We start from the raw sequence: 55,003 nt of genomic DNA on the forward strand, positions 1-55,003 counted from the left end.
GGTGCGCTGGTCGACGTAGTCGCCACCCTTGTCGATGCCCTTGTCGGCCATGCCCTCATGGCCCTTGAGCATGCCCTTGATCTTGTCCATGAAGGACATGGCAGCCCTCCTCGTCGCTTGAGGCTCGCCCTCCCAGGGTCACCGGCGCCCGCCCGGTTCGCATCTCGGGGCGGCCGCGCCCCGGCCGCCCGGTGCGAAGAGGGCGGCGAGCCGCCGGCAGGAGTCCAGCAGCGCCGTACGGTCGTAGGTGCTGGTGGTGATCAGGACCTCTTCGGCGCCGGTCTCCTTCAGTACCGTCTCCAGCTCGTGGGCGACCTGCTCCTCGGTGCCGGCGAGATGGCCGGCGAGAGAGGCCTGGTAGAAGTCCCGTTCCCTGGCGGTCATCGTGCGGGCCTCGACCTCCTCTGCGGGGGCGAGAGGAGGGAAGGTGCCGTGGGTGCGTGAGTACGCCATCGACCAGGCCTCCGGGACCAGCATCCGCCGCGCCTCCCGCTCGGTGCCGGCGACCGCGATCGTGCCCGAGATCACCACGTACGGCTCGGCCGCCCAGCGGGAGGGGCGGAACAGGGAGCGGTACTGGTCGATGCCGCGCAGCAGCTTCTCCCGGCCGCGCAGATCACCGATGACCATCGGCAGACCCGCGCGGGCCGCGATCCGCGCGCCCTCGCCCATCGCCAGCACGAACGGCGGCACATCGAGGCCCTCCGAGGGGCGGGCGTGCACCCCGGTCGGTGAGGTGCCGGTGAACCAGTCCAGCAGCTCGCCGAGCCGGGCCGCGAAGTCCTCGGCGTCCCCCTTGTCCCGGCCGAGGGCCTTGCGCACCCCGTCCGTGAAGCCCACGGAACGGCCGAGACCCATGTCGATCCGCCCGGGGAACAGCGACTCCAGCACCCCGAACTGCTCGGCGACGACCAGTGGTTGGTGGTTGGGCAGCATGACCCCGCCGGTTCCCACCCGGATCGTCCGGGTGGCCGCGGCGACCGCCGCGGCGAGCACGGTCGGCGCGGAACCGGCGACCCCGGGGACGCCGTGGTGCTCGGACACCCAGAAACGGTGATAGCCGAGCGCCTCGGCCTCCCGCGCCAGTGCGACGGTGTCCCGGATCGCCTGGGCGGGCGGGTGGCCCTCCCGGGTGCGGGAGCGGTCGAGGAGGGAGAACCGGGTCCGGGCGATCACTGTGCTGCTCACACAGGGTTCAACGCCCTGACGGGCCCGGGATTCCCTGACCGCGTGCATCCAGACCTAGTGCCGCGGCGCGGCACTAGGGTGGCCGTGTGACTGACAGCAGCAGGCGCCCGCTCGCCGTGTTCGACCTCGACAACACGCTGGCCGACACCGCCCACCGGCAGCGCTTCCTGGAGGGCCGGCCGCGGAACTGGGACGCGTTCTTCGCCGCCGCACCCGAGGATCCGCCCCTTGCCGAGGGAGTGGCGCTGGCGGTGGAAAGCGCCCGGGAATGCGAGGTCGTCTACCTCACGGGCCGCCCCGAGCGGTGCCGCCGGGACACGCTGGAGTGGCTCGCCGCCCACGGCCTGCCCGAGGGGCGCGTGCACATGCGGAGCAACACCGACCGCAGGCCGGCCCGGTTCACCAAACTCGAGATCCTGCGCCGGCTCGCGCGGGACCGGGAGGTCCGGGTCCTCGTCGACGATGACGAACTCGTGTGCGACGACGCCGAGCGGGCCGGGTTCACCGTGGTGCGGGCCCGCTGGGCCGCCAAGTCTGCCGCGCTGGAGGAGGCCCAGGAGCGCGAGGGGCGTACCTGACGGGCTAGTCGCCGTCCTCGATGCGGAAGCCCACCTTCAGGCCCACCTGGTAGTGCTCGATCCGCCCGTTCTCGATCTGGCCGCGGACCTGCGTCACCTCGAACCAGTCCAGGTTGCGCAGGGTCTGGTCGGCGCGGGCGATGCCGTTGCGGATGGCCTGGTCGATGCCCTCGTGCGAGGTGCCGACGATCTCGGTGACCCGGTAGGTGTGGTTCGACATGCGGGTGCTCCTCTCGTGTCACGCCGTACTCCACCGTGCCGCATCCGGGACCGGACCGCACGGCGTCGGGTGCTGGCTGGGCGCGGGTAGCCCTTGACCCTTCGCATTGGTCCATACCAAAATCCTGCACACCCGTACGAGTACCTGTGCTCGTCCCCCCACGATCGGGCCGCCACCCCTGTCCGCACCGCCCCTGCCAGACAGAACAGGACCCCTCGTGAGACGTCGTCTGCTCGCCCTCATCTGTGTCACCGGCTCCCTCGTCAGCGCCTGCGGGATGCTCCCCGGCGGGCACGAGCGGAAGACCGTCACCGTCTGGCTGATGAAGGACAGCGCCTCCAAGGAGTTCCTGCATCGCTTCACCGAGGACTTCGAACGCACGCACAAGGACCTGCGCCTCGACATCCGCATCCAGCAATGGACCGGCATCGTCGAGAAGGTCAGGGGGGCTCTCAAGGACGACTCCGGGGACGGCCCCGATGTCATCGAGGTCGGCAACACCCAGGTGCCGCTGTACGCGGACGGCGGCCGGCTCGTCGACCTCACGCTGGAGTCGATGCGCGACTGGGGCAAGGAGAAATGGCTGCCCGGCCTGGCCCAGCCCGGCAAGGACGGCAACAAGCAGTACGGCATTCCCTGGTACGCGGCCAACCGCGTCGTCGTCTACCGCAAGGACCTGTTCGAGCAGGCCGGGATCACCCGCCCGCCGAAGACCCGCGACGAATGGCTCGCCGACACCGAGAAGCTCGACTCCGGTGGGAACCAGGGCATCTACCTCGCCGGACAGGACTGGTACACGCTCTCCGGGTTCATCTGGGACGAGGGCGGCGACCTGGCCCGGGAGAAGGACCACGAGTGGCAGGGCACCCTGGACGCGCCGGCCGCGCTGCGCGGCATGGACTTCTACCGGCGGCTCCAGGCGCTGGGCGACGCTCCCGTGGACGCCGACGAGGAACACCCGCCCCAGGCAGGTGTGTTCGCCGGCGGCAAGGTCGCACAGCTCGTCGCCGTGCCCGGTCTTGTCCAGTCGATCGTGCGGCAGAACCCGGACCTGAAGGACAAGCTCGGCTTCTTCCCGGTGCCCGGGAAGACGGCCGCCCGGCCCGGCACCGTGTTCACCGGCGGCTCCGACCTCGTCGTCCCGCAGAACACCGAGGACCAGTTCGCCGCGGCCGCCGTCGTCGGGGCGCTCACCGGCGCGAAGTGGGACACCGAACTCGCCCGCACGATGAACTACGTGCCCAACAAGACCACTCTGGCCGGCGCGGTCGCCGGTGAGGAGGGGGTCGCCGCCATGGCCGCCGGTGCGGCGCACGGCAGGGCGACCCCCAACACCCCTCAGTGGGCCGACGTCGAGGCCGACAACCCGATCAAGGAGTACATGACCCGGGTGCTCAAGGGGGCGGACCCGGCGGCCGAGGCCCGCCGGGCATCCCGGAAGATCACCGAGGCACTCACCCCGGACGTGGGCTGACTCACCGCAGCACGCTCAGCGACAACGCGAAGCGGCTCTGCGCATCCGTCCACCAATGGGTCAACTCCAGCCCCACGGCATCCAGTTCGGCGGTCACTCCCTCCCTCCGGAACTTCGCCGACACCTCGGTGCGCAGCTCCTCGCCCGCCGCGAAGTGCACGGCGAGGTCCAGCGCGGGCACCTTCACGGTCTGCGCGGTACGGGAGCGCAGCCGCATCTCGATCCACTCCCGCTCGGCGTCCCACCGCGCCACATGGTCGAAGGCGTCCGGATCGAAGTCGGCGCCCAGCTCCCGGTCCACGACGGCCAGCACGTTCTTGTTGAACGCGGCCGTCACCCCGGCCGCGTCGTCGTACGCACGGACCAGTACCCGCTCGTCCTTGACCAGGTCCGTGCCGAGCAGCAGCCCGTCACCCGGGGCGAGCAGGGACCGTACGGAGGCCAGGAACGCGGCGCGCTCGGCGGGCAGCAGATTGCCGACCGTACCGCCGAGGAAGGCCACCAGCCGGGGCCCGGGCGTGGCCGGCAGGGTCAGCGGGGCGGTGAAGTCGGCGATCAGCGCGTGGACTTCGAGGTCCGGGCGTTCGGTGATGAGCGCCTGCGCGGCCTGGGTGAGGGCGCTCTCGCTGACGTCCACCGGGACGTAGGCCGACAGCGGGAGCGCGTCGATCAGATAACGGGTCTTCTCCGAGGAGCCCGAGCCCAGCTCGATCAGCGTGCGGGCACCGCTCGCGGCGGCGATCTCCCCGGAGCGGGCGGCAAGGATCTCCCGCTCGGCGCGCGTGGGGTAGTACTCGGGCAGTTCGGTGATCTGCTCGAACAGCTCGCTGCCGCGTGCGTCGTAGAACCACTTCGGCGGCAGCCACTTGGGCGTGACGGACAGGCCGCGCAGGACGTCGGCGCGCAGCGCCGCGTCCGTCGCGTCCTCGGGGAGGGTGCGGGTGACGCGCAGGGGACTCACGTACAGGGCTCCTTCGGTGATACGGCCGCGGGGTCGTCCAGCGGGGCGAGCAGCGCGCCGGCGCGGCTCGCGGTGAGCACGGTGCGGTCCGGGACCTCCTGCCACAGCGGGTCGTCGTCGTACGGCTCGGACGCGACGACCGTGCCGCGGCCGGGCTCGGTGCGGTACCAGAGGGTGTCGCCCCAGGCGGTGGCGGCGATCGTGTCGCCGTCGGTGAGCAGCAGGTTGAGGCGGGACGCGGGGGCCGCCTCGGCGAGCCGGCGAACCGTTTCACCGAGGGCCCGGGCGGGGTCGTCACCGGAGCGCAGCCGGTGCAGGACCAGCGCCCACACGAACGCCGAGTCGTTACGGGCCTGCAGCGACAGCAGGTCGACCGGGGGCAGCGCCGACACCAGGGGTGCCGCCGCGTCCGGCCAGCCGGCGATCGCGCCGTTGTGGCTGAACAGCCACCGCCCGGCCGCGAACGGCGCCGCCGCGGCCTCGGCGTCCGCGCCCGCGAGGGTCGCGTCCCGTACGGCCGCGAGCACGGCACCGGAGCGCACCACCCGCGCCAGGTCGGCGAAGGACAGGTCCGCCCAGATCGGCCCGGCCCGCCGGTAGCGGGCCGGCACGGGGTCCTCGGAGGCGTACCAACCCACCCCGAAGCCATCGGCGTTGACCGTGCCGTAGCGCTGCCGCCGCGGCGCCCACGACTGGCGGAACAGGCTGTTCGGGGGCTCCACGAGGAACCGGCCGAGCGGTTCCTCGGGACCCAGATAGGCCAGATGCCGGCACATCAGACGGCCTCCGAGCGGGCCGTGCGGAACCCGGCGAAGATCTGCCGGCGGATCGGGTAGTCCCAGTTGCGGAACGTGCCCCGGCAGGCCACCGGGTCCACGGCGAACGAACCGCCGCGCAGCACCTTGTGGTCGGAGCCGAAGAACACCTCCGAGTACTCCTTGTACGGAAACGCCTGGAACCCCGGGTACGGCAGGAGGTCGCTCGCCGTCCACTCCCACACGTCACCGATCAGCTGCCGTACGCCCAGCGGCGACGCACCGGCCGGATAGCTCCCGGCGGGCGCGGGCCGCAGATGCCGCTGGCCCAGGTTGGCGTGCTCGGGCCCCGGGTCGGCGTCGCCCCACGGGTAACGCCGCGAGCGGCCGGTGGCCGGGTCGAAGCGCGCCGCCTTCTCCCACTCCGCCTCGGTGGGCAGCCGGCGCCCGGCCCAGCGGGCATAGGCGTCGGCCTCGTACCAGCACACGTGCAGCACCGGCTCCTCGGCCGGGACCGCCTCCGTGGTCCCGAACCGCCGTCTGAGCCACTGACCGCCGTCCCGGCGCCAGAACAGCGGGGCCGTGATGGAGTGCTGCCTGATGTGCGCCCAGCCCCGCGGGCTCCACCAGCGCTGGGTGTCGTAGCCGCCGTCCTCGATGAACGCCTGGTACGCCCCGTTCGTCACCGGTGTCGTGTCGATCCAGAACGGTGCCACCTCCCGCGGGTGCGCCGGGCGTTCGTTGTCCAGCGCCCACGGTTCGGCGGAGGTGCCCATCGTGAACGGGCCGCCGGGGACGAGGACCTCGGCCGGTCCGGTGAACAGCGGGGCCGGTTCCGGGTCCGGCGCGGTCAGGGCCTGAGGTCCCTTCCGGAGCTGATGGGTGATCAGCATGGTCTCGTCGTGCTGCTGTTCGTGCTGGGCGATCATCCCGAAGACGAAACCGGCCTCGGTCAGCCGGGTGCCGTGGAAGTCCGCGCCCTCCAGCAGATCCATGACCCTGCCGCGGACCTCGGCAGCGTACTGCCGGGCTTCGACGGGCGGCAGCAGCGGCAGCGAGGGCCGCTCGGCACGCGGGTGCTCGAAGGCGTCGTACAGGGTGTCGATCTCGGGCCGCATCGCCTCCCGGCCGCCGACCGCCCGCAGCAACCACAGCTCCTCCTGGTTGCCGATGTGGGCGAGGTCCCACACCAGCGGCGACATCAGCGGGGAGTGCTGGGCGGTGAGGTCGGGTTCCTCGACGCAGGTGGTCAGCAGGGTGGTGCGGTCACGCGCGGTGGTGAGCGAGGCCAGCGCGCGCTCGCGCAGGGCCTCGGCGGTCGTGCTGTCGGTCTCGACGGTCGTCGTGCCGGTCGTGCTGCCGGTCTCGGGGGCGGTCATGTACGGATGTCCTTCCTCCCGTTGATGGTGGGCATGCCCCCGATGGGGCCGGGCCGGAACCGGGCCGGCTCCGGGTCGCGCAGCCGGTCCAGCAGGTCGTCGGCCGGGCAGCGGCCCCGGGTGACGTAGCGGTCCAGGTGGGCCGCCACGGCATCCGTGACCCGGGTGGTCGCGCCGAGCCGGGGCAGGGCCTCCAGGGCCGCCGTGAAACACGCGGTGGCCGCTTCGCGCAGCTCCGGGTCGGCGAGCCCCCACCGGGCCGCGTCGCACCACAGCGGGTTGTGCGGGGCGGGCAGGTTCAGCGCCCGCTCGGCGAGGGGCTTCACGATCCGGTACGCGGTCTCGGCGGCCTGCGGATCGTCGAACAGCGCCGTCGTCACCGCGAGCGGCACGATCCACCCGTCCTCGCCGGGCTGCGCGTCGATCATCCGCAGCTCCAGGTGGCCGCGCGGCCGGACCGGTGGGAACAGGGTCGTCAGGTGATAGTCGAGGTCAGCCCGGGTGGGCGGCCGAGGGGAGCGGGAGCGGATCCACTCCCGGAATGTGAGCCCGTCCGGCACGTCCCACGGCCCGCTGTCCCGGCGGACGCACATCACCGGCGAGTCCAGTACATGCCGCGTCCACACGGCCCGTGGATCGCCGGTCAGCGGGGGACCGCCCGCCCGGCCGGCGCCGATCTCCATCCACTTCAGCTGCCGGGTCGACATCCAGCCCGTGGGCCGCTGCCCGATCAGCGGGGAGTTGGCGAACGCGGCCACCAGGACCGCGCCCAGCTGGTGGGCCAGCCACCAGCGCCGACCGTGCCCCAGCGGGCCGGGCTCCTCCTGGCCGGCGTCCACGCAGACCTGGACGGAGGCCGAAGCACACATCATGTGCCGGCCGGCCGGACCGGTACGGTCCAGGCAGGCCTCCATGGCGTCGTAGCGCGGTTCGCGCAGGAACCTGCGGGGTGCGTGCCAGGGGTCGTGGCCGATGCCGACGAGACCGAGACCGTCCTCGGCCAGGACGGCACGGACGGCGTCCAGGTCGGCGGAGACGGTGCCGATGCACTCCATCAGGGAGGCGGCGGGCGGCGAGCTCAGCTCCAGCTGACCGCCGGGTTCGACGGTGAGCGCCGACCCCAGGGACACGGCCCGCAACGTGGCGTAGGCCGTTTCGAGCCGTTCGGGTGTCACGGTGAGCTGCGGCTGCCGCAGCTCATGGACGAGCCATTCCAGCTCCACGCCGACCGCGCGGGGTGGTCCGGTCTTGAAGCAGATGCCCTTGACCAGGGCCTCCACCTCGGGTTCGGTAACGGCGACGCGGTGCTCGGTACAGTCACCACCGTCGCCCGGTGAATCGGACATGTCGGGATCCTCCTGAGATTCCACCATGCCCCCGGCCCCTTCCGTCAGGGACCGGGCGGCCGCTCGCTCCACCCAAAACCCTCGAGCCCCTTCGCACAAGGGCGCCCTGCCGGACGTTCCGGATCAGTCATCTCCGTTTCCGTGTGTGTTTCCGGACCGTTCCGCGGGCGGGAAACTCCGTTGCACCGCATCACCAGCATCACCCAGGATGCCTGTGTGAGCACGACGGGGGAGACCGCGCAGGCCGTGGTCATGGCGCCCACGGGGGTGGCGCCATGAGCGCGCGCCTGCGCGGGATCGCCGCGGAGACGGAACGCATAGTGGCGGCCGGCGGGTACCGCGCGCCGGACGGCCGGGAGGTGTCCGTCGCGACGGCGATCGCGGCGGCGCGGGCGGGCACGCGGATGTTCGGACCCGCACCGGTACCGGTCCCGCCGGCGATCGGGGCCGGGACGGCCGGCGAGGCCCACCCGGTCACCGAAGCCGATGCGGTCCTCACGGGCGGCCCCGTCCTGGAGGTGACCGGCGAGAGCAGTCTGGAGGCGGCCCGCCGACTGGCCGGCGCACCGGTCGCCGTACTGAACTTCGCCTCGGCCCGGAACCCGGGCGGCGGCTATCTCAACGGCGCGCAGGCCCAGGAAGAGGCCCTGTGCCGCGCCTCCGCGCTGCACACCTGCCTGCTGGCGGCCCGCGCCTTCTACGACCACCACCGCGCCGACCGCGACCCCTTCTACACGGACCGGGTGATCCACTCACCGGCCGTGCCCGTCTTCCGTGACGACCGGGGCCGGCTGCTCGCGGAGCCGTACCTCGCGGGCTTCCTGACCGCCGCCGCGCCCAACGCGGGTGTCGTACGGCGTACCGTGCCGGAACGCGCCGCCGAACTGCCGGGCGCACTGGCGCGGCGAGCCGAACGGGTCCTGGAGACGGCCGTGGCACACGGCTACCGGCGACTGGTGCTCGGCGCCTGGGGCTGCGGGGTCTTCCAGAACGATCCGGCGCAGGTCGCGGACGCGTTCCGGACGCTGCTCGGGCCCGACGGCCGGTTCGCCCGGTCCTTCGGCCACGTGGTCTTCGGCGTACTGGACCGGACACCCGGAGCGGTCGTGCGAGAGGCTTTCGTGCGGGCGTTCGCGTAGCGCGGTCCGTGGCGCGGGGGTGATCGGCTCCCGCCCTCGGCGGGCCTGTCGCGGCCCGCCCGTCAGCTCCAGCCGTAGCGCTCGTGGAGTCGCCGGCGGACCAGGTCGAAGCGCATCCGGTCCAGCGCGCACGCCTCGCGGCGCATGCCCTCCTCGTGCAGCCGCAGCACGCGGTCCACGTCCACCCACGAGTCTCGCCCGGACCGGTCCCACGGCCCGCTGCCGATCGCCACCCACTCCCGGTCGCCGTCGTGCCGCTTGCTGGAGAGCTGCACGGCGAGGAACGTCCCCGCCGCCTCCCGGGCCACGACCAGGACCGGGCGGTCCTTGCCCCGGCCGTCGTTCTCCTCGAACGGCACCCAGGTCCACACGATCTCCCCGGGGTCCGGATCGCCGTCGTGGGCGGGGGAGTACTCGGTGCGCACCGGGCCGGCCTCGCGCGGGTCGGCCTCGGTGGTGGCGCGGGGGCCGTACCGGCCGGGGACGTTCTCATCGGTAAACGTGCTCACGGGGGCACCCTAGCGGTCCGCTCCCCGTGCGCAACGGGCGCCCGTCGTCAGGAGGTTACGCCGGTGAGGCACCGGTGTGCGAGACGGAGGAGGTGCCGGTGGGCGGGGCCGGGGGTGTGCCGGGGCGGGAGCCGATCCGCATGCCGGGCCGGCGGGGGTGGACGGTCAGATACGTCAGGCCGGTCTCCCCGGCGGTGATGCCGCGCGTGGCACCGTGCGGCAGCCAGGCCAGGGCGCCCTCGGTGAGCGGCTGCGGATCGGCGGAGGCGTCCCCGCCGAGCACTCCCGTTCCGGCGACGACGACGAGCATGACGTCCAGCTGCGACTCGGTGTGGGGCGTGATCTGTGCGCCCGGGGCGAGCCGGACCACATTGGCGTCCAGTTGGCGTCCGCTCTCGGCCAGCTTCCACAGCACCCCGGCCGGAGCGGGCGGCGCCTGCGCCAGGGCCCGGGTGTCACACAGCACGCGAGGACCCGCCGTGCACTCGGCCGGCCCGCTGTCGATCGCCGACGGCGACGTCATCTGGTGTTCCCCTCGACTCCGCTGTTTTCCCTGCCCGCAGTTGTCCCTACTCATCCTACATTTAATACATGTAGGATTCGTAAGAAATAAGCGCAGGTGGAGAGGGGTGTCCAAGGGATGACGACGCGGGAGAGCCCCCGTCGCCGAGAGGTGCTGGACGTACTGCGCGCCGCGGGGTCGCCGCTCGGCGTCGCGGAGACGGCCGACCGGATGGGCGTGCATCCCAACACCGTGCGGTTCCACCTGGACGCCCTGGTGTCGGAGGGCCTGGCCGAGCGCCGGGCAGAGGCGTCCTCCAAGCCGGGCCGGCCCCGGACCATCTACACCTCGCGCCCCGGCATGGACCGCGGTGGCGTGCGCGACTACCGGTTCCTCGCCCGTGTCCTGCTCGGCCGGTGGGCCTCCGCCGACCCGGCCGAGGCACGCGAGGAGGCGATGGAGACGGGCCGCGCGTGGGGCCGTTCCCTGGTCGACCCGCCGGCTCCGGTCGAGCGGCCGTCGGTCGAGCGCTCGGTGTCCGGACTGGTCGCACTGCTGGACGACCTGGGCTTCGCACCGCGGCCGGAGACAGGCCGAGCGCGGGCGACGGGAGGGGAAGCGCGGCCGGAAGGTGGGGACGGTGGGGACGAAGCCGGCCGGGCACCGGAGCGGATCCGGCTGCGGCACTGCCCGTTCCTGGAACTCGCCGAGGAACACGGCCGGTTGGTGTGTCCGCTGCATCTCGGCCTGATGCAGGGCGCGTTGGAGCGGATGGGCGCGCCGCTGACGGCCACCGGACTGGAGCCGTTCGCCGAACCGGACTCCTGCGTCGCGTACTTGGCCGAGACGGCCACCGACCGCTTGAAGGGCCCTGAGCCGCTCGAACGATCCTGAACCGCTCGAACGATCCTGAACCGCCTGAACGACCCCTGAACCGCCTGAACGGCCCCCTGAACCGAGGCGACCCCCGGCCCGCCGACCCCGGCGGGTGTCCAACGGCTCGTCGACACGCACGGCCGGGGCCCCGGTAAGGGACCCCGGCCGCGAGGCACACTCCCTTCTCAGCCCTCCTGCTCCACGGGCACCTTCTGCGGCGGAGGCGTCACCACCCCGTTCAGCGAGGGTGGAGTACCGTTCACCGGCTGCCCGTTGTCGCCCATCGTGGCGAGCAGCTTGCGGGCGAGGCCCAGGCCCGTGCCGCCCATGGTGAGCGCCTTGGCGAACAACTCGCCCATGCCCTCGGCTCCGTTGAGCAGCACCATGTTGTCCACGTTGCCGAACGCGGACGCGCCCGCCTGGACGATCTCCGGCCACTTCTCGGCGAGTTGCTGGGCGACGACCGCCTCCTGGTTCTCGGCGAGTGCGGCGGCGCGGGCCTTGATGGCCTCCGCCTCGGCCAGCCCCTGGGCCTTGGTCGCCTCGGCCTGCGCCAGACCCTTCGCCTGCGCGGCGGCGGCCTCGGCCTCACCGGTGGCCCGGGTGGCGTCGGCGGTCGCCGCACCGCGGCTCTTGGTCGCCTCCGCCTCGGCGGCCGCGGCGGCCTTCACCCGGGTCGCCTCGGCGGCGGCCGCCAGCTCCGTCTCCTTCGCCTTGGCCTCGGCCGCCGAGATCCGCACATCACGCTCGGCCTCGGCCAGCGTCCGCTTCTCGTACGCCTTCGCGTCCGCCGGCTTGCGGACGTCCGCCTGGAGCTGCTGCTCACGCCGGTGCGCCTCCAGCTCGGCCACCCGCGTCTCCTGGACGACGACCTCCTGCCGGGCCGCAGCCGCGGCGAGCGGTCCGGCCTGCTGGGCCTTGGACGCCGCCTTGTCCCGCTCGGCCTGGTAGCCGGCCTGGAGGATCTCGCTGTCCCGGGTGGCCTCCGCCATCCGCGCGAACGACTGCTGCTCGGCCTCCGTGGCCAGCCGGTTGGCCTCCGCCTGCGCGATGCGCGCGTCCCGCTGCACGGCCGCCGCGTGCGGCATCGCCAGGTTCTGGATGTAACCGGTCGGGTCCTCGATCTCGTGGATCTGCAGCGAGTCCACGATCAGGCCGAGCTTCTCCATCTCCGTGCCGCAGGCCGCCCGGGTCTGCCCGGTCAGCTTCTCCCGGTCGCGGATCATGTCCTCGACCGTCAGCCCGCCCACGATGGACCGCAGATGACCGGCGAAGACGTTGTGCACCCGCTCCGCCATCAGCTTCTGCTGGTCCAGGAAGCGGCGGGCAGCGTTCGCGATCGACACGAAGTCGTCGCCCACCTTGAAGATGACCACACCCCGCACCTTGAGCGGAATGCCCTGGTGCGTGGCGCAGTCCACGTGCAGCTCGGTCTCGTTCAGGTCGAGCGAGAGCTTGCGCACCGCCTGCACACCGGGCAGCACCAGCGTGCCGCGCCCGGTGACGATGCGGAATCCCATGCCCTCCTCGAGGCCTTCGGTGCGGTGCTTGGATCCGGAGATGATGAGTGCCTCGTTGGGCTCGGCCACGCGCCACATCATCTTGAACAGACCGATCAACACGAGGACGGCAACGACGACCGCCCCCGCTACGACGCCGACAACCATCGGCATACGCCCCCTTTGCATGGTGCCCTTTCGGCACCGAACGAAGGGAGTGTGCGCCTGCCGGGACGCCCCGAGAAGCCGCCGGTGAATCCTTGTTGCAATCTTGACGCCTGCCGCCCTCACCCGGGGCGCGGCGTGCTCACCCGGTGCCCGGTCAGCTCCCGTACGCCGCCGTGACGTAGACGGTTCGCGGCGGCAGGTATTCCACCACCATCACCACCGTGCCCGGTTCGATCCGCCCAGTGCCGTCGGCCGGGTGGGCGAGGAAGTGCTCGGCGCCACCACGCACCCCCACGATCACCTCGCCGACCAGCCCGGGCCCGACCGTTCCCGTCACTCGCCCCATCAGCCCGACCATCGACGCGTCGCCCATGGGCACAGGGTACGGGCGGAACGCCGTCACCCGGCCGGTGAGCCGGCTTCCGTCCGCTGCGGCGGCCACCTCTCGTGCCAGCGCAGCTCCGCCTCCAACTGGGCGGCGACGGACACCAGCAGGGGCTCGCTGCCGGCCGGACCGAGCAACTGGGCACCGACCGGGAGGCCGCCGTCCACGAACCCGGCGGGCACGTTCACGCCCGGCCAGCCCAGCACGTTCCAGGGCCAGGCGTACGGGCACGCGGCGATGATCGCGCGGTCCGTTGCGAACCCGCTCAGCCGGTACAGGGCACCGATCCGGGGCGGTGGAGCGGCCGTGGTCGGCGCGAGGATCACGTCGTACGACTGGAAGAACGCGCCGATCCGCCGGTGCAGTACGGCCTCCGCGCGCCGGGCCGCCCTGAGCGGCGCCCCGCCGAGCAGCCGGCCCAGCCGGGCCGAGCCCCGGGTGCGCGGGTCGAGCAGCGCGGGGTCGGGGGCGTCGCGGACCCGCTCGGCGATCCCGGCGGTGGCGCGTGGCACGAAGGTCAGCCCGATCTGGCCGTACGGCGGATCGGCCTCCTCCACCTCGTGGCCCAGCGCCGCGAGTTTCCCGGCGAGTTCGACGACCCGGGCGCGGAGCGCCGGATCCAGGCGGGCGGGTACGGCGGTGAACGGCGGCTTCAGGGACAGGGCGATGCGCAGCCGGCCCGGGTCGCGGCCGACGGCGTCCGCCACCGTCAGCGCGGGCGGCCGGTGCGGGTCCCGGTCGTGGTTGCCGCTCGCCGCGTCCAGCAGCAGGGCCGCGTCGGCGACCGTTCGGGCGAGGGTGCCGTTGACCGTGATCCCGTGGAAGGACTCGCCGCGGGGCCAGGTCGAGATGCGGCCGCGCTGCGGCTTGATGCCGATCAGATGGGTCCAGGCGGCCGGGATGCGCACCGAACCGGCGCCGTCGGAGCCGAGCGCGGCCGGGACGAGTCCGGCGGCGACGGCGGCGGCCGAACCGCCCGAGGAGCCACCGGGTGTGTGCGCGGGATGCCACGGGTTGCGGGTCTCGCCGAACGCCGGGCCCTCGGTGAACGGCCACTGCCCCAGCTCACAGGTGTTCGTCTTGCCGACGATCACGGCACCGGCCGCGCGCAGCCGCCGTACCGCCTCCCCGTCCGCGGCCACCGGCGGGAAGTCGCCCCGGCAGCCGAACGCGGTCGGCTCGCCCGCCACGTCCATGTCGTCCTTGACCGCCACCGGCACCCCGAGCAGCGGGCGGCGCACTCCTGCGGCCAACTCGCGGTCGGCGGCGTCCGCTTCGGCGAGCGCGGCCTCGGCGCGCACGATACGGAAGGCGTTCAGCGTCGGCTGCGTGGCCTCGATCCGGGCCAGGGCCTGTTCGACCAGCGCGCGGGACGTCACCTCCCCGTCGGCGAGGGCACGTCGGCTTTCGTTGAGGCCTGCGGCACGGTCGGGTGTCATGGGGGGAGCACCTCCGGGAGGCTCCGGGCACGATGTCTACCGAACGGTAACGTCATGTCGCGGACACGCCTACGGTTTCCGCACGGGTGTCATCGGTATCGGGTGGCGGTCGACGCGACGCCCGGGACCTTGACGGCCCTGCCGCTCGCCGGCCGCTCGACCCCGCTCGACCACGTCGGCGGCCCGGCGGACGCCCCCGAGCCCCGCTGGGGGAACCGCGGCCGCGGGCACCGTGTCCATCGACGCCCCCGTGCCCGCGGACCCCGTGTGGCCGTCACGGTGGGGTACGAGTCGCCGGCCGGCCGGTCCGCACATATCCGAAGTGACTCGGAGGAGGCATGGTGCGCGCCGGACACTCACCGCCTGACACGCCGGTCGAACCGCCCCGATCGCCCGTCCGGGTGACGTCAGCGGGCGAGCAGCCGCCGCAGCCACGCCACTCGGGCCGCCCGGGCCGACCGGGACAGGGCCGCCTCGGGGACCAGCGCGTCGAAGCCGTGGAAGCCGCCCGGCCAGACGTGGAGTTCGGCCGCGCCGCCGGCCTGCCAGATGCGGGTGGCGTAGGCGACCACCTCGTCCCGGAAGGTCTCCGCGGAGCCGACGTCGAGGAAGGCCGGGGGCAGGCCGGACAGGTCGGTGGCGCGGGCGGGGGCGGCGTACGGCGAGACGCCGGGGCCACCGCGGCGGTCGCCGAGCAGTGCCGTCCAGGCGGTCTCGTTGGCGGTGCGGTCCCAGACGCCGAGACCCGCCATCTGGTGGCCGGAGACGGTGTCGTTGCGGTCGTCCAGCATCGGGTACATCAGCAGCTGGCCGAGCGGCCGCGGGCCCTGCCGGTCCCGGGTGAGCAGGGCCAGCGCCGCGGTGAGGCCGCCACCGGAGCTGGCGCCCGCGACGACGATCCGGTCCGGGTCGCCGCCGATCTCCTTCGCGTGCCCGGCGGTCCACAGCAGCCCGGCGTACACGTCCTCGACGGGCGCGGGGTGCGGGTGTTCGGGGGCGAGCCGGTACTCCACCGACACCACGACCGCGCCCAGGTCGCGCGCCCAGGTCAGGGCCTCGGTCACGCCGGCCCGGTTGGTCCCGGTCATCATGCCGCCGCCGTGCACGTGGTAGATCACCGGCAGCGGGGTCGTGAGCGTCGTGGACGCGGGACGGCAGAGGAGGAGGGAGATGTCCGGGGCGCCCTCGGGGCCGGGTACCGCTCGGTCCTCCACCTCGAAGGCGCCGTCCTGGGTGAGGTCCAGCAACCCGAGCAGCTCCGGGCCGGTGGCCTGCCGGGCGGCGTCCAGGTCGTCCAGCGTGAAGCCGGGCGTGGTCACGTCCTTGATCAGCTCCAGCCTGGCGGCGAGTTCCGGATCGAACGGCGGCGGGACCAGGGGCATGGCTTCTCCTCAGGTGACTCGGAGTCCGCTCCGGCGATACGCCGGAGCGGACAGGGGCGGCCATGCGTCGCCTACCCCGTGGCGCGTGGTCCGCGGCGGCGACACGCGGAACGAGAGGCGCGGTGGCTACGGTCGTACCGTCCGGTGTCGACCGTCGCCCGCCCCGTGGCGGCCGGGGCCGGCCGCTCCGGCGGTTCCGGCCGCCGGGTCGCCGTCGGTGTCCCGGGGCGGGAGCCCGCGGGCACGGCAGCCGTCCGCCGGGCGGCCCCGCGCCGTCAGGTGACGCGCCAGGCCCAGCGCGGTCAGCACGGCGACCAGACCGCACACGCCCACCCAGCCGCAGCGCGCGTAGGCCCGGGCACCGAGCCAGGAACCGAGGCTGCCGCCCAGGTAGGCGCACGTCATGTACGCGGTGTTGAGGCGGCTGCGCACGTCCGCGCCCAGGGCGTAGATCCGCACCTGGTTGGCGACCATGCCGGACTGCATGCCGACGTCCAGCACCAACGTGCCGGCCACGAGGGACAGCAGGCCGGCGGTGCCGCCGAGGCCACCGAGGGCGAGGACCGCGGCGGAGGCGAGGACGAGGAGGAAGCAGACGTGGTTCACCGCGGCGGCGCCCCGCCGGTCCACCAGCCGGCCCCCGAACGGCGTGACGAGCATGGTGGCCGCGTTGACCAGCGCCAGCAGCCCGACCGCGGCCGAGTCCAGCCCGTACACCGGGCCCGTCAGCAGCAGCGCCACCCCGGTCCACACCGCGGAGAAACCGGCGAACACGGTCGCCTGGAAGAAGGAGGAGCGGCGCAGGGCCGGTTCCGTGCGCAGCAGTCGGACGGCATCGGCCAGCAGGCGCGGATAACGCTGCCGGGACGCCGGGGCCACGTCCGGGAGGGCGCGGGCCAGGAGCACCGCGACCGCCAGGGTGAGCAGGGCCGCCACGACGTACGGCGCCCGCCAGCCCAGCCGGTCGCCCAGGGCGCCGCCCGCCGTGCGGGACAGCAGCATGCCCGCGAGGGACCCGCTCAGCAGCGTGCCGCCGACCGCCCCCCGCCGCCCCTCGGGCACCAGCCCGGCCGCCAGTGGCCCGGCCAGTGGGGCGACCACCGTGGTCGCCCCGGCCAGGGCGCTCGCCGCGAGCAGCGGTGGCAGCTCCGGCGCGGCGGCCGCGGCGCACAGGCCCAGTGCGGTGAGCGTGAGCAGGGCGACCAGCAGCGGGCGGGGCGGCAGCCGGTCACCGAGCGGGACCAACAGGAAGATGCCCGCCGCGTAGCCGAACTGGGTCGCGGTCACCACGCCTGCCGCCGCGCCGGGGGAGACGCCGAGGCCGGTTGCCACGAGGGGGGCGATCGCCTGCGGGAAGTAGACGTTGCCGACCGCCACCCCGCAGGCCAGGGCCAGCAGCGCGACGAGCCGGGAGGGCCCCGGCCGGGGCGCGGTACGCTGCCCGGTGTTCTGATCCGTCATGAGCCGAAGTCCACGGCCCGCGCGGGCGGTTGGCAAAGGATGTAGGCGGGGGCTAAATGATCAGCTTCCTGCTCGGTGTCGACGACCTCGCCGACACCCGGTTCGCGATCTCCCCGCTGGGCGAACTGATGGAGAGCCTGCGCGTCCTGCGCGCCCCCGCCCTGCACCCCCTGCACGGCGCATGGCGCCGGGCCGCGCTCGACGCCTTGGCCCCCGCCGACCTGCCCCTGCTGTCGGCCCTGGTCGGTGCCACCCTCGCGCTGCCGGACTTCCTGACGCCCCGGCCCGTCCACCACGCGCCGACGCTCGACGAACAGCTGGCCACCGTACGGGCCACACCCCCGGAGGTCGTACGGCACGACCTGCGCGCCGCGCACGCACCCCGCCCGCTCCCCGGAGCCCTGCGGCAGGCCGCCGCGCCCGGTGACGGACCCGTCCTGGAACTCCTCGACGCACTCTGCGCGTCGCTGCGCCGGTACTGGGAGACCGCCCTGCTGCCGCACTGGGCCCGGATCCGGCTCGTCCTGGAGGCCGACATCACGCACCGGGCGGGACAGCTGGCCACCGGCGGCGCCGGAGCGCTCCTCGCCGGCCTGCACCCGAACCTGGGGTGGCGGAACGGCGTGCTGACCGTCGCCAAGATGATCGGGCGGCACGAGGTCGAGGGGAGCGGGCGGGGGCTGCGGCTGGTGCCGTCGGTGTTCGCGCACAAGCCGGCGCCCCCGATCAGCGCCGAGGCACCGCCGATGCTCGCCTATCCCGGCCGGGGCATCGCGACCCTGTGGGAGCCGGAACCCCCGCCCGACGCCTCCGCGCTCACCGCGCTGCTCGGCGCGCCCCGGACGACCCTGCTGCGCCTGCTCGCCGAACCCCTGCCCACCGTCGAGCTCGCCCGCCGGCTCGGCGTGACACCGAGCGCCGTCTCCCAGCAGCTGAGGGTGCTGGACGCCACCGGCCTGGTGACCCGCGCCCGTGACGGACGGCGGGTGCTCTACCGGCGCAGTGCGCTGGCCGACCGGCTGGTTTCGGGCTGACCGGCGTCCACGGCCGTCCGCCGGTGGGGCGTCCGCGGCCGTCCGCAGGTGTCCCGCCGCATGTCTCCGACAGTTGCTCTCGTCAGCGATGCGCACGGGGCCGGAGCCGCGCTCAGTTCCGGCCCCGTGCGGGAGACGTACGGCTCAGGCGGCCGCGACCTCGCCCACGTTGCCGTGCAGCCGCGCCACGACATCGGTCAGCTGGGCGGCGACCTCGGCGTCGTCGACCGGGTGGGTCTCGGCGAAGCGGGTCACGGAGCCGGGGATGGACAGCTTGATGTCCTCGATCACCTTGCCGCCGGCGATGCCCACGGCCTTGCGGGTCTCGTCCTGCGCCCACACGCCGCCGTACTGACCGAAGGCGGTGCCGACGACGGCGACGGGCTTGCCGCCGAAGGCGCCGGCGCCGTACGGACGGGACAGCCAGTCGATGGCGTTCTTCAGGACGGCCGGGATGGTGCCGTTGTACTCGGGGGAGAAGAGCAGGAACGCGTCGGCGGCCTGCGCGGCCGCGCGAAGCTTGGCGGCGGCGGCCGGGACACTGCCCTCGACGTCGATGTCCTCGTTGTAGAACGGGATGTCGGCCAGGCCCTCGAACAGCTCGACCTCGGCGCCCTCGGGCGCGAGCTTCACGGCGGCCTCGGCGAGCTGGCGGTTGTGCGAACCGGCGCGGAGGCTGCCGACGAGCGCGAGGATACGAACGGACATGGGAACTCCAAGGGGCTGAAACCATCGCTGTTTACGATCCGGACCGGGGTCCGGTTCAGTGTCTATCACCTTAACCGGACCGTGGTCCAGTTTTGTTCCCGATGCTTTACGCTGGCTTCATGTCCAGCGCCCTGCCGCCCTTCCCCCAACCTCAGGAGCCCCTCGACACGCCCTCGTTGCTCAACGTCGGCCCGGCCCCCGAGGAACCGTGCCTGCGCGCCGACGCGGCCCGCAACCGGGCCCGGCTGCTGGAGGCCGCCGCCCGCCTCATCGCGGAGCACGGCGTGGCCGGGGTCACCATGGAGGCGGTGGCCGCCGCTGCCCAGGTGGGCAAGGGCACGGTCTTCCGCCGCTTCGGCGACCGCACGGGGCTGCTGATGGCGCTGCTCGACCACTCGGGCCGGCAGCTGCAGGCCGACTTCATGAGCGGGCCGCCGCCGCTGGGCCCCGGGGCGCCGCCCCTCGCGCGGCTGCGGGCGTTCGGAGTGGCGGTGCTGTACCGCTCCGCGGAGCAGCTGGATCTGCAGCTGGCCGCCCAGCCGGAGCCGGACCGCCGCTTCTCCCACCCCGCCCTCGGGGCGCTGCGCACCCACGTCACGATGCTGCTGCGGCGGATCGTGCCGGACGCCGACTGCGAGCTGCTGTCCCACACGCTGATGGCCTCGCTCGACCCGGCCCTGATCCACCATCTGACCCGCCAGTGCGGCATGCCGATGGAACGGCTGGAGACCGCCTGGATCGACCTGGTCGCCCGCATCACCCACACGGAGCCACCCCACTGAGACCGCGGGCCGGCCGGACGGCCCGCCGGGGCTTGCCGACCGGCTGGACGACCGCACTGTGCCCCCACGGCGGCCGGACTGCCCCGGTCGGCCTCTCGTCGGCTGGACGGCTGCCCCGCTGTGGCCCCTCGCCGGCTGGACGGCTGCCCGGCTGGGGCCACTGGCCTGCTGGACCGCCCGCCATGCCCGTTGGTCGGCTGAACAACCCGCTGTGGCCGCTGGTCGGCGTGGCCGCCGACCGGCTGGGTCGCGCGTTGAGGCCTCAGGTCAGGTGGCCGGTGAACATGGCGAGGAGGCCCTGCGGTGCGTCCGGGCGGAACAGCAGGGCCGTGCTGTGCGCCGATGCCGCCGCCGACGCCTCGGCGCGGGAACATCGCTGCCTCGTAGGCGGCCGGCGCGGCCTCGGGTGTCCCCGGGGTGCGCGGCCGGCGCGAGCCCCAGCCCGGCGCCGTCGGCCGGCGCCAGGTTGGCGCCCTCGCCGGCGAACGGCGGCATCAGGTGCGCGGCGTCCCCGAGCAGTGTGACGCCGGGGACCCGGTCCCAGCGGTGGCCGACCGGCAGGGCGTGGATCCGCCGGGGCACGAGCGCCCCGTCCGCGTCCGCGTCCGCGACCAGCGCCCGCAGGCGCTCGTCCCAGCCGTCGAACTCCTTCAGCGAGTACGTGAAAGCCGGATTCGTCGAACGACGAACCACGTTGCCCCGCCTGATCCCGGCCTCCACCCCTCTGCCAAGATGCGGTCTGTCATGGTGCAGATACCGAACACGCCCACGAGTGCCGACGTGGCCCGCCTGGCCGGCGTCTCGCGCGCGACCGTGTCCTACGTCCTCAACAACACCAGCGCCGTACGGATCAGCGAACCGACGCGCCGACGCGTCCACGAGGCCGCGCGGGAACTGGGATACGTGCCGCACGCAGCCGCCCGCAGCCTGCGCGCCGGACACAGTCGCATGGTCCTCATGCCCGCCCCGGCGATCCCGGTGGGCCCGCTCTACAGCAGCTTCCTCAACGAACTCCAGTGGGCGCTCGGCCGTCTCGACTACACCGTCGTGCAGTACGGCAGTGTCGGGCTGCGGGGCGACGAAGCCGCCCGCGCCTGGGCCGAGTTGCGGCCGGTCGCGGTGCTGGTGCCGGGCTCGGACCTGGGCCCGCAGGGAGTCCAGGTCCTCAAGCGGTCCGGCGCCCGGACCGTGGTCACCCTCGGTCCCGAGCGCGTCGACGGCGCGCACGCCCTGCTGATGGACCACGCCACCGTGGGCCACTGCGCGGGCGCCCATCTGTACGAACGTGGCCGGCGCCGGATCGGCGTCGTCGTACCCGAGGAGTCGGGCCTGGAGCCGTACTCACGGCCCCGGCTCGCGGGCGTACGCCAGGCCCTGCACGGCACCGACGCGGCCGTGACGGAGTTGCCGATCGCGTACACGGAGCAGGCCGCCGCCCGACTCGCCGCCCGCTGGGGGGAGTTGGATCTGGACGCGGTGTTCGCCTACAACGACGAGTACGCGATGCTGCTGATGCGCGCGCTCCAGGACGAGGGTGTGCGCGTCCCCCAGGACGTGGCCCTGATCGGTGCCGACGACCTGATGCTGGGCCGGCTGCTGCGGCCCCGGCTCAGCACGGTCCACATCGAGCTGCCCTCCGGCCGCGACCTCGCCGAACTGGTCGACCGCGCGGTGCGCGACCCCGGCGGCGAGCCGGAGGTGCACAGGGTGCTCGGGGCCTCGGTGGTCCAGCGCGAGTCCAGCTGACCTCGGTGGTCCAGCGCGAGCCGGCTGACCTCGGTGGTCCAGCGCGAGCCGGCTGACCTGGCCTCGGTGGTCCAGCGCCGGCCGGCTGCGCCGGAGCCCGCCGGCCGCCGGGAGACCGCACCGCGCTGGACGGCCGAACGCGGCGACGGACGCCGCGCACGGACTACTGGCCGGCGGTGCCCTCCTGGGCGGCGATGCTCTTGCGCACCTCGTCCATGTCCAGCTTCCGCGCCTGCCCGATGACGTCCGCGAGAGCGGCCTCGGGCAGGGCGCCCGGCTGGGCGAAGATGGCGACCTTGTCGCGGACGATCATCAGCGTCGGGATCGACTGGATCTCGAAGGCCGCGGCCAGCTCCGGCTGGGCCTCGGTGTCCACCTTGGCGAACACCAGGTCCGGGTTGTCCTCGGCGGCCTTCTCGTACACCGGCGCGAACTGGCGGCACGGCCCGCACCAGGACGCCCAGAAGTCGATGAGAACGAAGTCGTTCTCGGTGACCGTCTGGTCGAAGTTCTCCTTGGTCAGCTCCACGGTGCTGCTCATGGCGTGATTCCCTCTTCCTGGTGTGGGGGTGTGCCGACGGCGGAAACACGGCCGCCGGGCCGCCTATTCCACACGTGCATGCCTGTGTTCCGCGCGCGTACCCATGTGGCCAGGGCGCACACCACCCACCAGACTGACCCCATGACGGAAACGGAATCCATCGCGTACGACGTCGTGGTGATCGGGGGCGGGCCCGTGGGGGAGAACGTCGCCGACCGCACCCGCGCCGCCGGTCTCACCACCGCGGTCGTGGAGAGCGAACTGCTCGGCGGAGAGTGTTCGTACTGGGCCTGTATGCCCAGCAAGGCCCTGCTCAGGCCGGTCATCGCCCAGGCCGACGCCCGCCGCCTGCCCGGCCTCGCCCAGGCGGTCCAGGGCCCCCTCGACGCGCCCGCCGTCCTCGGCCGCCGCGACGAGTACACCTCGCACTGGAAGGACGACGGCCAGGTCGCCTGGCTGGAGGGCACCGGTGCCGGCCTGTACCGCGGCCAGGGGCGCCTCGCCGGACCCCGTACGGTCACCGTCACGGGCCCGGACGGCACGGCCACGACCCTCACCGCCCGGCACGCCGTCGCCGTCTGCACCGGCACCCGAGCCCAGCTGCCCGACCTCCCCGGTCTCGCCGACGTGGCGCCGTGGACCAGCCGTGAGGCGACCAGCGCCAAGGCGGCACCCGGCCGGCTGATCGTCGTCGGCGGCGGTGTCGTAGCCACCGAGATGGCGACCGCCTGGCAGGCCCTCGGCTCGCGGGTCACCCTGCTGGTGCGCGGCAAGGGGCTGCTGAACCGCATGGAGCCGTTCGCCGGGGAACTGGTCGCCGGGGCGCTCACCGAGGCCGGCGTCGACATCCGCACCGGCACGTCCGTGGAATCCGTCACCCGCGAGAACGGCACCGTCGTCGCCGTCACCGCCACCGGCGACCGGATCGAGGCCGACGAGATCCTCTTCGCCACCGGCCGCGTCCCGCACACCGACGACATCGGCCTCGACACGGTCGGCCTGGAACCCGGCTCCTGGCTGGACGTCGACGACAGCCTCCGCGTCACCGGCACCGACTGGCTGTACGCGGTGGGCGATGTCAACCATCGTGCCCTCCTCACCCACCAGGGCAAGTACCAGGCCCGGATCGCCGGCGCCGCCATCGCCGCCCGCGCCGCCGGCACCCCGCTCCTGGACGACCCCTGGGGCGCGCACGCCGCCACGGCGGACCACGACGCGGTCCCCCAGGTCGTCTTCACCGACCCCGAGGCCGCCGCGGTCGGTCTCTCCCTCGCCGAGGCGGAACAGGCCGGCCACCGCGTCCGCGCCGTCGACGTCGAGTTCTCCTCGGTCGCCGGGGCGGGCCTGTACGGCGACGGCTACAAGGGCCGCGCCCGCATGGTCGTGGACCTGGAGGACGAGATCCTGCGGGGCGTCACCTTCGTCGGCCCCGGCGTCGGCGAACTCATCCACTCCGCCACGGTCGCCGTCGCGGGCCGCGTCCCGGTCAGCCGCCTGTGGCACGCGGTCCCGTCGTACCCGACACTCAGCGAGGTGTGGCTGCGGCTGCTGGAGGGGTACCGGGACAACTGAGCCTGCTGTCAGGGAAGTTCGAAGCCCAGGGCCTCGGCTGCCGACCGAGGGGTCGGCTGCGCCCACAGGGCGGCCACCGCCTCGTTGGTCGACAGGGAGCGCGGTTCCGCGCGGTCGAGGTAGAGGGTGCCGTCGAGGTGGTCGGTCTCGTGCTGGACGATGCGGGCCGGCCAGCCCGTGAACACCTCGTCCAGGGTGCGGCCCTGTTCGTCCTCGCCGCGCAGCCGCACCTCGGCGTGCCGGGCCACGACCGCCTGCCAGCCCGGCACGCTCAGGCAGCCCTCGTAGAACGCGGCGCGGGCGGTGCCGACGGGCTCGTACACCGGGTTGACCAGGACCCGGAACGGCTGCGGGACGCGGCCCCTGGCCACGGCGACCTCCTCGGGTACCGGCGCCGGGTCCTCGATGACCGCGATCCGCAGCCCCACGCCGACCTGCGGAGCGGCGAGGCCCACACCGGGAGCGGCGTGCATGGTCAGGCGCAGGGCCTCGATGAAGCGGGCCAGCAGGGCGGGGCCGAGCTGACCGTCGTACGGCTCGGCGCCGTGCCGCAGCACCGGCTGTCCGGCGGCGACGATGGGGAGGGGGCCGCCGGCGGCGAGGAGTTCCTCGACCCGCTCGGCGAGCGGTGCGTGATCAGGGGAAGGTGCCATCGCGTCAGAATGCCATGCCCGCCCACCACTCCCGGCGCCTCTTCGAGAGCCTGGGCTTCGCGCCCCCGGAGGCATGCCGAGGGCCCGGCCCCCGAAGGGAACCGGGCCCAGGACGTACGACTCACTCCTGCTCCGGTGGGAAGTCACCCGCGAGCGCAGAGGCGACGCGCAGGTGCCGCTCCGCCTCCTGGTGCCGGGCCTGCCGCTGAAGCGTGCGGCCCAGCATCAGCCGTGCGTAGTGCTCCACCGGGTCGCGCTCGACGATGATGCGCAACTCGGTCTCGGCTCGCCGCAGTTGGGCTGAGTGGTAGTAGGCGCGCGCCAGCAGCAGCCGGGGACCGGTCTGCTCCGGCACCTCCTCGACCAGCCCGGCCAGCACCCGCGCCGCACTCGCATAGTCCTTGGCGGCGAAGAACAGCTGCGCGCGCTCCCAGCGCTCGGCGGCGGTTCCGTGCTCGTAGTACGTGGTCTCCCCTTGCGTCTCCACTCGTGACCTCCTTCGACGGCCACAACGGAACGCGGTTGTTCAATATTCCACTACTTGACGAGGGTGAGTCCGTCAGCGGGACGATTCCGCGCTCCGCCCGTCAGGGCCGCAGACCCGCCCGGCCGAGTGCGACCTTGGACAAGTCGGAGATGACCTGCTGGTCCCCGCGCCGCCAGGCGTCGGCGAGGCCCCCAGGCGGGGTGGAGACCGCGGCCAGGTCGCGCTGCGGTCCGGTGAGGGCGCGCAGGGCGAGCAGGTCGGCGCCCCCGGGGTTGTCGAGGAGGCGTCGCGTGGCGGCGCTGCGCCGGATCCAGCGCAGGCGCGGGGGGAGCCACAGCACCAGTACGAAGGCCACTGGCAGGATGATCAGGGCGAGTGCGGTCAGGGTGGCCACCTGGCCCACGATGTGCTGCAGTGACTGTCCGGCATCGGAGAGACCTGTGCCGGCGCCGGCGGCGGACTGGAGCGGCTTTTTCAGGGAGCCCCCGACGAACGGCACTTTCGAAGCCGCGTCGGCGGCGTCGTCGAGGCCGGAGGCGAGGTTGTCACCCGCGCTCCGCGCCTTCCGCCCCGGCTCGGCCAGCCGCATGATCGCGCCGTGGACGATCAGGGCGAACCTCACCACGGCCGCGATCAGCGCCACGGCGATCAGGTCCGCGAGCACCTGACGGCTCCGACGTGCCGGGGTCTGGGCGTAAAGGCGCATGGGGTGCTCCTGTTCCAGTCGTGGCATCGGAGAGGGCCGGCCCGCCGGGCCGGGGTTGCCGTCGTGGCGCGGGGCTCGGCCGGTCGCTTCACGGTACGCGGGACTCGACCGACAGCCCCGTCCAGCTACGTGCGACAGGCCAGGATGTCTGTATGAGAATGCCCCTCGGCCGTCCGAGTCTGCGGCCCTACCTGCCGTACAAACAGCCCGTCATGGCGCGCAACGAAGGGCTGGTCGCTCACTTCCTGGGCACCAGCTCCGTCGTCCTGTCGGACGGGCAGACCACTCTGCTCAGCGACGGGTTCGTCACCCGGCCCGGGATGCTGCGCGTCGCCGTCGGAAAGATCGCGCCCGACCGCTCCCTCGTGCGCGCCGCCATCGACCGACTGCAGATGAAGAAGCTGTCTGCGGTGATCTGTGCTCACTCCCATTACGATCACGCCCTGGACGCGCCGGTGTGGGCACTGCGGACCAGCGCGGATCTGGTCGGCTCGCACTCCACCGCGAACGTCGGCAGAGGCCTGGGAGTGCCGGAGTCGTCCTTGCGCGTGGTCGCACACGGGGACACCCTCTCCTACGGCCGTTTCGACGTGACCTTCCTCGACTCCGTGCACAGCCCCGATGACCACTGGCCCGGTACCGTCGACGAGCCGCTTGTCCCACCGGCGCGCGCCGGTGCGTGGAGGACCGGTACGGCGTACAGCGTGCTCGTCGCCCATCCGAGAGGCCGTGTGTTGCTGCACGCCAGTGCCAACTTCCGGCCCGGTGCCCTGCGAGGCCGGCGCGCCGACGTCGTCTATCTGGGCATCGGCGGCCTGGGCAAGCAGTCCGTCGAGTTCCTGCGCGGCTATTGGGACGAGGTCGTCGTGGCGACCGGGGCCCGCCGCGTCGTCCTCGTGCACTGGGACGACTTCTTCGTAGGCCTCCACCGGCCGCTGCGGCCCATGCCCTACTTCCTGGACGATGTCGACGTCACCATGAGCCGGCTGCTGCCCCTGGCCCGCCGCGACGGTGTGGATGTCGTCATGCCGGTCGCCTGGCAACCGAGCGCCCCTCTCGCCGACCTCCCGTGAACCGTTCCTGTGTTTCAGAGCAGCGGGGGAAGGCCGACCAGGGCCGCGCCGCTCGCTCCGAGGGCCGCCAGGAGCGAGGCCGGCCAGTTGCGTGACTGGGCGTAGGTGAGCAGGCCTGCCAGCAGTCCCGCCACCACCGCGGCTAAGAGGATGAGTGCCCAGCGCAGTGACAACCGCTCCGGCGGCGGCGGGGGCGAGGTCTGTTCAGGCATACGGCTCTCCTGCGGCTGCGTCGAAGGGGACGAGGCAGCCCTGCATCAGCTGCCGAAGCGCCGGTACGGCCCGGTGACGGCGCATGCCTACTCGCCCTGGCCGGTCCTCGGCACCACCGAAACATTTCGAATGAGTGACTACGTTACTCATGTGATCTAGGTCAGAAAAGGCCTCTGATGTCTCATCAGTCGGGGTGTGGGGTTCGCAGGGGGCGGGCGCGACGGCCGACGCGCTCCGGTGTGCGCCCTTGAGGATTCCGCGCTCCTGTTGGGGGCGTTCGGACGGCTGACCAGTACGGCCCTGTGACTTAACATCTGCGCCATGACTGGTCCCAAAGTCGACCTGCCCGAGGGTCTCGAGGACGCGTTACGGGGCTCCACCGCGAAGGTGGTGGAGCGGCTGGGCTGCCAGATCGTGGAAGGCGGCAAGCCCCGCGACCACCACCTGACGGTGGACGCCGTCATGCATGAGTTCGGGATCACCCGGCCCATGGCCCGCGAGGCCCTGCAGACGCTGCACCAGAAAGGCCTGGTCGATCTGCAGCCACGGGTCGGGGCCACCGTTCAGGCGCTGGAACGGTGGGACCTGCTGGACCCCGACGTGATCGCATGGCGGCTGGAGGTGGCCCCCGACAGCCAGATGCGGTCCCTCACCGAGTTGCGTGAGGTGATCGAACCCCGCGCGGCCAGGCTGGCCGCCCTCAGCCGGTCCGCGGAGATCTGCCACGATCTGACCAGCCGAGCCCGCACGCTCCTCGCCCTGAGCGCGGACCCGGACTTCGCGCGGCCCGGGGAGGGTGCGGCGATCCGGCAGCGCTTCCGGGACGTGGACGCGGCCTTCCACCGGACTCTCCTCGCCGGCTCGCGCAACGAGCTGTTCATGCGCCTGTCCTATCCGGTCGTCATGGCGCTGAACCACCGCATCGACAGGAACTGGGCCGGCGCCCACCAGGAGGCGATGGTCACGCCGACACGGGCCGTCGTCGGCGCCGACACCGTCCAGAGGTATCCCACCCGTCCGGAGCCGATCGCCATGTGGCTGCACATGGGGCTGGCCTACGCCATCGACCAGGGCCTGGCCACGGCGGCGGAGGCCTTCGCGGAGGCTCTCCTCGCGGAGATCCGCAGCGGCCGACTGCACGATCCCGACGTACGCGACCGGCTGCGGGCGGGCCTGGACCGGTTCAACGCCAACGGCCTGCCAGCCGCCTATCGAGCCGGCTTCCAGGACGCCATGGCCGCCCTGTTCCATGCCCGGCGCGCCCCTGTCGTCGTCATGGGGGTCAGCGGATGCGGCAAGACCACCGTGGGCCGGTACCTGGCGGAATCGCTCAGGGTGCCGTTCGAGGAGGGGGACGGCTTCCATCCCCGGCGCAACGTGGAGTCGATGGAGAACCGCACCCCTCTCGACGACCGCAGCCGCAGTCCGTGGCTGGCCGCCATCGCGGGCCGCATGCGGGTGGCGGGCGCGGAGGAAGGGCTGGTGATCACCTGCTCCGCCCTCAGACGCATCTACCGCGAGCTGCTGCGGGTGGCCCGGCCCGACACGTTCTTCGTGCACCTGACGCTCGACCAGGAGGCGGCAACCTCCCGCGTGGCGGGCAGGACGTCGCACTTCATGCCTGCCTCCCTGGTGTCCTCGCAGTTCGAAGACCTGGAGCCACTCGAGGACGACGAGGCCGGGATGACCATCGATGCCACCCTGCCGGCCGAACGCATCGTTGCCGAGGTCCAGACGGAGCTGGCCCGGCGCACATGGGGTCGCTGACACGGCTTCATCAGCCACTGCCGCCGCACGTCACCCGCGCTCACCGAGCAGACCGACGAACCGACCGAACCGACGAACCAACCGATCGACCGAACCGACGAACCAACCGATCGACCGACCGACGGAGAGAGAACGACCGAACCGACGAAAGAGGGGGGATCCACCATGAAGATCATGTCCGCCGAGGTGATCGTCACCAGCCCGGGACGGAACTTCGTCACCCTGCGCATCACCACCAAGGACGGCGTCGTCGGTCTCGGCGACGCCACCCTCAACGGTCGCGAGCTGGCCGTCCAGACCTACCTGGACAGCCACGTCGTACCCCTGCTCATCGGGCTCGACGCCTCCCGTATCGAGGACACCTGGCAGTACCTCTACCGAGGTGCGTACTGGCGGCGCGGCCCCGTGACCATGGCGGCCGTCGCGGCCGTGGACACGGCGCTGTGGGACATCAAGGCCCAGTACGCCGGGATGCCCCTCTACCAGCTCCTCGGCGGCGCGTCCCGCACCGGCGCCCTCGCCTACGGACACGCCTCCGGCCGCGACGTGCCCGAACTGCTCGACTCCATCCGTGCGCACCGTGAGCAGGGCTACCGTGCCATCCGCATACAGACCGGGATACCCGGCTTCGACTCGGTGTACGGCGTGGCCGCCTCGAGCGCCGGCGGCGGAGAGCGCTACGACTACGAGCCCGCGCGCCGCACCGCCGGCGACCGGCCCCGGCCCATCGTGGAGAGCTGGGACACGCGCGCGTACCTACGGCACCTGCCCGCCGTCTTCGAGGCAGTCCGGGCCGAGTTCGGCCCCGAGCTGCCCTTGCTGCACGACGGACACCACCGGATGACGCCGATCCAGGCCGCCCGGCTGGGCAAGGCACTGGAACCGTACGACCTGTTCTGGCTGGAGGACGCCACACCCGCGGAGGACCAGGCGGCTCTGCGCCTGATCAGGCAGCACACGACGACACCGCTGGCGATCGGCGAGGTCTTCAACTCCCTGTACGACTACACCACCTTGCTGAGCGAGCGGCTGATCGACTACGTGCGCTCCGCGGTGACCCACACCGGAGGCGTCACCGCGATGAAGAAGCTGCTCGACCTCGCGGCCGTCTACGGTGTCCGGTCCGGGATGCACGGCCCCACCGACATCTCCCCGGTGGGCATGGCCGCCGCGCTCCATCTCGACCTGGCCGTGCACAATTTCGGCATCCAGGAGTACATGCGGCACTCCGAGCGGACCCTGGAGGTCTTCCGAACCTCCTACCGCTTCGAGGAGGGACTGCTGCATCCCTCCGACACGCCGGGTCTGGGAGTCCATCTCGACGTCGAAGCGGCACGTCACTTCCCCTACCGGCAGGCGTACCTGCCCGTCAGCAGGCTGCACGACGGAACCGTGCACGACTGGTGAGGCGGGGGACCCCGGCACGCGACACGGGATCGCTCACCGGCCACGGGGACCGCTGGCCCTCAGCGTCACCTTGAGGTGTGACGTGGTCCGAGGCCGGCACTGTGCTCGGTGAGCAGCAGGGCGATGTCGTCGGCCCGGTAGGGGGAGCCGCGGGCATTGTGCAGGATGTGGTCGGCGAGTTCGTCCAGTGAGCCCGCACGAGTGTGGGCCAGTGAGGCTCGCAGGCGGTCGATCCCCACGTCGATGTCGATGCCGGGTTCCTCCACCAGGCCGTCGGTGTAGAGGGCGAGGACGGATCCCGGTGAGAGGGCGACCCGGGTCTGGGCATAGGCGCTCGCGTGATCCACGCCCAGGAGCGGGCCGACGTCCAGGTCAAGGGCGTCAGTCGTGCCGTCGGAGCGACGGAGCAGAGGAGGAGGGTGGCCGGCGGTGACCACGTAGGCGTGCCGACTGTGGGGCTCGACGTGGACGCAGCAGCAGCTTGCCAGCAGGCTGGAGTCGAGGTCGATCAGGGTTCGGTTGACGCCGGCCATCATGTCGCCGGGCGTATGGCCCGCAGCCGCGAAAGCCCGTACCGCACTGCGCAACTGCGCCATGGTGGCTGCGGCGGCGATGCTGTGCCCCTCCACGTCGCCGATGACGAGATGGGCCCCGCTGCCGGTGGGGATGACGTCGTACCAGTCGCCACCGATGTCCATACCGCTGGTGGCGGGCAGATAACGGGCGACGGTGCGGATACCTGGGACGGTCGGCAGCCGGTGCGGCAGCAGCGCCTGTTGCAGGCCATGCGCGACGGCGAACTCCGAGTCGTAGAGCCGTGCTCGTTCCAGGGCCTGGGCGATCAGCCCGGCGAGCGCGGTGAGGACGCCGCGGTCCTTCTCGGTGAAGTGATGGATCTCGTCGAAGCCGAGGGCGCAGGTGCCGACCGGGCGGCCGGAGGCGATCAGCGGCAGATATGCCCAGGAGCTGGCCTGGCCCGTGGGAATTCCCGGGTAGCCCCGGGCGAGGTCCTGCTGCGTCTCGATGAAGAGCGGAGCACCGGACGTCAGGGTCTCCGTTCCCGGCAGGCGGGCGTGCAGCGGGACGCCCTCCAGCCAGTCAGGGAATTCCTCGTGGCGGCCGGTGCGATGCAGCAGGTGCATCGTGCCGCTGCGGACCACGGAGATCGCCATGTGCTGGCCCCCGAAGGCGGGCAGGAGCTGGTCGGAGACGACTTCGCACACTTGGCGTGTGGTGACTGCCTCGGTCAGCGCGCTGCTCAGTTGCAGGACGTGGTACATGACCCCCAGGCGTGCCGGTGCGGCGGCAGGTCCCGCAGCGGCCGGGGAAGCGGATACCGCAGCGGCCGATGGGGCACGAGTGGCGGGCGCCACCAAGCCGGTCACCCCGTCCGCCCGCGGGTGGAGTGAGAAGGCCAACCACTGGTCGGGCGGTCGGTTCACCAGGAAGGACGACGGCGTCTGCGAGATCATCGCGGACCGGTGCCGGTATTCGACGCCGGGGTCGGACAGCCACGGCAGCATGTCCCAGAAGAACTGGCCCAGTACCTCGGCGGCGGAAACGCCCAGCAGTCGCAGGGCGCTGTGGTTGGCGTAGGTGACCCGCCCGTCGGGGGTGAGGGAGAACAGCCCGTCCCGCAGCCGTTCGACCGCTGCGACGGCCGCGGTGCCGACCCGGGCATCCACGACCGCGCCGACCACTCGCGCTCCGGGCCGCGGGTCGCCGGTTTCCGGCACGCGGCCCCACAGCTCGACCGTGCGATGGCCTCCGCCGCGGTCGTCGTCGTCTCGTACGCGCAGCCGATGCGCGGTGATCCGGCCCTCGCCCGCCGCCTCCCTGGCGCAGGCTCGAAAAGCTGTCCGATCACCGGGGTGCAGGCACGAAGCAAGCGTTTCGACTCGTCCGTCGAAAGCATCGGGGTCGAGACCGAAGATCGCGCAGAGCGCTTCATCCACGCTGAAGGTGCCGGAGCCGAGGTTCCAGTCGAACAACCCCACACGTACGGCTGCTGCCGAGGGAGCCGGGATCTCCAGGGGAACCGCGCTCGGGTCGCTTTCCACGGGATCGCCGGTACGGTCACGGATCGCTGCGAGACGGGTACCCAGCCGGCCGGCGACACTCCGCAGGTGGCGGCGCTGGGCCTTGGACAGCCCTTCGCTGCCCGGGGATGCCGGCCACACGATGGCCAGCGATCCGAAGCGTTCCCCACCTGCGTGCACCGGCACCGAGCAGGAGCCGAAGGCATACGGCAGGGCCACCGCGAGTTGCGGGTACTTCCGCATCGTCTCATCAGCGTTCGCCAGGTGGACCGTGCGCCCGGACTCGTAAGCGACGGCGACCGGGATGGGACTGTTCACCGCGATGAGGCGCCAGCCACCCAGCAGGGAAGGCGGCACCCCACACGTCGCGGCGAGCGCGATCGACCGACGGTCGTGGGAGCGGAGGAAGACGCTCCCCGCGTACGCGCTCGTTCCTTGGACGGCTTCCGTGACGGCCTCAGCGAGGAAGTCCTCGCGCTCCGCCGCCTGGCCGGCGGACATCTCGCGCATACATCCAGTGTGCGCAGGTCAGGCCACCGGCGGCCAAGGCGAGAACCGAGCGACGCGCATCGATCGTGGAACGGAGTACAGCAGAAGTCTCCAGCTCAACGTGTCCGACCTCGTGGTTTCAGTGGCACGGTCGGCAGCTCGGGCGCCGCCAGCCGATCCCCGTCGTACCCCTGCACCACCCCGAATCCTGACCCGCTCATCCACTCCTCCCGGGCCTGAACGATGTCGTCCTGTGATCGCCCGACGAAGTTCCACCACATGATCAGCTCCTCGGCGAACGGCTCGCCGCCCAGCAGCATGATCCCGGCGTCCGACTCGGCGCGCAGCGGTAGCTCGGACCGCCCGCAGCCGAGGTAGAGCATCGAACCGGGCAGCAGCGGCACCCCGTCCACGTGTACCTCACCGGACATCGCCAGCACGCCGTACTCGAAGTCCGGTTCGAGAGGCAGGCGGACGTCGGTGCCCCGGGTGAGGGCGAGGTCGGCGCCGACGATCGGGGTGTACGTCGTACCGGGGGACCGGGAGCCGTCCAGGTCGCCGAGGATCACCGTGGCGGTCAGGCCGGGCGCGGTGACGGTGGGCAGCTCCGGGTGGTACTCGAACGTCGGCTCCGTGCGCCGGTGTTCCTCCGGCAGCGCCACCCACAGCTGGGCGCCGTGCAGGAACCGGGCGTGCGTCTTCGGGCTCTCCTCGGAGTGGCTGATCGCGCGGCCCGAGGTCATCAGGCCGAGCTGCCTGGGCCGGATCGTCCGCAGGCTGCCCGTCGAGTCACGGTGCAGCACCTCGCCCTCGTGCAGCCAGCTGACCGTCTGCAGCCCGATGTGCGGATGCGGCGGGACCTGCATGCCGGGCTCCTCGGCGATGTCGTCCGGGCCGTAGTGGTCGACGAAGGCCCAGGCGCCGATCATGCGGCGGCCGAGATTCGGCAGCAGCCGGCGCACCTCGGTCGACTCGCCCAGTTTCACGTGACGGGGACTCAGCAGTTCGCGGACGGGTTCGGCCACGACGAATCCGCGGCCGCCGCAGACGCTGGGCACGGGCGCGCGGTCAAGGTTGCTCATACCGCCCAACCTAGCGGTGCAGGCGGCGGGTCATGGGCGTGAAAACCCGGACGGACTCGTACGCCGGCCGCCCCGCCGTCGCTCTCACGGCCGCCGTGCGCTCGGGGGCGGCCCGGCCGGGGCAGGGACGGCCGGGCTCCACACCGGGGCCAGCGTGCCGACGGTCGGCCGGGGAGAGCGGGGGGCCTTCATCCTGACAGGCGGCCCACCCCGCCCGAGGGCGCAGCTGCCGGCCGAAGAATTCCCGCAGCTTCTCAGGCCGTCCACGGGGCAGGACCGGCCGAGGCCGCCTCGCGCTCCGGACGCCCGCGACACCGGCCCGGCGAAGCCGCTCGCGCTCCGGACGCCCGCGACACCGGCCCGGCGAAGCCGCTCGCGCTCCGGACGCCCGCGACACCGGCCCGGCGAAGCCGCTCGCGCTCCGGCCGCCCGCGACACCGGCCCGGCGAAGCCGGCTCGCGCCCTGTCTCAGCCCAGCCGCCTCACCAGCTCCTCCGCGAGCGGGGCGGAGGAGGCCGGGTTCTGGCCGGTGACGAGGTTGCGGTCCGTCACCACGTGCGGCGCCCACGGCCCGGCCGCGCGGACGTCGACGCCCGCCTCGGCCAGCCGGTCCTGCAGCAGCCACCTGGCCCGGTCGGCCAGGCCGCCCTGGATCTCCTCCTCGTTGGTGAAGGCCGCCACCTGGTACCCGGCGAAGGCGTGGGAGCCGTCCGGCCGGACGGCGGCGAGCAGGGCGGCCGGGCCGTGGCAGACCACGGCCAGCGGCTTGCCCGAGTCGAGCGCCGCCACGAGCAGCCGGCCGGACTCGGCGTCCACGGCCAGGTCCTCCATGGGGCCGTGACCGCCGGGGTAGAACACGGCGGCGAAGTCGTCGAGGTCCACCTCCGCGAGCTTCACCGGCGCCCGCAGCTCGGTCATCTCCTCCAGCGCGCTCGCGATCTCGTCGGCCTTCTCCTGACCGCCGTTGACCTCGGCGGCCAGGCTCGCCCGGTCCACCGGCGGCACCACCCCGCCCGGCGTGGCGACGACGACCTCGTGACCGGCGGCCTTGAGGGCGCGGTAGGGGACCACGGCCTCCTCGGCCCAGAAGCCGGTGGGGTGCAGGGTGCCGTCGGCGAGCGTCCACCGGTCGGCGCCGGTCATCACGAACAGGATCTTCGACATGAGGTTCTCTCTCCCGGAAGTGTGCGTGTACGAGAAAGAACGTAGGCGTACCGACCCATAGGCATCCAATGAAGTATCGAATGGCTGACATTCGATCCCCTATGGGTCCCGGGGAATACCCGGCGGTGATACTCGGACGGGTGGAGACCGCTTCCCCCGACCTCAATCTGCTGCGCACCTTCCTCGCGGTGTACCGCTCCGGCTCCTTCACCGGCGCTGCCCGCCTGCTGGGCCTCTCGCAGCCGACGGTGACGACGCAGATGCGCGCGCTGGAGCGGCAGACCGGCCGGGAGCTGTTCGAACGGCTGCCGCGCGGCGTCGCGCCGACCCCGGTGGCCGACGAACTCGCCGTCCGGATCGCCGCGCCACTGGACGAACTGGCCGCCGTCGCCGGGCCCACCCCGCCGGCCGGCGCCCGCGCCGAGCCCGTCCATCTGGCCGGCCCCGCCGAATTCCTGTGCCACACCGTCCTGCCGTCCCTCGCCCCGCTGGTCACCGAGGGCGTACGGCTGCGGGTGTCCACGGGACTGACCGATCCGCTGCTGGAGGAACTGCGTGCGGGCCGGTACGACCTGGTGATCGCCACCACCCGGCCGCGCGGCCGTACATTGCACTCCGTTGCGCTCATGGATGAGGAGTTCGTCCTGGTCGCCGCCCCGGTCTGGGCCGAGCGGCTGACGAACCGGCCGGCCACCGAGGGACCGGCGGCCCTGCGCGGCGTCCCACTGATCACCTACGCCGAGGACCTGCCGATCGCCCGCCGTTACTGGCGTCACGTCTTCGGCCGGCGTCTGTCCCGCACCGCCGCCGTGACCGTGCCCGACCTGCGGGGAGTGCTCGCCGCCGTCGCCGCGGGCGCCGGTTTCAGCGTGCTGCCCAGGTATCTGTGCCGGGATCTGCTGGAATCCGGCGCGCTGGTGGCGCTGCTGGAGCCGGAGGACCCGCCGATCAACACGGGCTTCCTCGTCCAGCGCCCCGGCGCCTCCGACAACCCCGACGTGGCCCGCGTCCGGACGTTCCTGATCCGGTCGGCACGCACCTGGTAGCCGACCGGGGTCGAATCCGGCCGTCGCCGCCTCCGGGCCGCTTCGAACGACGTGCCGTCCGGCTCTCGTCGGCTCGGGGCCGTGTCGCATCCGCAGGACCCTGTCGAACCCGTGGCGCCCAGCTCGCGTCGGCCGCGGACCGCTCGTACGGCACCTGACATCGTCGGTCCCGCGGTTCCGAATGGCGGCCTCAGGTCGCGGGATCCACGATGGATGCGTGGGGTACGGCCACCGCAGCGCCGGTGCCGTCCGAGGCCCCGGGGGCGCCGGCCGGCCCCGGCCGCGATCAGCGGCTGGAAGGGAGCACACCGTCATGCTGGAAGTGAAGACGGTCGAGAAGCCGGACGAACGGCGTGACTTCCCGCGCGGCCACCTCGAAGCCCTCCACCTGACCGGGCTCGACTTCGCGGTGGGCACCTTCGAACCGGGCTGGCGCTGGTCGGAGTCCGTGGCCCCGATCGCGGGCACCAAGAGCTGCATGGTGCACCACAACGGTTATGTGCTGCAGGGGCGGATGCGCCTCCGGATGGACGACGGTGGCGAGAGCGAGGTCGGGCCCGGCGACGTCTTCGTGTGCCCGCCCGGCCACGATGCCTGGGTGGTGGGTGACGAGCAGGCCGTGGTCTTCGACTTCGCCGGGACCATGGCGAACGAGTACGCGAAGGGTTAGCCGGCGGCGGATCGATTCGTTCGCGCGCGGGCCGGGCCGCACGGTGTGCGGCCCGGTGGCGTGTCCGGGGTCAGCACCGTGGGTCACCTCTGTACGTACAACCGCACCACTCCGTGCGCCGCGACGGCACGACACGGACGGCCCGACAGGCCGGTCCCGTCAGCCCGGGAAGACCGTCGCCCCCTCCTCCGCGAACGCGACGGCGTCAGCGTGCCCGAACAGGCCGGGCAGGCCGCCGGTGTGGACGAGGACGGTCTTCTCGCCCGGCCGGACGTCGCCGCCGTGGACGGCCGCGCGCAGTCCCGCCAGGGCCCGGCCCGTGTAGGTCGGGTCGAGGACCAGGCCCTCGGTGCAGGCGGCGAGCCGGAGCGCCTCGGCCACCGGACCGGTCAGCGCCGCGTACCCGCTGCCCACCTGGTCCCGCCGCACCCGCAGCCCCTCCACCGTGAGCTTCTCGCCCGCGGGCCCCCCTGCCGTGGGCTTGTCCGCCATGGGCCTCTCCGCCGCGAGTGCCGCGAAGCGGGCCACCGCCGCCGCCGGGTCACCCAGCGCGCCCACGTCGACGCCGAGTACCGACCCGGCGCCCAGGGCCGCGACCAGTCCGGCCATGGTGCCGCCCGACCCGAGTGCCACCACCGCCGTCCGCAGGTCCGGCACCTGCTCGCGCAGTTCCTCGCCGCAGCGCACATAGCCACGGGCGCCCACGGCGCTGGAACCACCGAACGGGATCAGCGCGGGACGGGCACCGCCCGCCCGCAGCCTGGCGCACACCTCGGCCGCCGCCGCGTCCAGCCCCGCCTGGTCCACCTCCCCGGCCCAGGCGAGCCGGGCCCCGAACAGCCCGTCGAGGGCGAGGTTGCCGGACCGCGAGAGGCCCGGCGAGCCGCGCAGCACGAGGACGACGTCCAGCCCGAGGCGGGCGGCGGCAGCCGCGGTCAGCCGGGCGTGGTTGCTCTGCGGGGCACCCGTCGTCACGAGCGTGTCCGCACCCTCGGCGAGCGCCGCGCCCACCGTCCACTCCAGCTTGCGGATCTTGTTTCCGCCGCCGCCCAGGCCGGTCAGGTCGTCCCGCTTGATCCACAGGTCCCCCGGTCCGAGCCCGAGCGCGGTGGCCAGCCGGGGCGCCGGTTCGACGGGGGTGGGGTACCTGCCGAGCGGCACGGACGGGTGACTCATGGCGGACATCCTTGTCGGCGGGTCGGCGGGTCGGCGGGTCGGCGGGTCGGCGGGTCGGCGGGTCGGCGGGTCGGCGGGTCGGCGCGTACCCGGTGGCCAGTCGATCACAGGCGGCCGCCCGGCGTCACACCGGCAGCAGGCGTGCGATCAGCGCGCTGAGCTGCCGGGCCGTGCGGCACTCGTGCATCTCCACCAGCTCGGCATAGGCGGGCGCGGCCGAGTCGCCGGTACCCCACCGGTCGCGGGGCTCGGGATTCAGCCAGTACACGCGGCGGGCCCGCCGGGCGACCTCGCGCACGGCGGGCAGGTTCGGGTCGCTCATGTTCGTCCGGGCGTCCCCGAGGACGAACACCGTCGTACGCGGCCCGACCGCGTCGCCGTACCGCTCGGCGAACTCGCCCAGTGCCACGCCGTAGTCACTGCTGCCGTGCCAGCCGGTGAGCGTGGCCTCGGCGCGGATACGGGCACCGAGCCCGTCGGGGTCGGCGCGGCCGTGGTCGAGCAGGCCGGTCACCTCGTCGAGCCGGTTGACGAAGGCGAACACACGTACCTTGCTGAACTGGTCGTGCAGCGCCTGCACCAGCAGCATCGTGAAGTCCGAGAAGCCGGACACCGAGCCGGACACATCGCACAGCAGCACCAGTTCGGGGCGGACCGGGCGGCGCCGGCGCAGCACCGGCCGCATCGGCACACCGCCCGTGGACAGCGAGGAGCGCAGGGTGCGGCGCAGGTCGATCGCGCCGCGCGCGGCCCGCCGGCGGCGCGCGGCGAGCCGGGTGGCCAGCTTGCGCGCGAGCGGTGACACGGCTCTGCGCAATTCGGCCAGTTGGTCGCGGTTCGCGAACAGGAAGTCCACCCGGTCGGCGGTCGGCCGGACGCCGCGCCGCGCGATCTCGTCCCGGCCGCGCCGCTCGGCGACCCGGCGCCGCGCCTCCGCCCCGACCATCCGCCGGAACTCCTCGATCCGGTGCCGGATCTCGTCGTCCAGCAACCGGTCCGCGAATCCCGTACCGCTCCCGTTCCGGCCCCGGACGTCGGCGCGTACCCGGGCCAACAGGGTCTGCGGGCGCAGCCGTTCGAGGGTCTGGTACGCCGACCAGCCGTCCGAGCCCGGTGAACTCCCGTATCCACCGAAACCGTCGACCGCCTCCGCCGCCAACCGGGTCATCAGCGCACGGTCGTCGGCGGCCAGTGCGTCCGCGAGCCGGTCGCGCAGGGCCTCGCGGTCGGCGGGGTCGCCGTCCGGGCGCCCGACCCCACGCGGGAAGTACAGCTCGAAGACCGGGTCGAACACGGCCCGTTGCGCCGGACCGTGCAGCAGGGTCGCGGCCAGCCCTTCGCGCAGCAGCTCCCGGTTCGCGAGCCCCAGCGCCTCCACCGCGCGGGCCGCGTCCACGGTCTCCCCGGTGCCGATCCGCACTCCGTGCGCGCGCAGCGCCCCGACCAGGCCGGTGATCCGCTCGGCGACACCGCTCACAGCGCGTCCAGGTCGAGTTTCGCCGCCGCCTTCTGGATGTCGTCCTGGTGCTTGAGGATCACTCCGAGAGTGTCCCGTACGACCGTCTCGTCCAGCGCGCCGGCGCCCAGGGCCAGCAGGGTGCGCGCCCAGTCGATGGTCTCGGCGACGGACGGGGCCTTGCGCAGGTCCATCGCGCGCAGCGCCCCGACCACCCGGACCACCGACGCGGTCAGCGCCTCGCCGAGGCCCGGCACCCTCAGCCGTACGATCCGCCGCTCCAGCTCCTCCTCGGGGAAGCCGATGTGCAGGAACAGGCAGCGGCGGCGCAGCGCCTCGGACAGCTCCCGGCCGGCGTTGGAGGTGAGGACGACGAAGGGGCGGCGGGTCGCGGTGACCGTGCCCAGCTCGGGGACCGTGATCTGGAAGTCGCTGAGCACCTCCAGCAGGAGCCCCTCCATCTCGACGTCGGCCTTGTCGGTCTCGTCGATGAGCAGCACCGTCGGCTCGTCCCCGCGGATGGCGGTGAGCAGCGGACGGGGGAGCAGGAACTCCTCGCTGAAGATGTCGGTGCGGGCGTCGTCCCAGCTCTCGTCGCGGCCCGCGCTGATCCGCAGCAGCTGCTTGGCGTGGTTCCACTCGTACAGCGCCCGGGACTCGTCCACGCCCTCGTAGCACTGGAGCCGGACCAGCCGGGCCCCGGCCACCTGGGCGACGGCCTTGGCCAGCTCGGTCTTGCCGACCCCGGCGGGGCCCTCCACCAGCAGCGGCTTGCCCAGCCGGGCGGCGAGGAAGACGGTCGTGGCGACGGCGGGCGAGGCGAGGTAGCCGGTCTCGGCGAGGCGGGCGGAGACGTCGTCGACGGACGTGAACAACAGGGCCTCCGGCGGGGTCGGGAGCGGGTCCATACTGCCGGCGACCATCTAAGCGCTTGTTCAGCGCGGCTGTCACGGGGATCCGGCTCGGCCGTCATGAGGACCCGGGGCATACACCGATCGGTTTCCTTTCGGCCGTGGCGAGGTAACCTCGCCCTATGGCCTCCACCGACAAGGCGTCCCCCCGCGACCGGCTGCTCGACGCGGCCGCCCGGCTCTCCTACCGCGACGGCGTGTCCATCGGCGTGGAGGCGCTGTGCCGGGAGGCGGGTGTCTCCAAGCGGTCGATGTACCAGCTCTTCGACAGCAAGGACGAGATGCTGGCCGCGAGCCTGGAGCGGCGGATCCCGGCGTACGAGGCCCGGTTCACGCACCCCGAGCCGGAGGCCGCGACCCCGCGCGAGCGCATCCTGCACGTCTTCGAGCAGCTGGAGAAGGGCTCCGTGGAGGCCGGCTACCACGGGTGCCCCTATCTGGCCGTGCTGGTGGAACTGAAGGACCCCGGGCACCCGGCGAGCGCGGTCGCCCGCGGGGTCAAGGAGGGTCTGACGAGGAGCTTCCGTGCGGAGGCGGAGCGGGGCGGTGCCCGGGACCCCGGGCTGCTCGCCCGCCAGCTCGTGCTGGTCTTCGACGGTGCCAGCGCCCGGGCCGGCGCCGGCGTGGAACGCCTCGACGACGGACTCGCCACGGCGACGGCGACCGCCCTGCTGGACGCGGCCGGGATGAAGTAGCACCATGCCGGACCCGTACGGACCCCCCGTACGGGTCACCACAACGCGCCGACCGGCTCGCCCGCCCGGTGCAATGGAGCCGTGACCGCGCCCCCGGACGACTGCCTCGCGCGCAACGAGTGGATCTGCGGCGCGTATCTGAGCACGCGTCGCCAGATCCTGCTCGACTCGGTCGTCCAGCACGTCGAGCTGACCACCGTGTCGGTTCTCGTCGGCCTGGTCGTCGCCCTTCCGCTCGCGGTGTTCGCCCGTCGCTGGGGCTGGGCGGCCGGCCCGGTCCTCGCCGCCACGACGATCCTGTACACCATCCCGTCCCTCGCGATGTTCTCCCTTCTCCTGCCCCTCTACGGCCTCTCGGCCACCCTCGTCGTCGCCGGGCTGGTGCTGTACTCGCTCACCCTGCTCGTCCGGAACATCCTCGCGGGCCTGCGCGCGGTCCCGGAGGAGACCCGGCAGGCCGCGCGCGGCCTCGGCTACGGCCCCGTCCGCCTCCTGCTCGCCGTCGAACTGCCCCTCGCCCTGCCCGCCGCGATGGCCGGGCTGCGCATCGCGACCGTCTCGGCGGTGTCCCTGGTCACGGTCGGCGCGATCGTCGGCTTCGGCGGCCTCGGAAACCTCATCTACGCCGGCATGAACACCTACTTCAAGGCCCAGGTGCTCACCGCGTCCGTGCTGTGCGTGCTGATCGCGATCGCCGCCGACCTGCTCCTGCTCGGGGTGCAGTGGCTGATCACACCGTGGGCGAGGGCGGCCCGCAGATGAGTACGCAGGGCATGGAAGCGGCGCCCCGGTCGGCAGGGAACCGCGCATGAGCACCCTCACCGCCACCTGGGACTGGCTCTCCGACCCCGCGCACTGGTCGGGTGACGGCGGCGTCTGGCACCGGCTGCTCCAGCACCTGCTGCTCACGGTCGTCTGCCTGCTCATCAGCTGCCTGATCGCCCTGCCCGTCGCCCTGGTCCTGGGCCACCTCGGCAAGGGCGGCGCGCTCGCCGTGAACATCTCCAACGTCGGCCGGGCCGTCCCCACCTTCGCCGTCCTGGTCCTGTTGCTCCTGACCCCGGTAGGGAAGTGGGGCGAGGGACCGACGGTGGTCGCCCTGGTGCTGTTCGCCGTACCACCGCTGCTCACCAACGCCTACGTCGGCATGCGCGAGGTCGACCGCGGCGTCGTCCAGGCGGCGCGGGGCATGGGGATGACCGGGCGGCAGATGCTGTTCCGTGTGGAACTGCCCCTTTCGCTCCCCATGGTCCTGAACGGGGTGCGGATCGCCGCCGTCCAGCTCGTCGCGACCGCCACCATCGCCGCGCTCGCGGGCGGCGGCGGTCTCGGCCGGATCATCACGGCCGGCTTCAACCTCGCCAGCACACCCCAGGTGGTCGCCGGCGCGCTGCTCGTCGCGGTGTTCGCCCTCCTCGTCGAGGGAGTCTTCGAGATGGCCGAGCGGCTGGCACCGGTGTGGGCCAGGGGCGGCCGGTGAACGGCCGGGGAGCCCTGACGGCCGCCCTGCTGCTCACCACCACCGCCTGCGCCACCGGCCCCGCCCTGGAGAACCGCGGCCAGGTCACCGCGCCGCCCGGCGACAGCCGCCATCTGACCATCGGCTCGGCCGGCTTCACCGAGAGCGACCTGCTCGCCCAGCTGTACGCCCAGTTGCTCGACCGGGCCGGCTACCGGACGTCCCTGCTCACGGTCGCCAACCGGGAGCTGTACGAACCGGCCCTGGAAGCCGGCCAGATCGACGTCGTGCCCGAGTACGCGGCCACCTTCGCCGACTGGCTGAACGCCAAGACCCACGGCGCCGACGCGCCCCCGGCCGGCTCGCCCGACCTCGACGCCACGATGAAGGCGCTGCGCGCCCTCGCCACGCCCCGCGGTCTCACCGTCCTTCCGCCCGGCCGCGCGGTGGACCAGAACGCCTTCGCGGTGAGCGCCTCCTACGCCCGCCGGCACGGCCTCAAGACCCTCGGCGACCTGGGTGCATCCGGACTGCGGGTACGGCTCGCGGCGGGTGACGAGTGTGTCCGACGGCCTTACTGCGAGCCGGGGCTGACGAAGGTGTACGGCATCGACATCACCGGGGTCGATCCCAAGGGGGTCGGCACCACACAGGCCAAGCGGGCCGTGCAGGACGGCCGGGACCAGATGGTGCTGACCACCACCACGGACGCCACGCTCGACGAGTTCGGCCTGGTGCTGCTCGCCGACGACAGGCATCTGCAGAACGCCGACTACGTGGTCCCGGTCGTCAACCGCTCCCGCGCGGGCAGCGCCGGCGTCGCGAAGGCACTCGGCAAGCTCAACGCCGTCCTCACCACGCGCGACCTGGCCGACATGAACCGTCAGGTCGACAGCTGGCGCCGGCTGCCCGCCGACGTGGCCCGCGCCTATCTGAAGCGCGAGGGCCTGCTGGCGTAAGAGGCGTCAGGCGTCCGACACCGAGTCGAACGGCACCTGCGCCCGTGCCAGGCCCCGCGCGTCCGCGTCCACCGAGCGGCGCAGCGCCTCGTGCAGCTTCGCCGGGGTCAGCACGCCGAGGAAGCGCGCATCGTCCAGCACCGCGACCCACCCGGCGTCGTACTGGAGCATCACCCCCAACGCCTGTTTGAGCGGCGCGCCGACCGGCACCCAGGCGGTCATCCGATGGGCCAGGTCCCCGACCGTGCCGCCCGGCGTCAGCTCGTCGATGCCCACCCAGCCGTGCAGGTCGCCGTGCGCGTCGAGGACGACCGCCCAGCGGGCGCCCTCGGACCGCAGCCGCTCCCGGGCCCGGGCGGCGGGCTCGTCCGGGCGGGCCACGGGCGGCTGCTCCAGATCGTCCGCCTCGATCGCGGTGACCGACAACCGCTTCAGCCCCCGGTCGGCGCCCACGAAGCCGGCGACGTACGGCGTCGCGGGCGCCCCGAGCACCGCGCCGGGCGTGTCGAACTGCTCGACGCGGCCCTGTCCGTAGACGGCGATGCGGTCGCCGAGCCGAACAGCCTCCTCGATGTCGTGCGTGACCAGCAGCACCGTCTTGCGCACGGCGGCCTGCATCCGCAGGAACTCGTCCTGCAACTGCTCGCGCACCACCGGGTCGACCGCGCCGAACGGCTCGTCCATCAGCAGCACCGGCGGATCGGCCGCCAGCGCCCGGGCCACACCGACCCGCTGCCGCTGCCCGCCGGACAGCTGCGCCGGATAGCGCGGCCCGTACGTCTTCGGATCGAGGCCCACCAGATCGAGCAGCTCGGCAGCGCGGGCCCGTGCCTCGGCCCGCTTCCAGCCGAGCAGCGAGGGCACGGTCGCGGTGTTGTCCAGGACCGTGCGGTGCGGGAAGAGGCCGGCCTGCTGGATGACGTAGCCGATGCGGCGGCGCAGCCGCACCGGGTCGACCGTCGCGATGTCCTCGCCGCCGACGAGGATCCGGCCCGACGTCGGCTCGATGAGCCGGTTGACCATCATCATGGTCGTCGTCTTGCCGCAACCCGAGGGTCCGACGAGCGTGACGAGTTCACCCTCGGACACCTCGAAGGAGAGGTCGTCCACGGCCGTCGTACCGTCCGGATACCGCTTGGTGACCTGCTCGAACCGGATCATCCCCTCACGCTACGGCGGGGCGGTCCGGGCGTCATCCCGCCGTGGCCCGACCGGCGGACGCCCAGGGCCGGCAGGCCGTGACGCCCGGCGGCGTACGGCTCGTTCCGTCAGCCGAGCAGGATCACTTCCAGCGTCCGCGGCCCGTGCACGCCCTCCACCCGGTCCAGTTCGATGTCGCTGGTGGCCGAGGGGCCCGAGATCCAGGTCGACGGGCGGACGGGGTCGAGCCGTTCGAGGGCCTGCGGGACGGAGGCGACGACCTGGCCGGGCACCCGCACCACGCAGATGTGGTGGTCCGGGATGAGCGAGATACGGCGCCGGCCCTGGTCGGGGGAGCCGTCCAGGACGATCGTGCCGGTCTCGGCGATCGCCACGGCACAACCCGTCACCACACTGTCCACCTGGTCCAGCCGGTGCGGTGTGCTCCCCGCCCGGTCGTGGATCCGCACGGCGTCGGCCGCGGACATCCACTCCGGCGGCAGCCCGGGCGGGACCAGCACCTCCTGGGAGCCGCGCGCGGCCAGCAGCCGCATGACGAGGTACGGCAGCTCTCGCGCGTCGCAGCGGTGCACGATCGCCCGGTAGTCCGCCAGGTTCTCCGCCAGCAGCTCCACCGTCTGCTCGGCCGTACGCTCCCCGTGCTCGCGCAGATGGTGCCGCTCCACGGCCACCTCGTACGGCCGCTCGTCCGGCGTCACGTCGGCGAGCGCCCGCCGGACCCGGCCCAGAACACGTTCCCTGCTGCTCACTTGACGCCGTCCTTTCCGCCGCGCGTGCGCTGCCACCAGTCCCGGAAGGGTTCCACCGGTACGGCCGGCAGATCCCGGGTGCCGCTCCACGCCTTGCCCGGGCCCGGCAGGGCGCGGGGGTGCAGCCGGCGGGTGCGGGAGGCGAGCCGCTGGCCGGCGCGCAGGGCGCCGGGGCGGGCGAAGGCCCAGCGGGCGGCCCGCATGGCCGCCCGTTCGGCCGCATGTCCCTTGGCGGGCTTGAGGACGACCCTGTTGCCCTGCCGCACCGCCGGTCCGCCCTGCACGACCCGCTCCCGCAGATGCACCAGCACCTCGGGGATGTCGATGGCGACGGGGCACACGTCGTAGCAGGCCCCGCAGAGGGACGAGGCGTACGGCAGCGAGGCGTCGATGTCGCTTGCGGTGCCCCGCAGCTGGGGGCTGAGGATGGCGCCGATCGGGCCCGGATAGACCGAGCCGTAGGCGTGCCCGCCCGCCCGTTCGTAGACGGGGCAGACGTTCAGACAGGCCGAGCAGCGGATGCAGCGCAGGGCCTGGCGGCCGACCTGGTCGGCGAGGGTGTCGGTGCGGCCGTTGTCGAGGAGCACCAGGTGGAAGGTCCGGGGGCCGTCGTCGTCGGTGGTGCCGGTCCACATGCTCGTGTACGGGTTCATGCGCTCGGCGGTGGAGGAGCGGGGGAGGGTCTGCAGGAAGACCTCCAGGTCCCGCCAGGCCGGCACCACCTTCTCGATGCCGACGACCGAGATCAGCGTCTCCGGCAGGGTCAGGCACATCCGGCCGTTCCCCTCGGACTCCACGACGACCAGGGTGCCGGTCTCGGCGACCATGAAGTTGGCACCGGAGATGCCGACCTTCGCGCGCAGGAACTTCTCCCGCAGGTGCAGCCGGGCGGCCTCGGCGAGATCGGCGGGCGTGTCGGTCAGGCCCTCGGGGGCCGGGCGGCCCCACTCGCCCATCTCGCTCGCGAAGATGTCCCGGATCTCGCCCCGGTTGCGGTGGATCGCCGGGACGAGGATGTGCGAGGGGCGGTCCTTGCCCAACTGGACGATCAGCTCGGCGAGATCGGTCTCGTAGGCACGGATGCCCTCGGCCTCGAGGGCCTCGTTGAGCCCGATCTCCTGCGTGGCCATCGACTTGACCTTGACGACCTCCGACTCGCCGGTCTCCTTGACCAGTGCGGCCACGATCCGGTTGGCCTCGTCCGCGTCGGCGGCCCAGTGGACCGTACCGCCCGCCGCGGTGACCGACTCCTCCAGCCGCACGAGATACCGGTCGAGATGGCGCAGCGTGTGGTCCTTGATCCGGCGGCCCGCCTCCCGCAGTTCCGCCCAGTCGGACAACTCGCCCACCGCCCTGGCCCGTTTGGCGCGGATGGTGTGCGTGGCGTGCCGCAGGTTCGCGCGCAGAGTGGGATTGTGGACGGCGTCGTGAGCGGCCTGTGGAAAGGCCGGCATGCCGAGATACGTTCCGCTCATACCGCCGGTTCCTCCTCCGTGCCCGCCAGGATCTCCGCGATGTGGACGGGCCGCATACGCGTCCGCAGCCGGCTCATCGTGCCGCCGATGTGCATCAGACAGGAGTTGTCGGCCGCGCACAGCACCTCCGCGCCCGTCGACTCGGCGTTGCGCACCTTGTCCGCGCCCATCGCCGCCGAGACCTCGGCGTTCTTCAACGCGAACGTACCGCCGAACCCGCAGCACTCCTCGGCACCCGGCAGCTCGACCAGCTCCAGCCCCTTGACGGCCCGCAGCAGCCGCCGGGGCCGGTCGCCGAGCCCGAGACCTCGCAAGCCGTGGCAGGTGGGGTGGTAGGTGACCGTGTGCGGATAGTGGGCGCCGACGTCCGTCACGCCCAGCACGTCCACCAGGAACTCGGTGAGTTCGTACGTCTTGGGGACCACCGGCGCCAGGGCGGCGGCGAGCGACCCCCCGCGGCCCTCGGCGCGGGCCCGCTCGCCCATCCTCGGGTACAGCTCCCGCACCATCGCCCCGCACGACCCGGACGGCGTCACGATCGCCTCGTAGTCGCGGAAGACATCGGAGAAGTGCCGGGCCAGTGGCTCCGCCTCGTGCCGGTAGCCGGTGTTGTAGTGCGCCTGCCCGCAGCAGGTCTGACCCATCGGGAAGTCGACCTCGACGCCCAGCCTGGTCAGCAGTTTCACCACGGCACGACCGGTGTCCGGATAGAGCGTGTCGTTGACACAGGTCAGGAACAGGGCGACACGCATCGCGGCTCCTCGGGGTCGGTCATCGCACGAGTGCAGGGTAGTAGGCGCGTACCGTCGCGGGGAGAGCGCGGCTCACCGGGCGGCGAGCCGTGCCTCGGCCTCCCGCCGGCGGGCGGTGTCGCCGCGGGGCGCGTACCGGGTGCGGCTGGGTACGGATGAGCAGCCGGCGCATCGCGGGGAGGTCGCCGGCCAGACCGTGGGCGCGGGCCTGGACGAGGACGTTGCCCAGGGCGGCCGCCTCCGTCGCCCCCGCCACCACCGGCAGCCCGCAGGCGTCGGCCGTCAGCTGGCAGAGCAGCGCGTTGCGGGTGCCACCGCCCACGATGTACACCACGTCCACCGGATGGTCGGCCAGCCGCTGCGCCTCCTCGACGGCCCCCCCCGTGCGCGCCGCACCTGCGCCGCCCTCGCCGCCGGCACCACCCTCGCCCTCGCCCTGACGGCCTGCGGCGGTACCACCAAGAACGACGTCAAGGACGACAGTGGGCCGGCCGCCTCCGCCGGCAAGGCCGATCCGAACGCCGCCACCAAGAAGGGGCTGACCGTCGGCTTCCTGCCCAAGCAGGTCAACAACCCCTACTTCACCACCGCGGACAAGGGCGGCGAGAAGGCGCTGGCCGAACTCGGCTCGAGATACAAGGAAGTGGGCCCGTCCAGCGCCACCGACACCTCGGGCCAGGTGAGTTACGTCAACCGCTCACCCAGCAGCAGGTGAACGCCATCGCCGTCTCCGCGCAGGACCCGGGCGCCCTGTGCACCGCGCTGAAGCAGGCCATGACGAACGACATCAAGGTCGTCACCTACGACTCCGACACCAACCCCGGCTGCCGCAACGCCTTCGTTTCGCAGGCCGGCGCCGAGGACCTGGGCCGTACCGAGGTGCAGCTGCTGGCGAAGCAGATCGACTACAAGGGCGAGATCGCCGTCCTGTCCGCCGCGCAGACCGCGACCAACCAGAACACCTGGATCGGCTACATGAAGGACGAGCTGAAGGACCCCAAGTACAAGGACATCAAGCTCGTCAAGATCGCCTACGGCAACGACGACGCCCAGCAGTCCTTCCAGCAGACCCAGGGCCTGCTCCAGGAGCACCCGGACCTGAAGGGGATCATCTCCCCGACCACCGTCGGCATCAAGGCGGCCGCCCAGTACCTGTCGGGCTCGAAGTACAAGGGCAAGGTCAAGCTGACCGGACTCGGCACCCCGAACGACATGCGCAAGTACGTCAAGAACGGCACCGTGGACGCCTTCGAGCTGTGGGACCCGGCGAAGCTCGGCGACCTCGCCGCCCGGACCGCCGTCGCCCTGTCCTCCGGGCAGATCACCGGCACGGAGGGCGAGACCTTCAAGGCCGGCGGGACGACGTACACCATCGGCAAGGACGGTGTGATCAACCTGGGCAAGCCGACCGTGTTCGACGCCAAGAACATCGATCAGTTCGACTTCTGAGCGGAGAGGGCTGTTGACGCACCGCGTGTGCTTCCTGCTGAAAGTCGGGACGGACCGCCTCGACGAACGGACTGCTGACCTACCAGGGCCACCAGTACGCCGTCTGGTACACCGCGACCCGGCACACGGTCGTCGCCCGCGCGCTCCTCCGCAAGACCGCCTCCGGCACCTGGCGGAAGACGGAGTCGTGATCGACGAGACGCGGGTCGCGGCGGACGACGTGCTGTCGTTCCTGTACCAGGAGAGGTCGAGCGGCACGACGCCCTCGGCGCTCCGTGTCGCGGTCTTCGCACTCCCTGCCTGACCGGTCCGTTCCGGGCGGCGGTGCCGGTAATGTGAAGGGCCGCCCGCCGCCCCTCGTCCCCCTGGAGGTCTGAAGCCCGATGGCCCAGTCGGTGGGTATCAAGGACGTCGCCCGCGCCGCCGGCGTGTCGGTGGGCACGGTGTCCAACGTCATCAACCGCCCGGACACCGTCGCGAGCGAGACCCGCGCGCGGGTGCTCTCCGCGATCGACCGGCTCGGCTACGTCCGCAGCGAGTCCGCACGCCAGCTGCGCGCGGGACGCAGCCGGATCATGGGCCTGCTCGTCCTGGACATGGGCAACCCGTTCTTCGTGGACGTGGCGCGCGGCGCCGAGCGAGCGGCCCGGGCGGCGGGGCTCGGCGTGATGGTCTGCAACAGCGCGCAGAACGCGGCCGAGGAGGCCGAGTACCTGTCCCTGTTCGCCGAGCAGCGGGTGCGCGGTGTGCTGCTCACCCCGGCCGACGCCAGCGGCCACAACATCGCGACGTTCCGCCGGCATGGCATCCCGTTCGTGCTGGTCGACCGGGTCGCCGAAGGCGCCGGCGAGTGCTCGGTCTCCGTGGACGACGTGGCGGGCGGCGCCCTCGCGGTCCGCCATCTGGTGGACGCCGGGCACCGCAGTCTCGCCTATGTCAGCGGTCCGCCCGGACTCAACCAGGTCCGCGACCGCCGCACCGGCGCGCTGAACGCCCTCGCCGAGGCCGGACTCGGTCCCGGCGCGCTGCGTGAGCTGCCCACCGAACGCCTCGACGTGGCCGCGGGCCGGGACGCGGGCGCCCGCCTTCTCGGCCTCGCCGACCGTCCCACCGCCGTGTTCTGCGCCAACGACCTGCTCGCCCTCGGCGTCCTGCAGGCCATGTACGCGGCCGGCGTCACCGTCCCCGACGACCTCGCGATCGTCGGCTACGACGACATCGAGTTCGCCGCCGCGGCCGCCGTACCGCTCACCTCCGTACGACAGCCCGCCGTCACCATGGGCGCCCTGGCCGCCGAGCTGCTGCTGGAGGAGACCGAACAGGGCGACGGCGAGCGGACGCACGAGCACCGCCGGGTGGTGCTCCAGCCGGAGCTGGTGGTGCGCCGCTCCAGCCTCGCCGCCCGCTGACCGGAAGTTCAGTAACAATCGGTGATCCCGGAGGGCGGCCCGCACACGGTCATGTGCTGAACTGGGACGCGTCCATCCCATCCGTCCCGGGAGCCCTGTTGAGTGTCAGCTACCGCCAGCCCGGCGTCGTCCTCACCGACCGCCGCTTCACCGTGCCCCTCGACCACGCCGACCCGGACGGCGAGACCATCGAGCTGTACGCCCGCGAGGCGGTCGCGAGCGACCGGGCGGGGCAGGACCTGCCGTGGCTGCTGTACCTGCAGGGCGGACCCGGCTTCGGGGCGAATCGTTTCGTCGGACGTCAGGCCTGGCTCGACCGGGCCCTGAAGGACTACCGCGTCCTGCTGCTCGACCAGCGCGGCACCGGCAGCTCCACGCCCGCCACCCGGCAGACGCTCCCGCTGCGCGGCGGCCCCGCCGAGCAGGCCGACTACCTCACCCGCTTCCGCGCCGACTCCATCGTCCGCGACTGCGAGACCATCCGCCCACAGGTCACCGGCGGCGCCCCCTGGACCGTACTGGGCCAGAGCTTCGGCGGTTTCTGCACGGTGTCGTACCTCTCCCTCGCCCCCGAGGGACTGGACACCGCCGTGATCACCGGCGGGCTGCCCTCCCTGCACGCCCACGCCGACGACGTCTACCGCGCCGCCTACCCACGCGTCGAACGCAAGGTCACCGCGCACTACGCCCGCTATCCGCAGGACGTCGAGCGGGCCCGCCGGATCACCGACCACCTCCTCACCCACGACGTGGTACTGCCGAACGGCTACCGCTGCACGGCGGAGGCCTTCCAGTCCCTGGGCCTGATGCTCGGCGCGAGCGACGGCAGCCACCGCCTGCACCACCTGCTGGAGGACGCCTTCGTGCGCACTCCCGGCGGGCTCGACCTCTCCGACGCCTTCCAGGAGCAGGCGCAGGCCCTGCTGTCGTACGCCGGGCACCCGCTCTACGCGCTCGTCCACGAGGCGATCTACGGCCAGGACGCCCGCCCCACCGCCTGGGCCGCCGAGCGCGTCCGCGCCGAGTTCCCGCAGTTCGACGCCGCGAAGGCGCTCGCGGGCGACGCCCCGGTCCTCTTCACCGGCGAGACGATCCACCCCTGGATGTTCGACACCGACCCGGCCCTGCGCCCACTGCGCGAGACGGCCGAACTGCTCGCCGCCCGCACCGACTGGCGCACCCTGTACGACCCCGTCCGCCTCGCCGCCAACGAGGTCCCGGTGGCCGCCGCCGTCTACCACGACGACATGTACGTCGACACCGCCCACTCGCTGGAGACCGCCCGCGCCATCCGCGGCCTGCGCACCTGGGTCACCGACGAGTTCGAGCACGACGGTCTGCGCGCCGGCGCGCCCCGCGTACTGGACCGGCTGCTGACCCTGACCCGCGACGAGGCCTGATGCCACGGCGAAACATGACGCAACGGCAGGGGCCTGAGTGCGGCAGGCGCGCGGTGTGAACCGCGTGGACAGCGTCCGCCGATGCCCGGTGGCGGTGAGTACCCGGTCGGGCAGCGGATCGGCTGGCACGCATGCACGCCGGGCCACCTGAAGTGCTCAATCGGCCCGGGCGCCACCTGGGGACGTCTGGGCCTGCGTCAGGTGAGCCCGAGCAGTTCCGCGATCGTTCCGCCGAGCACCCGGTCGCGTACCTCGCCCGGGCTGGTGATCCTCTCCACCAGCGCACGGCTGAGGACCGGGTCGCCGTACGGGGCGTCCGAGCCGAACAGGGTGCGGTCCGGGATCTCCTTGATGGCCAGCCGGACCGCGAAGACGATGTTGGCCGTGGACAGTTCCAGGTACATGTTCGGGGTGTCCCGGACCAGCTCGACAGCCTCCATCCAGTTCAGCCCTCCGAGCTGGCTGACCACCAGCGGAACCGTCCGGTACCGGCGGGCGAGCGTCGAAAGCGTTCTCAGATCGTCCGCCGTGGTCGGGGCGGATCCGTGCATGACCACGGGCAGTCGGCCGTGATCGGCCGCCGCCTGGAGCACCGGTTCGATCATTTCTGCCCGTCCCGGCGGCGGCGTCAGCTCGCCGATCCCGTGCAGGCCCCGCCCGACGACCTCGCGTTCCACGGTCGCGGCAATCTGTTCCGGCTCCAGACCAAGCGGTACGGACAGGAAGCCGATGAACCGCTCCGGCCGCGCGGTGAGTGCGGCGTCCAATTCCCGCCACGCGTCCCGATACGCCTCGGCCGTGCCGGCCCGGCCCCCAATGGCCTCGCCCAGGATCGCCATCTCCCGGCGCAGCGAGGTGAGGTCACCGGCCCGCTCCGGGTGAGGGCGGGTGGCGAACAGCACGGCGCGATCCACCCCTGCCTCGTCCAGTAGCTCCACATGTGCCTCGACGGGGTCGTGGACGTGGCTGTGCGCATCGATGATCACTGATTCGTTCCTTCCTCGGCGATCGGCTCGGAATACGGCCGACCACCGCACTGTTGCTCCCTGACACCGTGGGAAGGTCAACTCGGGGGGAGCGGTCGGTGCTGATCGGGGAGCTGTCGCGTCGCACCGGAGTCAGCGAGCGCCTGCTGCGCTACTACGAGCGGATGGAGCTGATCCGCTCAGAGCGCCGCGCCAACGGGTATCGCGAGTACGACGACCAGACGGTGGAGACGGTGCGACGCGTCCGCGCTCTGCTGGCCGCCGGCCTGCCCACCCGCATCATCCGCCAGGTCCTGCCCTGCACCTTCGGCGAGACGATGCTGCGCCCCTGTCCCGGCGTGCTCACCGGTCTCCGCACCCAGCTGAACGTCCTCGACCAGCGTGCCGCCGAACTGGAGACCGCGCGCCGCCTCCTGCGCCAGACGATCGCCGCCACGGAGAACGCGACGGACGAGGACCGGATGCCGGGCTCCCGTAGCGCCCGGGGCGTACGCCTGCCGCCGCGCGGTGAACCGGGTGGTTCCGCAGGTCAGTAGGCTGGACCCCATGCCGGACCAGATAGCCGACCCTTCCGACCTGCGCGGCGACTGCGCCCAGTGCTTCGGGCTGTGCTGTGTCGCCCTGCCCTTCGGGCGCTCCGCCGACTTCGCGCTGAACAAGCCCGCGGGCAAGCCGTGCCCCAACCTCCGGGGCGACCACCGCTGCGGCATCCACGCCGACCTGCGCGAGAAGGGCTTCACCGGCTGCACGGTCTACGACTGCCTCGGCGCCGGCCAGAAGGTCTCGCAGGTCACCTTCGGCGGGCAGGACTGGCGGACGGGCACGAAGGAACGGGCGCGGCAGATGTTCGACGTGTTCCCGGTCGTCCGGCAGCTGCACGAGCTGCTGTGGTACCTGACCGAGGCGCTCGGCCTGCCCGCCGCCCGGCCCGTCCACCCGGATCTGCGGCGGGCGCTGGAGCAGACCGAGCGGCTCACCCGGCAGACCCCCGAGGAGCTGGCCGCGCTGGACGTGGCCGCACACCGGCAGGAGGTCAACGTGCTCCTGCTGCGCACCAGCGAGCTGGCCCGGGCCGGCGCCGGCGGGAAGGGCTCGAAGGGCCGCGGCAAGGACCGCCGGGGCGCGGATCTCGTCGGGGCCCGTCTCAAAGGCGCCGACCTGCGGGGGGCGAGCCTGCGCGGTGCCTGTCTCATCGCCGCCGATCTCACCGGCGCCGATCTGCGCGGCGCGGACCTGATCGGCGCCGATCTGCGGGACGCCGACCTGACCGACGCGGACCTCACCGGTGCCTTCTTCCTCACCCAGCCGCAGCTCAACGCGGCCCGGGGCAACGCCGGCACCAGGCTGCCGGAGTCAGTCACCCGCCCGGTGCACTGGACAGCGGGCGGCTGACCCGGGGGCGTCACCCGCGACCGTGACCGGTACGGCCTCGCCGGTGGCCGGTGCGGGCCGCCGTTCCAGCCGCATGCGCAGTCCCTCCGGCATCAGCGTCAGCCGCTCGGTGACGGTCAGCCGGTAAGCGGGATCGATCCGCAGGTCGTAACGGCGCAGCAGCAGGCCGAGGACCAGCGTCGCCTCGTGCAGCGCGAACTGGCGGCCGATGCAGGCCCGCGCCCCGGTGCCGAACGGCTTGAAGGTGTGCGGCGGCCGGGACCGTACGGCCCGCGCGTCGAACCGGTCCGGGTCGAACCGCTCGGCGTCCTCGCCCCACACCGCCGGGTCGCGGTGCAGCATGGGGGTCAGCACCAGCGCCCACGCACCCCGCCGCATCGGATGGTCCCCGGCCAGCACCGTGTCGTGCCGGGCCTCCCGGGCGAAGGCCGGCGCGGTCGGCCACAGCCGCAGCGACTCGTCGAGCACCCGGCGGACGTAGCGCAGCTTGGCGATCCGGTCGTAGCCGGGACGCGGGGTGTCGCCCCAGACCCGGTCCACCTCGGCGCGGGCCCGGGCCGCGATCTCCGGGTGCCGGGCGAGGTAGTACAGGGCGAAGGACAGCGCGCCCGAGGTGGTCTCGTGGCCCGCCACCAGGAAGGTGATCACCTGCTTGCGGACGTTCTGCGCGGACAGCTTCTCCCCGGTCACCGGGTGGGCCGTCGCCAGCATGCGGTCGAGCAGGTCCCCGCTGCCGCCGCCCGACCGGCGCCGGGCCGCGACCAGCTCGTCGACCGTGCGGTCCAGGTGGGCCATGTCGGCCGCGTTGCGTCGGGCGGCGGCACGCAGCAGCAGCGGTGCCAGCGGCCCAGGCACGCTGTTGAGCCGCTGTGCGTAGGTGAGCGTGCCGACCATCGCCGTGACGAAAGGGTGCGGCCGGTCCCGCTCGAAGGAACCGAAGTCGTGCCCGAACCCGGTCCGCGCGATCGTCTCGAGGGTCAGCTTGGTCATGTCCCCGGGCACGTCCACCGTGCGTCCGGCCGCGGCCTCCCGGTCCCAGTGGTCGGTCAGCCGGCCGGCGACCGCCAGCATCATCCCGTGGTAGCCCTCCATGGCTTCCCGGCTGAACCCGGGCGCCAGCACGTCGTGCGCCAG

The 55,003-nt window shown here is 72.9% G+C and carries 53 protein-coding genes and 3 pseudogenes (2 of these 56 cut by a window edge); 22 read left to right on the top strand and 34 right to left on the bottom strand.

Annotation, left to right across the window (positions count from 1 at the left end):
- Together AC07C1_RS23660 and AC07C1_RS23665 are read right to left on the bottom strand one after the other, a co-directional pair.
- Window positions 1-99, bottom strand: the 5' portion of a protein-coding gene (locus AC07C1_RS23660; protein WP_478941896.1) for an antitoxin. Its footprint begins 90 nt before the window's first position; 99 of the gene's 189 nt are visible here — the first part of the coding sequence; it begins with the start codon at window positions 97-99; its stop codon lies off the left edge, out of view.
- Between the two features lie 39 nt (window positions 100-138).
- Window positions 139-1,188 carry an LLM class flavin-dependent oxidoreductase gene (locus AC07C1_RS23665; protein WP_478941898.1) on the bottom strand — a complete coding sequence of 350 codons (1,050 nt, stop codon included), beginning with the start codon at window positions 1,186-1,188 and terminating at the stop codon, window positions 139-141.
- 86 nt (window positions 1,189-1,274) lie between these two features.
- On the opposite strand from AC07C1_RS23665, the gene AC07C1_RS23670 reads away from it, so the two are divergent.
- A complete protein-coding gene (locus tag AC07C1_RS23670; RefSeq protein WP_478941900.1) occupies window positions 1,275-1,766 on the top strand; it encodes a phosphatase domain-containing protein in 492 nt (163 codons plus the stop codon).
- A gap of 4 nt (window positions 1,767-1,770) precedes the next feature.
- Here AC07C1_RS23670 and AC07C1_RS23675 read toward each other — a convergent pair whose 3' ends face one another.
- Window positions 1,771-1,986 carry a dodecin gene (locus AC07C1_RS23675; RefSeq protein ID WP_184966812.1) on the bottom strand — a complete coding sequence of 72 codons (216 nt, stop codon included), beginning with the start codon at window positions 1,984-1,986 and terminating at the stop codon, window positions 1,771-1,773.
- Between the two features lie 217 nt (window positions 1,987-2,203).
- On the opposite strand from AC07C1_RS23675, the gene AC07C1_RS23680 reads away from it, so the two are divergent.
- On the top strand, window positions 2,204-3,460 hold the full coding sequence (locus AC07C1_RS23680) for an extracellular solute-binding protein (RefSeq protein WP_478941903.1): 1,257 nt from the start codon (window positions 2,204-2,206) through the stop codon (window positions 3,458-3,460).
- 1 nt (window position 3,461) lies between these two features.
- On the opposite strand, the gene egtD is transcribed toward AC07C1_RS23680, so the two are convergent.
- Genes egtD through egtA form a run of 4 tightly spaced genes read right to left on the bottom strand, consistent with a single transcriptional unit; the run spans window position 3,462 to window position 7,901 of the window.
- Window positions 3,462-4,421, bottom strand: a complete 960-nt coding sequence (gene egtD / locus AC07C1_RS23685) for an L-histidine N(alpha)-methyltransferase (RefSeq protein ID WP_478941905.1) — start codon at window positions 4,419-4,421, stop codon at window positions 3,462-3,464.
- The gene (gene egtC, locus AC07C1_RS23690; RefSeq protein WP_478941907.1) at window positions 4,418-5,197 is read right to left on the bottom strand and encodes an ergothioneine biosynthesis protein EgtC; all 780 of its coding nucleotides are present in this window, start codon (window positions 5,195-5,197) and stop codon (window positions 4,418-4,420) included. The genes egtD and egtC overlap by 4 nt, the downstream gene beginning before the upstream one ends.
- Entirely contained in the window at window positions 5,197-6,555 is a 1,359-nt protein-coding gene (egtB, locus tag AC07C1_RS23695; RefSeq protein ID WP_478941909.1) for an ergothioneine biosynthesis protein EgtB, read from the bottom strand. The genes egtC and egtB overlap by 1 nt, the downstream gene beginning before the upstream one ends.
- Window positions 6,552-7,901: an ergothioneine biosynthesis glutamate--cysteine ligase EgtA gene (gene egtA, locus AC07C1_RS23700; protein WP_478941911.1), complete on the bottom strand. Its 1,350-nt coding sequence runs from the start codon at window positions 7,899-7,901 to the stop codon at window positions 6,552-6,554. Before egtA ends, egtB begins: the two co-directional genes overlap by 4 nt.
- Window positions 7,902-8,176: 275 nt before the next feature.
- Between egtA and AC07C1_RS23705 the strand changes: the two genes are divergently transcribed.
- Window positions 8,177-9,040 carry a TIGR02452 family protein gene (locus AC07C1_RS23705; RefSeq protein WP_478941913.1) on the top strand — a complete coding sequence of 288 codons (864 nt, stop codon included), beginning with the start codon at window positions 8,177-8,179 and terminating at the stop codon, window positions 9,038-9,040.
- Window positions 9,041-9,102: 62 nt separating this feature from the next.
- Here AC07C1_RS23705 and AC07C1_RS23710 read toward each other — a convergent pair whose 3' ends face one another.
- Both AC07C1_RS23710 and AC07C1_RS23715 read right to left on the bottom strand, forming a co-directional pair.
- Window positions 9,103-9,549, bottom strand: a complete 447-nt coding sequence (locus tag AC07C1_RS23710) for a type II toxin-antitoxin system PemK/MazF family toxin (protein WP_478941915.1) — start codon at window positions 9,547-9,549, stop codon at window positions 9,103-9,105.
- Between the two features lie 55 nt (window positions 9,550-9,604).
- Window positions 9,605-10,072 (bottom strand): cupin domain-containing protein, encoded by a 468-nt coding sequence (locus AC07C1_RS23715; RefSeq protein WP_478941917.1) that lies wholly within the window; start codon window positions 10,070-10,072, stop codon window positions 9,605-9,607.
- A 117-nt stretch (window positions 10,073-10,189) separates the two neighbouring features.
- Between AC07C1_RS23715 and AC07C1_RS23720 the strand changes: the two genes are divergently transcribed.
- Window positions 10,190-10,945, top strand: coding sequence for a helix-turn-helix transcriptional regulator (locus AC07C1_RS23720; protein WP_478941919.1), 756 nt, complete (start codon window positions 10,190-10,192; stop codon window positions 10,943-10,945).
- A 167-nt stretch (window positions 10,946-11,112) separates the two neighbouring features.
- Here the strand turns inward: AC07C1_RS23720 and AC07C1_RS23725 are convergent, their stop codons facing one another.
- The 5 genes from AC07C1_RS23725 to AC07C1_RS23745 form a co-directional block, all read right to left on the bottom strand.
- Window positions 11,113-12,600, bottom strand: a complete 1,488-nt coding sequence (locus AC07C1_RS23725) for an SPFH domain-containing protein (RefSeq protein WP_478941921.1) — start codon at window positions 12,598-12,600, stop codon at window positions 11,113-11,115.
- Between the two features lie 148 nt (window positions 12,601-12,748).
- Window positions 12,749-12,967, bottom strand: a complete 219-nt coding sequence (locus AC07C1_RS23730) for a hypothetical protein (protein ID WP_478941922.1) — start codon at window positions 12,965-12,967, stop codon at window positions 12,749-12,751.
- A gap of 26 nt (window positions 12,968-12,993) precedes the next feature.
- The gene (locus tag AC07C1_RS23735; protein WP_478941924.1) at window positions 12,994-14,418 is read right to left on the bottom strand and encodes an amidase; all 1,425 of its coding nucleotides are present in this window, start codon (window positions 14,416-14,418) and stop codon (window positions 12,994-12,996) included.
- Window positions 14,419-14,825: 407 nt separating this feature from the next.
- Window positions 14,826-15,800 (bottom strand): alpha/beta hydrolase, encoded by a 975-nt coding sequence (locus tag AC07C1_RS23740; RefSeq protein ID WP_478941926.1) that lies wholly within the window; start codon window positions 15,798-15,800, stop codon window positions 14,826-14,828.
- 126 nt (window positions 15,801-15,926) lie between these two features.
- The gene (locus AC07C1_RS23745) at window positions 15,927-17,261 is read right to left on the bottom strand and encodes an MFS transporter (protein WP_478941928.1); all 1,335 of its coding nucleotides are present in this window, start codon (window positions 17,259-17,261) and stop codon (window positions 15,927-15,929) included.
- A 56-nt stretch (window positions 17,262-17,317) separates the two neighbouring features.
- On the opposite strand from AC07C1_RS23745, the gene AC07C1_RS23750 reads away from it, so the two are divergent.
- A complete protein-coding gene (locus tag AC07C1_RS23750; protein WP_478941929.1) occupies window positions 17,318-18,295 on the top strand; it encodes an ArsR/SmtB family transcription factor in 978 nt (325 codons plus the stop codon).
- A 144-nt stretch (window positions 18,296-18,439) separates the two neighbouring features.
- Here AC07C1_RS23750 and AC07C1_RS23755 read toward each other — a convergent pair whose 3' ends face one another.
- A complete protein-coding gene (locus tag AC07C1_RS23755; RefSeq protein ID WP_478941931.1) occupies window positions 18,440-19,003 on the bottom strand; it encodes an NAD(P)H-dependent oxidoreductase in 564 nt (187 codons plus the stop codon).
- Between the two features lie 101 nt (window positions 19,004-19,104).
- Here AC07C1_RS23755 and AC07C1_RS23760 point away from each other — a divergent pair, with 101 nt between their 5' ends.
- Window positions 19,105-19,785: a TetR/AcrR family transcriptional regulator gene (locus AC07C1_RS23760; protein WP_478941933.1), complete on the top strand. Its 681-nt coding sequence runs from the start codon at window positions 19,105-19,107 to the stop codon at window positions 19,783-19,785.
- 262 nt (window positions 19,786-20,047) lie between these two features.
- On the opposite strand, the pseudogene AC07C1_RS23765 reads toward AC07C1_RS23760, so the two are convergent.
- A pseudogene (locus tag AC07C1_RS23765) lies at window positions 20,048-20,439 on the bottom strand (FAD-dependent oxidoreductase); the annotation flags it as partial.
- A gap of 90 nt (window positions 20,440-20,529) precedes the next feature.
- Between AC07C1_RS23765 and AC07C1_RS23770 the strand changes: the two are divergent.
- Window positions 20,530-21,531, top strand: a complete 1,002-nt coding sequence (locus tag AC07C1_RS23770) for a LacI family DNA-binding transcriptional regulator (RefSeq protein ID WP_478941935.1) — start codon at window positions 20,530-20,532, stop codon at window positions 21,529-21,531.
- Between the two features lie 163 nt (window positions 21,532-21,694).
- Here AC07C1_RS23770 and trxA read toward each other — a convergent pair whose 3' ends face one another.
- Entirely contained in the window at window positions 21,695-22,072 is a 378-nt protein-coding gene (gene trxA / locus AC07C1_RS23775; RefSeq protein WP_478941936.1) for a thioredoxin, read from the bottom strand.
- A gap of 141 nt (window positions 22,073-22,213) precedes the next feature.
- Between trxA and AC07C1_RS23780 the strand changes: the two genes are divergently transcribed.
- Window positions 22,214-23,644, top strand: a complete 1,431-nt coding sequence (locus tag AC07C1_RS23780) for a dihydrolipoyl dehydrogenase family protein (protein ID WP_478941938.1) — start codon at window positions 22,214-22,216, stop codon at window positions 23,642-23,644.
- An 8-nt stretch (window positions 23,645-23,652) separates the two neighbouring features.
- Here AC07C1_RS23780 and AC07C1_RS23785 read toward each other — a convergent pair whose 3' ends face one another.
- From AC07C1_RS23785 to AC07C1_RS23795, 3 genes are all read right to left on the bottom strand, one after another.
- The gene (locus tag AC07C1_RS23785; RefSeq protein ID WP_478941940.1) at window positions 23,653-24,297 is read right to left on the bottom strand and encodes a peptide deformylase; all 645 of its coding nucleotides are present in this window, start codon (window positions 24,295-24,297) and stop codon (window positions 23,653-23,655) included.
- Window positions 24,298-24,418: 121 nt separating this feature from the next.
- Entirely contained in the window at window positions 24,419-24,784 is a 366-nt protein-coding gene (locus AC07C1_RS23790; protein WP_478941941.1) for a tetratricopeptide repeat protein, read from the bottom strand.
- 100 nt (window positions 24,785-24,884) lie between these two features.
- Window positions 24,885-25,490 (bottom strand): hypothetical protein, encoded by a 606-nt coding sequence (locus AC07C1_RS23795; protein WP_478941943.1) that lies wholly within the window; start codon window positions 25,488-25,490, stop codon window positions 24,885-24,887.
- Window positions 25,491-25,642: 152 nt separating this feature from the next.
- Here AC07C1_RS23795 and AC07C1_RS23800 point away from each other — a divergent pair, with 152 nt between their 5' ends.
- Complete coding sequence (locus AC07C1_RS23800; RefSeq protein ID WP_478941945.1) at window positions 25,643-26,563, top strand: MBL fold metallo-hydrolase; 921 nt, start codon at window positions 25,643-25,645, stop codon at window positions 26,561-26,563.
- Between the two features lie 14 nt (window positions 26,564-26,577).
- Here the strand turns inward: AC07C1_RS23800 and AC07C1_RS23805 are convergent, their stop codons facing one another.
- Window positions 26,578-26,775 (bottom strand): hypothetical protein, encoded by a 198-nt coding sequence (locus tag AC07C1_RS23805; protein WP_478941947.1) that lies wholly within the window; start codon window positions 26,773-26,775, stop codon window positions 26,578-26,580.
- 322 nt (window positions 26,776-27,097) lie between these two features.
- Between AC07C1_RS23805 and AC07C1_RS23810 the strand changes: the two genes are divergently transcribed.
- Both AC07C1_RS23810 and manD read left to right on the top strand, forming a co-directional pair.
- Window positions 27,098-28,543, top strand: coding sequence for a gluconokinase, GntK/IdnK-type (locus AC07C1_RS23810; RefSeq protein ID WP_478941949.1), 1,446 nt, complete (start codon window positions 27,098-27,100; stop codon window positions 28,541-28,543).
- Window positions 28,544-28,708: 165 nt separating this feature from the next.
- Window positions 28,709-29,950 (top strand): D-mannonate dehydratase ManD, encoded by a 1,242-nt coding sequence (manD, locus tag AC07C1_RS23815; protein ID WP_478941951.1) that lies wholly within the window; start codon window positions 28,709-28,711, stop codon window positions 29,948-29,950.
- A 65-nt stretch (window positions 29,951-30,015) separates the two neighbouring features.
- On the opposite strand, the gene AC07C1_RS23820 is transcribed toward manD, so the two are convergent.
- From AC07C1_RS23820 to AC07C1_RS23830, 3 genes are all read right to left on the bottom strand, one after another.
- Window positions 30,016-32,499 carry a SpoIIE family protein phosphatase gene (locus AC07C1_RS23820; RefSeq protein ID WP_478941953.1) on the bottom strand — a complete coding sequence of 828 codons (2,484 nt, stop codon included), beginning with the start codon at window positions 32,497-32,499 and terminating at the stop codon, window positions 30,016-30,018.
- A gap of 95 nt (window positions 32,500-32,594) precedes the next feature.
- Window positions 32,595-33,560 carry a pirin family protein gene (locus AC07C1_RS23825; protein WP_478941955.1) on the bottom strand — a complete coding sequence of 322 codons (966 nt, stop codon included), beginning with the start codon at window positions 33,558-33,560 and terminating at the stop codon, window positions 32,595-32,597.
- 468 nt (window positions 33,561-34,028) lie between these two features.
- Window positions 34,029-34,724 (bottom strand): type 1 glutamine amidotransferase domain-containing protein, encoded by a 696-nt coding sequence (locus tag AC07C1_RS23830; protein WP_478941957.1) that lies wholly within the window; start codon window positions 34,722-34,724, stop codon window positions 34,029-34,031.
- A gap of 101 nt (window positions 34,725-34,825) precedes the next feature.
- Between AC07C1_RS23830 and AC07C1_RS23835 the strand changes: the two genes are divergently transcribed.
- On the top strand, window positions 34,826-35,770 hold the full coding sequence (locus AC07C1_RS23835) for a LysR family transcriptional regulator (protein ID WP_478942095.1): 945 nt from the start codon (window positions 34,826-34,828) through the stop codon (window positions 35,768-35,770).
- 313 nt (window positions 35,771-36,083) lie between these two features.
- On the top strand, window positions 36,084-36,440 hold the full coding sequence (locus AC07C1_RS23840; protein WP_478941958.1) for a cupin domain-containing protein: 357 nt from the start codon (window positions 36,084-36,086) through the stop codon (window positions 36,438-36,440).
- Window positions 36,441-36,599: 159 nt separating this feature from the next.
- On the opposite strand, the gene AC07C1_RS23845 is transcribed toward AC07C1_RS23840, so the two are convergent.
- From AC07C1_RS23845 to AC07C1_RS23855, 3 genes are all read right to left on the bottom strand, one after another.
- Window positions 36,600-37,616 carry a pyridoxal-phosphate dependent enzyme gene (locus AC07C1_RS23845; protein ID WP_478941959.1) on the bottom strand — a complete coding sequence of 339 codons (1,017 nt, stop codon included), beginning with the start codon at window positions 37,614-37,616 and terminating at the stop codon, window positions 36,600-36,602.
- 124 nt (window positions 37,617-37,740) lie between these two features.
- The gene (locus AC07C1_RS23850) at window positions 37,741-39,093 is read right to left on the bottom strand and encodes a VWA domain-containing protein (RefSeq protein WP_478941961.1); all 1,353 of its coding nucleotides are present in this window, start codon (window positions 39,091-39,093) and stop codon (window positions 37,741-37,743) included.
- A complete protein-coding gene (locus AC07C1_RS23855) occupies window positions 39,090-39,947 on the bottom strand; it encodes an AAA family ATPase (RefSeq protein ID WP_478942097.1) in 858 nt (285 codons plus the stop codon). The genes AC07C1_RS23850 and AC07C1_RS23855 overlap by 4 nt, the downstream gene beginning before the upstream one ends.
- A 158-nt stretch (window positions 39,948-40,105) precedes the next feature.
- Here AC07C1_RS23855 and AC07C1_RS23860 point away from each other — a divergent pair, with 158 nt between their 5' ends.
- The 4 genes from AC07C1_RS23860 to AC07C1_RS23875 all read left to right on the top strand — a co-directional run bounded on the left by AC07C1_RS23860 (window position 40,106) and on the right by AC07C1_RS23875 (window position 43,096).
- The gene (locus AC07C1_RS23860; RefSeq protein ID WP_478941962.1) at window positions 40,106-40,678 is read left to right on the top strand and encodes a TetR/AcrR family transcriptional regulator; all 573 of its coding nucleotides are present in this window, start codon (window positions 40,106-40,108) and stop codon (window positions 40,676-40,678) included.
- 81 nt (window positions 40,679-40,759) lie between these two features.
- Complete coding sequence (locus AC07C1_RS23865) at window positions 40,760-41,440, top strand: ABC transporter permease (protein ID WP_478941964.1); 681 nt, start codon at window positions 40,760-40,762, stop codon at window positions 41,438-41,440.
- A 46-nt stretch (window positions 41,441-41,486) separates the two neighbouring features.
- Window positions 41,487-42,158: an ABC transporter permease gene (locus AC07C1_RS23870; RefSeq protein ID WP_478941966.1), complete on the top strand. Its 672-nt coding sequence runs from the start codon at window positions 41,487-41,489 to the stop codon at window positions 42,156-42,158.
- A complete protein-coding gene (locus AC07C1_RS23875) occupies window positions 42,155-43,096 on the top strand; it encodes an ABC transporter substrate-binding protein (protein WP_478941967.1) in 942 nt (313 codons plus the stop codon). Before AC07C1_RS23870 ends, AC07C1_RS23875 begins: the two co-directional genes overlap by 4 nt.
- 6 nt (window positions 43,097-43,102) lie before the next feature.
- Here AC07C1_RS23875 and AC07C1_RS23880 read toward each other — a convergent pair whose 3' ends face one another.
- From AC07C1_RS23880 to AC07C1_RS23900, 5 genes and pseudogenes are all read right to left on the bottom strand, one after another.
- Complete coding sequence (locus AC07C1_RS23880) at window positions 43,103-44,257, bottom strand: ABC transporter ATP-binding protein (RefSeq protein ID WP_478941969.1); 1,155 nt, start codon at window positions 44,255-44,257, stop codon at window positions 43,103-43,105.
- Window positions 44,258-44,364: 107 nt separating this feature from the next.
- Complete coding sequence (locus AC07C1_RS23885; RefSeq protein ID WP_478941971.1) at window positions 44,365-45,006, bottom strand: LutC/YkgG family protein; 642 nt, start codon at window positions 45,004-45,006, stop codon at window positions 44,365-44,367.
- Complete coding sequence (locus tag AC07C1_RS23890; protein WP_478941972.1) at window positions 45,003-46,481, bottom strand: LutB/LldF family L-lactate oxidation iron-sulfur protein; 1,479 nt, start codon at window positions 46,479-46,481, stop codon at window positions 45,003-45,005. The genes AC07C1_RS23885 and AC07C1_RS23890 overlap by 4 nt, the downstream gene beginning before the upstream one ends.
- Window positions 46,478-47,233: a (Fe-S)-binding protein gene (locus tag AC07C1_RS23895; protein WP_478941974.1), complete on the bottom strand. Its 756-nt coding sequence runs from the start codon at window positions 47,231-47,233 to the stop codon at window positions 46,478-46,480. The genes AC07C1_RS23890 and AC07C1_RS23895 overlap by 4 nt, the downstream gene beginning before the upstream one ends.
- 72 nt (window positions 47,234-47,305) lie before the next feature.
- Window positions 47,306-47,609: pseudogene (locus AC07C1_RS23900) on the bottom strand (FGGY-family carbohydrate kinase); the annotation flags it as partial.
- On the opposite strand from AC07C1_RS23900, the pseudogene rhaS reads away from it, so the two are divergent.
- The 3 genes and pseudogenes from rhaS to AC07C1_RS23915 all read left to right on the top strand — a co-directional run bounded on the left by rhaS (window position 47,577) and on the right by AC07C1_RS23915 (window position 51,491).
- Window positions 47,577-48,682 (top strand): annotated as a pseudogene (gene rhaS / locus AC07C1_RS23905) (rhamnose ABC transporter substrate-binding protein). The pseudogenes AC07C1_RS23900 and rhaS sit on opposite strands and share 33 nt — an antisense overlap.
- A 383-nt stretch (window positions 48,683-49,065) precedes the next feature.
- On the top strand, window positions 49,066-50,091 hold the full coding sequence (locus tag AC07C1_RS23910) for a LacI family DNA-binding transcriptional regulator (RefSeq protein WP_478941976.1): 1,026 nt from the start codon (window positions 49,066-49,068) through the stop codon (window positions 50,089-50,091).
- A 98-nt stretch (window positions 50,092-50,189) separates the two neighbouring features.
- Window positions 50,190-51,491, top strand: a complete 1,302-nt coding sequence (locus AC07C1_RS23915; protein ID WP_478941978.1) for an alpha/beta fold hydrolase — start codon at window positions 50,190-50,192, stop codon at window positions 51,489-51,491.
- 197 nt (window positions 51,492-51,688) lie between these two features.
- Here the strand turns inward: AC07C1_RS23915 and AC07C1_RS23920 are convergent, their stop codons facing one another.
- Window positions 51,689-52,477: an amidohydrolase family protein gene (locus AC07C1_RS23920; protein ID WP_478941980.1), complete on the bottom strand. Its 789-nt coding sequence runs from the start codon at window positions 52,475-52,477 to the stop codon at window positions 51,689-51,691.
- Between the two features lie 98 nt (window positions 52,478-52,575).
- Between AC07C1_RS23920 and AC07C1_RS23925 the strand changes: the two genes are divergently transcribed.
- Window positions 52,576-53,013: a MerR family transcriptional regulator gene (locus tag AC07C1_RS23925; protein ID WP_478941982.1), complete on the top strand. Its 438-nt coding sequence runs from the start codon at window positions 52,576-52,578 to the stop codon at window positions 53,011-53,013.
- A gap of 10 nt (window positions 53,014-53,023) precedes the next feature.
- Complete coding sequence (locus tag AC07C1_RS23930; protein WP_478941983.1) at window positions 53,024-53,869, top strand: pentapeptide repeat-containing protein; 846 nt, start codon at window positions 53,024-53,026, stop codon at window positions 53,867-53,869.
- On the opposite strand, the gene AC07C1_RS23935 is transcribed toward AC07C1_RS23930, so the two are convergent.
- Window positions 53,831-55,003, bottom strand: the 3' portion of a protein-coding gene (locus AC07C1_RS23935) for a cytochrome P450 (RefSeq protein ID WP_478941985.1). 357 nt of this gene lie beyond the right edge of the window; the window shows 1,173 of its 1,530 coding nt (coding positions 358-1,530); its start codon lies off the right edge, out of view; its stop codon occupies window positions 53,831-53,833. The two genes, AC07C1_RS23930 and AC07C1_RS23935, sit on opposite strands and share 39 nt — an antisense overlap.

It is taken from the genome of Streptomyces sp. NPDC045022 (assembly GCF_056432605.1).

Coding starts and splice junctions, on each gene's coding strand:
- AC07C1_RS23675 (WP_184966812.1), bottom strand. CDS start 1,986: ATGTCGAACCACACCTACCGGGTCACCGAGATCGTCGGCACCTCGCAC.
- egtC (WP_478941907.1), bottom strand. CDS start 5,197: ATGTGCCGGCATCTGGCCTATCTGGGTCCCGAGGAACCGCTCGGCCGG.
- egtB (WP_478941909.1), bottom strand. CDS start 6,555: ATGACCGCCCCCGAGACCGGCAGCACGACCGGCACGACGACCGTCGAG.
- egtA (WP_478941911.1), bottom strand. CDS start 7,901: ATGTCCGATTCACCGGGCGACGGTGGTGACTGTACCGAGCACCGCGTC.
- AC07C1_RS23705 (WP_478941913.1), top strand. CDS start 8,177: ATGAGCGCGCGCCTGCGCGGGATCGCCGCGGAGACGGAACGCATAGTG.
- AC07C1_RS23715 (WP_478941917.1), bottom strand. CDS start 10,072: ATGACGTCGCCGTCGGCGATCGACAGCGGGCCGGCCGAGTGCACGGCG.
- AC07C1_RS23720 (WP_478941919.1), top strand. CDS start 10,190: ATGACGACGCGGGAGAGCCCCCGTCGCCGAGAGGTGCTGGACGTACTG.
- AC07C1_RS23725 (WP_478941921.1), bottom strand. CDS start 12,600: ATGCCGATGGTTGTCGGCGTCGTAGCGGGGGCGGTCGTCGTTGCCGTC.
- AC07C1_RS23730 (WP_478941922.1), bottom strand. CDS start 12,967: ATGGGCGACGCGTCGATGGTCGGGCTGATGGGGCGAGTGACGGGAACG.
- AC07C1_RS23735 (WP_478941924.1), bottom strand. CDS start 14,418: ATGACACCCGACCGTGCCGCAGGCCTCAACGAAAGCCGACGTGCCCTC.
- AC07C1_RS23740 (WP_478941926.1), bottom strand. CDS start 15,800: ATGCCCCTGGTCCCGCCGCCGTTCGATCCGGAACTCGCCGCCAGGCTG.
- AC07C1_RS23745 (WP_478941928.1), bottom strand. CDS start 17,261: ATGACGGATCAGAACACCGGGCAGCGTACCGCGCCCCGGCCGGGGCCC.
- AC07C1_RS23750 (WP_478941929.1), top strand. CDS start 17,318: ATGATCAGCTTCCTGCTCGGTGTCGACGACCTCGCCGACACCCGGTTC.
- AC07C1_RS23755 (WP_478941931.1), bottom strand. CDS start 19,003: ATGTCCGTTCGTATCCTCGCGCTCGTCGGCAGCCTCCGCGCCGGTTCG.
- AC07C1_RS23760 (WP_478941933.1), top strand. CDS start 19,105: ATGCTTTACGCTGGCTTCATGTCCAGCGCCCTGCCGCCCTTCCCCCAA.
- AC07C1_RS23770 (WP_478941935.1), top strand. CDS start 20,530: ATGGTGCAGATACCGAACACGCCCACGAGTGCCGACGTGGCCCGCCTG.
- trxA (WP_478941936.1), bottom strand. CDS start 22,072: ATGAGCAGCACCGTGGAGCTGACCAAGGAGAACTTCGACCAGACGGTC.
- AC07C1_RS23780 (WP_478941938.1), top strand. CDS start 22,214: ATGACGGAAACGGAATCCATCGCGTACGACGTCGTGGTGATCGGGGGC.
- AC07C1_RS23785 (WP_478941940.1), bottom strand. CDS start 24,297: ATGGCACCTTCCCCTGATCACGCACCGCTCGCCGAGCGGGTCGAGGAA.
- AC07C1_RS23795 (WP_478941943.1), bottom strand. CDS start 25,490: ATGCGCCTTTACGCCCAGACCCCGGCACGTCGGAGCCGTCAGGTGCTC.
- AC07C1_RS23800 (WP_478941945.1), top strand. CDS start 25,643: ATGAGAATGCCCCTCGGCCGTCCGAGTCTGCGGCCCTACCTGCCGTAC.
- AC07C1_RS23805 (WP_478941947.1), bottom strand. CDS start 26,775: ATGCCTGAACAGACCTCGCCCCCGCCGCCGCCGGAGCGGTTGTCACTG.
- AC07C1_RS23810 (WP_478941949.1), top strand. CDS start 27,098: ATGACTGGTCCCAAAGTCGACCTGCCCGAGGGTCTCGAGGACGCGTTA.
- manD (WP_478941951.1), top strand. CDS start 28,709: ATGAAGATCATGTCCGCCGAGGTGATCGTCACCAGCCCGGGACGGAAC.
- AC07C1_RS23820 (WP_478941953.1), bottom strand. CDS start 32,499: ATGCGCGAGATGTCCGCCGGCCAGGCGGCGGAGCGCGAGGACTTCCTC.
- AC07C1_RS23825 (WP_478941955.1), bottom strand. CDS start 33,560: ATGAGCAACCTTGACCGCGCGCCCGTGCCCAGCGTCTGCGGCGGCCGC.
- AC07C1_RS23830 (WP_478941957.1), bottom strand. CDS start 34,724: ATGTCGAAGATCCTGTTCGTGATGACCGGCGCCGACCGGTGGACGCTC.
- AC07C1_RS23835 (WP_478942095.1), top strand. CDS start 34,826: ATGGGTCCCGGGGAATACCCGGCGGTGATACTCGGACGGGTGGAGACC.
- AC07C1_RS23840 (WP_478941958.1), top strand. CDS start 36,084: ATGCTGGAAGTGAAGACGGTCGAGAAGCCGGACGAACGGCGTGACTTC.
- AC07C1_RS23845 (WP_478941959.1), bottom strand. CDS start 37,616: ATGAGTCACCCGTCCGTGCCGCTCGGCAGGTACCCCACCCCCGTCGAA.
- AC07C1_RS23860 (WP_478941962.1), top strand. CDS start 40,106: ATGGCCTCCACCGACAAGGCGTCCCCCCGCGACCGGCTGCTCGACGCG.
- AC07C1_RS23870 (WP_478941966.1), top strand. CDS start 41,487: ATGAGCACCCTCACCGCCACCTGGGACTGGCTCTCCGACCCCGCGCAC.
- AC07C1_RS23880 (WP_478941969.1), bottom strand. CDS start 44,257: ATGATCCGGTTCGAGCAGGTCACCAAGCGGTATCCGGACGGTACGACG.
- AC07C1_RS23890 (WP_478941972.1), bottom strand. CDS start 46,481: ATGAGCGGAACGTATCTCGGCATGCCGGCCTTTCCACAGGCCGCTCAC.
- AC07C1_RS23895 (WP_478941974.1), bottom strand. CDS start 47,233: ATGCGTGTCGCCCTGTTCCTGACCTGTGTCAACGACACGCTCTATCCG.
- AC07C1_RS23910 (WP_478941976.1), top strand. CDS start 49,066: ATGGCCCAGTCGGTGGGTATCAAGGACGTCGCCCGCGCCGCCGGCGTG.
- AC07C1_RS23930 (WP_478941983.1), top strand. CDS start 53,024: ATGCCGGACCAGATAGCCGACCCTTCCGACCTGCGCGGCGACTGCGCC.